The 57671-nt window shown below is 39.1% G+C and carries 52 protein-coding genes and 2 pseudogenes (1 of these 54 running past the window's edge); 19 read left to right on the top strand and 35 right to left on the bottom strand.

The genetic code is table 11. The features are described 5' to 3' along the window. The 5 genes from FTT88_RS06770 to FTT88_RS06750 all read left to right on the top strand — a co-directional run. Window positions 1-2027: the 3' portion of a Mu transposase C-terminal domain-containing protein gene (locus FTT88_RS06770; RefSeq protein WP_180173812.1), read on the top strand. It extends 94 nt beyond the left edge of the window; the window shows 2027 of its 2121 coding nt (coding positions 95-2121); its start codon lies beyond the left edge, outside the window; the stop codon is at window positions 2025-2027. Continuing rightward, a complete protein-coding gene (locus FTT88_RS06765) occupies window positions 2024-3706 on the top strand; it encodes an AAA family ATPase (RefSeq protein WP_180173811.1) in 1683 nt (560 codons plus the stop codon). Before FTT88_RS06770 ends, FTT88_RS06765 begins: the two co-directional genes overlap by 4 nt. A 25-nt stretch (window positions 3707-3731) precedes the next feature. Next, entirely contained in the window at window positions 3732-5273 is a 1542-nt protein-coding gene (locus FTT88_RS06760; protein ID WP_180173810.1) for a TnsD family Tn7-like transposition protein, read from the top strand. Window positions 5274-5281: 8 nt separating this feature from the next. Beyond that, complete coding sequence (locus tag FTT88_RS06755) at window positions 5282-6877, top strand: Tn7-like element transposition protein TnsE (protein ID WP_026056512.1); 1596 nt, start codon at window positions 5282-5284, stop codon at window positions 6875-6877. A gap of 88 nt (window positions 6878-6965) precedes the next feature. After that, window positions 6966-8336, top strand: coding sequence for a phosphomannomutase CpsG (locus tag FTT88_RS06750; protein ID WP_180173809.1), 1371 nt, complete (start codon window positions 6966-6968; stop codon window positions 8334-8336). Between the two features lie 102 nt (window positions 8337-8438). On the opposite strand, the gene FTT88_RS06745 is transcribed toward FTT88_RS06750, so the two are convergent. From FTT88_RS06745 to tviB, 30 genes are all read right to left on the bottom strand, one after another. Further along, window positions 8439-9881 carry a capsule assembly Wzi family protein gene (locus FTT88_RS06745; RefSeq protein WP_180173808.1) on the bottom strand — a complete coding sequence of 481 codons (1443 nt, stop codon included), beginning with the start codon at window positions 9879-9881 and terminating at the stop codon, window positions 8439-8441. Window positions 9882-10064: 183 nt separating this feature from the next. Beyond that, window positions 10065-11081 carry a UDP-glucose 4-epimerase GalE gene (gene galE / locus FTT88_RS06740; protein WP_180173807.1) on the bottom strand — a complete coding sequence of 339 codons (1017 nt, stop codon included), beginning with the start codon at window positions 11079-11081 and terminating at the stop codon, window positions 10065-10067. After that, on the bottom strand, window positions 11074-12747 hold the full coding sequence (gene pgi, locus FTT88_RS06735; RefSeq protein WP_180173806.1) for a glucose-6-phosphate isomerase: 1674 nt from the start codon (window positions 12745-12747) through the stop codon (window positions 11074-11076). Before pgi ends, galE begins: the two co-directional genes overlap by 8 nt. Beyond that, window positions 12747-14000, bottom strand: a complete 1254-nt coding sequence (locus FTT88_RS06730) for a nucleotide sugar dehydrogenase (RefSeq protein WP_180173805.1) — start codon at window positions 13998-14000, stop codon at window positions 12747-12749. Before FTT88_RS06730 ends, pgi begins: the two co-directional genes overlap by 1 nt. A 12-nt stretch (window positions 14001-14012) precedes the next feature. Continuing rightward, entirely contained in the window at window positions 14013-14888 is an 876-nt protein-coding gene (gene galU, locus FTT88_RS06725; protein ID WP_180173804.1) for a UTP--glucose-1-phosphate uridylyltransferase GalU, read from the bottom strand. 24 nt (window positions 14889-14912) lie between these two features. Continuing rightward, entirely contained in the window at window positions 14913-15533 is a 621-nt protein-coding gene (locus FTT88_RS06720) for a sugar transferase (protein ID WP_180173803.1), read from the bottom strand. Between the two features lie 17 nt (window positions 15534-15550). After that, complete coding sequence (locus FTT88_RS06715; protein WP_180173802.1) at window positions 15551-16381, bottom strand: glycosyltransferase; 831 nt, start codon at window positions 16379-16381, stop codon at window positions 15551-15553. A 1-nt stretch (window position 16382) separates the two neighbouring features. Further along, window positions 16383-17195, bottom strand: a complete 813-nt coding sequence (locus tag FTT88_RS06710; protein WP_180173801.1) for a beta-1,6-N-acetylglucosaminyltransferase — start codon at window positions 17193-17195, stop codon at window positions 16383-16385. Further along, window positions 17192-18499: a DUF6418 domain-containing protein gene (locus tag FTT88_RS06705; protein ID WP_180173800.1), complete on the bottom strand. Its 1308-nt coding sequence runs from the start codon at window positions 18497-18499 to the stop codon at window positions 17192-17194. Before FTT88_RS06705 ends, FTT88_RS06710 begins: the two co-directional genes overlap by 4 nt. Further along, window positions 18496-19452: a glycosyltransferase family 52 gene (locus tag FTT88_RS06700; RefSeq protein WP_180173799.1), complete on the bottom strand. Its 957-nt coding sequence runs from the start codon at window positions 19450-19452 to the stop codon at window positions 18496-18498. Before FTT88_RS06700 ends, FTT88_RS06705 begins: the two co-directional genes overlap by 4 nt. Continuing rightward, window positions 19436-20641: an oligosaccharide flippase family protein gene (locus FTT88_RS06695; protein ID WP_180173798.1), complete on the bottom strand. Its 1206-nt coding sequence runs from the start codon at window positions 20639-20641 to the stop codon at window positions 19436-19438. The genes FTT88_RS06700 and FTT88_RS06695 overlap by 17 nt, the downstream gene beginning before the upstream one ends. Window positions 20642-20643: 2 nt before the next feature. Further along, a complete protein-coding gene (gene pseI, locus FTT88_RS06690; protein ID WP_180173797.1) occupies window positions 20644-21693 on the bottom strand; it encodes a pseudaminic acid synthase in 1050 nt (349 codons plus the stop codon). A 2-nt stretch (window positions 21694-21695) separates the two neighbouring features. Then, complete coding sequence (gene pseH / locus FTT88_RS06685; RefSeq protein ID WP_180173796.1) at window positions 21696-22208, bottom strand: UDP-4-amino-4,6-dideoxy-N-acetyl-beta-L-altrosamine N-acetyltransferase; 513 nt, start codon at window positions 22206-22208, stop codon at window positions 21696-21698. 2 nt (window positions 22209-22210) lie between these two features. Continuing rightward, window positions 22211-23308, bottom strand: coding sequence for a UDP-2,4-diacetamido-2,4,6-trideoxy-beta-L-altropyranose hydrolase (pseG, locus tag FTT88_RS06680; RefSeq protein WP_180173795.1), 1098 nt, complete (start codon window positions 23306-23308; stop codon window positions 22211-22213). Continuing rightward, window positions 23305-24003, bottom strand: coding sequence for a pseudaminic acid cytidylyltransferase (pseF, locus tag FTT88_RS06675; protein WP_180173794.1), 699 nt, complete (start codon window positions 24001-24003; stop codon window positions 23305-23307). Before pseF ends, pseG begins: the two co-directional genes overlap by 4 nt. A gap of 2 nt (window positions 24004-24005) precedes the next feature. Beyond that, window positions 24006-25166, bottom strand: coding sequence for a UDP-4-amino-4,6-dideoxy-N-acetyl-beta-L-altrosamine transaminase (pseC, locus tag FTT88_RS06670; RefSeq protein WP_180173793.1), 1161 nt, complete (start codon window positions 25164-25166; stop codon window positions 24006-24008). A gap of 1 nt (window position 25167) precedes the next feature. Next, a complete protein-coding gene (gene pseB / locus FTT88_RS06665) occupies window positions 25168-26166 on the bottom strand; it encodes a UDP-N-acetylglucosamine 4,6-dehydratase (inverting) (protein ID WP_180105766.1) in 999 nt (332 codons plus the stop codon). Window positions 26167-26271: 105 nt separating this feature from the next. Further along, on the bottom strand, window positions 26272-28131 hold the full coding sequence (locus FTT88_RS06660) for a nucleoside-diphosphate sugar epimerase/dehydratase (protein WP_180173792.1): 1860 nt from the start codon (window positions 28129-28131) through the stop codon (window positions 26272-26274). 60 nt (window positions 28132-28191) lie between these two features. Next, window positions 28192-29361: a DegT/DnrJ/EryC1/StrS aminotransferase family protein gene (locus FTT88_RS06655; RefSeq protein ID WP_180173791.1), complete on the bottom strand. Its 1170-nt coding sequence runs from the start codon at window positions 29359-29361 to the stop codon at window positions 28192-28194. A 35-nt stretch (window positions 29362-29396) separates the two neighbouring features. Then, a complete protein-coding gene (locus tag FTT88_RS06650; RefSeq protein ID WP_180173790.1) occupies window positions 29397-30053 on the bottom strand; it encodes a NeuD/PglB/VioB family sugar acetyltransferase in 657 nt (218 codons plus the stop codon). Continuing rightward, window positions 30053-30655, bottom strand: coding sequence for a sugar transferase (locus FTT88_RS06645; protein WP_180173789.1), 603 nt, complete (start codon window positions 30653-30655; stop codon window positions 30053-30055). The genes FTT88_RS06650 and FTT88_RS06645 overlap by 1 nt, the downstream gene beginning before the upstream one ends. A gap of 153 nt (window positions 30656-30808) precedes the next feature. After that, complete coding sequence (locus tag FTT88_RS06640) at window positions 30809-31348, bottom strand: serine O-acetyltransferase (RefSeq protein WP_060513820.1); 540 nt, start codon at window positions 31346-31348, stop codon at window positions 30809-30811. Between the two features lie 32 nt (window positions 31349-31380). Continuing rightward, window positions 31381-32520, bottom strand: coding sequence for a glycosyltransferase family 4 protein (locus FTT88_RS06635; RefSeq protein WP_180173788.1), 1140 nt, complete (start codon window positions 32518-32520; stop codon window positions 31381-31383). Further along, on the bottom strand, window positions 32517-33611 hold the full coding sequence (locus FTT88_RS06630) for a glycosyltransferase (RefSeq protein WP_180134920.1): 1095 nt from the start codon (window positions 33609-33611) through the stop codon (window positions 32517-32519). The genes FTT88_RS06635 and FTT88_RS06630 overlap by 4 nt, the downstream gene beginning before the upstream one ends. Continuing rightward, on the bottom strand, window positions 33608-34726 hold the full coding sequence (locus FTT88_RS06625) for a glycosyltransferase (protein ID WP_180134921.1): 1119 nt from the start codon (window positions 34724-34726) through the stop codon (window positions 33608-33610). Before FTT88_RS06625 ends, FTT88_RS06630 begins: the two co-directional genes overlap by 4 nt. A 31-nt stretch (window positions 34727-34757) precedes the next feature. Next, window positions 34758-35306 carry a DapH/DapD/GlmU-related protein gene (locus FTT88_RS06620; RefSeq protein WP_180173787.1) on the bottom strand — a complete coding sequence of 183 codons (549 nt, stop codon included), beginning with the start codon at window positions 35304-35306 and terminating at the stop codon, window positions 34758-34760. 120 nt (window positions 35307-35426) lie between these two features. After that, a complete protein-coding gene (locus FTT88_RS06615; RefSeq protein ID WP_121531745.1) occupies window positions 35427-36020 on the bottom strand; it encodes a DapH/DapD/GlmU-related protein in 594 nt (197 codons plus the stop codon). Beyond that, on the bottom strand, window positions 36020-37192 hold the full coding sequence (locus tag FTT88_RS06610) for an oligosaccharide flippase family protein (RefSeq protein ID WP_180173786.1): 1173 nt from the start codon (window positions 37190-37192) through the stop codon (window positions 36020-36022). The genes FTT88_RS06615 and FTT88_RS06610 overlap by 1 nt, the downstream gene beginning before the upstream one ends. Window positions 37193-37202: 10 nt before the next feature. Continuing rightward, the gene (locus tag FTT88_RS06605; RefSeq protein ID WP_180173785.1) at window positions 37203-38225 is read right to left on the bottom strand and encodes an NAD-dependent epimerase/dehydratase family protein; all 1023 of its coding nucleotides are present in this window, start codon (window positions 38223-38225) and stop codon (window positions 37203-37205) included. 12 nt (window positions 38226-38237) lie between these two features. After that, entirely contained in the window at window positions 38238-39515 is a 1278-nt protein-coding gene (gene tviB / locus FTT88_RS06600; protein ID WP_180173784.1) for a Vi polysaccharide biosynthesis UDP-N-acetylglucosamine C-6 dehydrogenase TviB, read from the bottom strand. Between the two features lie 404 nt (window positions 39516-39919). On the opposite strand from tviB, the gene FTT88_RS06595 reads away from it, so the two are divergent. From FTT88_RS06595 to FTT88_RS06535, 13 genes and pseudogenes are all read left to right on the top strand, one after another. After that, the gene (locus FTT88_RS06595) at window positions 39920-40996 is read left to right on the top strand and encodes a polysaccharide biosynthesis/export family protein (protein WP_218955726.1); all 1077 of its coding nucleotides are present in this window, start codon (window positions 39920-39922) and stop codon (window positions 40994-40996) included. After that, window positions 40996-41424, top strand: coding sequence for a low molecular weight protein-tyrosine-phosphatase (locus tag FTT88_RS06590; protein WP_180008026.1), 429 nt, complete (start codon window positions 40996-40998; stop codon window positions 41422-41424). Before FTT88_RS06595 ends, FTT88_RS06590 begins: the two co-directional genes overlap by 1 nt. Window positions 41425-41440: 16 nt before the next feature. Beyond that, window positions 41441-43633, top strand: coding sequence for a polysaccharide biosynthesis tyrosine autokinase (locus FTT88_RS06585; protein WP_180173783.1), 2193 nt, complete (start codon window positions 41441-41443; stop codon window positions 43631-43633). A gap of 246 nt (window positions 43634-43879) precedes the next feature. Continuing rightward, on the top strand, window positions 43880-44593 hold the full coding sequence (locus tag FTT88_RS06580) for an FKBP-type peptidyl-prolyl cis-trans isomerase (protein WP_078191625.1): 714 nt from the start codon (window positions 43880-43882) through the stop codon (window positions 44591-44593). Between the two features lie 54 nt (window positions 44594-44647). Then, window positions 44648-45340: an FKBP-type peptidyl-prolyl cis-trans isomerase gene (locus FTT88_RS06575; protein ID WP_180173782.1), complete on the top strand. Its 693-nt coding sequence runs from the start codon at window positions 44648-44650 to the stop codon at window positions 45338-45340. A gap of 193 nt (window positions 45341-45533) precedes the next feature. Beyond that, window positions 45534-46274: pseudogene (locus tag FTT88_RS06570) on the top strand (dienelactone hydrolase family protein). Between the two features lie 51 nt (window positions 46275-46325). After that, complete coding sequence (locus FTT88_RS06565) at window positions 46326-46685, top strand: HIT family protein (protein WP_078191628.1); 360 nt, start codon at window positions 46326-46328, stop codon at window positions 46683-46685. Between the two features lie 153 nt (window positions 46686-46838). Beyond that, window positions 46839-47885, top strand: coding sequence for an A/G-specific adenine glycosylase (mutY, locus tag FTT88_RS06560; protein WP_180011066.1), 1047 nt, complete (start codon window positions 46839-46841; stop codon window positions 47883-47885). Window positions 47886-47952: 67 nt separating this feature from the next. Beyond that, window positions 47953-48480 (top strand): M23 family metallopeptidase, encoded by a 528-nt coding sequence (locus FTT88_RS06555; RefSeq protein ID WP_180173819.1) that lies wholly within the window; start codon window positions 47953-47955, stop codon window positions 48478-48480. 15 nt (window positions 48481-48495) lie between these two features. Continuing rightward, complete coding sequence (locus tag FTT88_RS06550) at window positions 48496-48741, top strand: hypothetical protein (protein ID WP_180173781.1); 246 nt, start codon at window positions 48496-48498, stop codon at window positions 48739-48741. Window positions 48742-48761: 20 nt separating this feature from the next. Next, the gene (locus FTT88_RS06545; RefSeq protein ID WP_180173780.1) at window positions 48762-49331 is read left to right on the top strand and encodes a DNA-3-methyladenine glycosylase I; all 570 of its coding nucleotides are present in this window, start codon (window positions 48762-48764) and stop codon (window positions 49329-49331) included. 25 nt (window positions 49332-49356) lie between these two features. After that, window positions 49357-50379 carry an NAD(P)-dependent alcohol dehydrogenase gene (locus FTT88_RS06540; RefSeq protein WP_180123793.1) on the top strand — a complete coding sequence of 341 codons (1023 nt, stop codon included), beginning with the start codon at window positions 49357-49359 and terminating at the stop codon, window positions 50377-50379. A gap of 145 nt (window positions 50380-50524) precedes the next feature. Next, a complete protein-coding gene (locus FTT88_RS06535) occupies window positions 50525-50896 on the top strand; it encodes a hypothetical protein (protein WP_180173779.1) in 372 nt (123 codons plus the stop codon). Window positions 50897-50928: 32 nt separating this feature from the next. On the opposite strand, the gene FTT88_RS06530 is transcribed toward FTT88_RS06535, so the two are convergent. Both FTT88_RS06530 and dapB read right to left on the bottom strand, forming a co-directional pair. Further along, complete coding sequence (locus FTT88_RS06530) at window positions 50929-51573, bottom strand: START domain-containing protein (protein ID WP_180026211.1); 645 nt, start codon at window positions 51571-51573, stop codon at window positions 50929-50931. 58 nt (window positions 51574-51631) lie between these two features. Beyond that, window positions 51632-52453 carry a 4-hydroxy-tetrahydrodipicolinate reductase gene (dapB, locus tag FTT88_RS06525; RefSeq protein WP_078194102.1) on the bottom strand — a complete coding sequence of 274 codons (822 nt, stop codon included), beginning with the start codon at window positions 52451-52453 and terminating at the stop codon, window positions 51632-51634. A gap of 198 nt (window positions 52454-52651) precedes the next feature. Here dapB and FTT88_RS06520 point away from each other — a divergent pair, with 198 nt between their 5' ends. Beyond that, complete coding sequence (locus FTT88_RS06520; protein ID WP_180165504.1) at window positions 52652-54295, top strand: PglL family O-oligosaccharyltransferase; 1644 nt, start codon at window positions 52652-52654, stop codon at window positions 54293-54295. 84 nt (window positions 54296-54379) lie between these two features. On the opposite strand, the gene dnaJ is transcribed toward FTT88_RS06520, so the two are convergent. From dnaJ to FTT88_RS06505, 3 genes and pseudogenes are all read right to left on the bottom strand, one after another. Continuing rightward, window positions 54380-55498 carry a molecular chaperone DnaJ gene (dnaJ, locus tag FTT88_RS06515; RefSeq protein WP_180026213.1) on the bottom strand — a complete coding sequence of 373 codons (1119 nt, stop codon included), beginning with the start codon at window positions 55496-55498 and terminating at the stop codon, window positions 54380-54382. A gap of 106 nt (window positions 55499-55604) precedes the next feature. Next, window positions 55605-55982, bottom strand: a complete 378-nt coding sequence (locus FTT88_RS06510; RefSeq protein WP_180173778.1) for a hypothetical protein — start codon at window positions 55980-55982, stop codon at window positions 55605-55607. 133 nt (window positions 55983-56115) lie between these two features. Then, a pseudogene (locus FTT88_RS06505) lies at window positions 56116-57546 on the bottom strand (efflux RND transporter permease subunit); the annotation flags it as partial. Between the last annotated feature and the right edge of the window lie 125 nt (window positions 57547-57671).

Here is a 57671-nt window from a genome sequence, read left to right as displayed (position 1 = left end):
ATAAAAATGCTTTTCCTGAACTCATTTTGTCTAAGGAACTTCAAACTCTCTCAGATGATCAAAGCCTGATACCAGCGCAAGATCCTTATGAATACTTAAAACGATTAAACTTGAGTGAAGATTCTATTCAACTCAAAAAAAGAGATGAAAACTTTTTAATTATTCAAGATTTAATTAATGATGAACAAGTTCTTATCAATGCAAAAATCAGGACTGCAAAAATTAAAACTCTACATCTAGAGAAAGAAGTATCAATTAATAAAATTCTACGACTCCTAAGACGCTACTGGCAGCGTGGTCAAACGATAAATGCTTTGGTACCGGACTATGAAAACTCAGGTGGAAAAGGCCAAAAAAGAACGATAGGTGATAAAAAAATTGGCAGACCACGCATCTATGAATCAAATGAAGGTAAGAATGTTACTGAACAGGTTGAATTATATTTTAAGAAAGCCATCGAAGAGTATTTAGTTCCTGTCAAAAAACAATCCATTAACGAAACTTATCTTCGGTTTAAAAATTTATTTTCCAAGCACTTTCATCAAGTGCAAGCTGGAGATATTCCAACGTATGCTCAATTCTACTACTTTTATAATACGCGATATAGAAATAAGAACAATTCCAAGGAAATTCTGAAGAATCAGAAAACCCTGAAAGATCACAAACCTCTGACTTCAACAGCGACCAAGCAAGCAAATGGTCCTGGTGCACGTTATGAGATAGATTCAACAGTCGCTGACATCTATCTAGTATCATCACGAGATCCATCACAGATTATTGGCCGACCTACCGTATATATTGTTATCGATGTATTCAGCAGGATGATTACTGGACTTTATGTCGGTATGGAAAACAGTTCATTTAACACAGCTATACAATGCCTCAGCGTTGCAATCCAAGATAAAGTGACATTCTGTCAGAGTTATGGCTTGCAAATACAACCAGAAGACTGGCCTATTTATGGTTTACCTGGTGCCATACTTGCAGACCGCGGTGAACTAATTGGCTATCAAATTGAACTTCTTGAAAAAAACTTTTCTGTTCGTATTGAAAATGCGCCACCGTATCGAAGCGATGCCAAAGGTATTGTGGAGAGGGCTTTTGGAATCATTCAGTCACGCTTTAAATCCTACGAGAATATTGGTGTTGTTTCTGGATTCAAGGAAAAAAAGAAAGGCGGACATGATTATCGACTAGAAGCTTGTCTAACTCTGGAAGAGTTCAGAAAAATCATCTTAAGCTGCGTCTTGTTACGCAATAATTTTGATATTTTGACGAAATACGATCGTAGTGCCGATATGCCGACTGACCTGCCTTCTATCCCCCTTAAGCTCTGGCAGTGGGGTCTACAGCACCGTACTGGGATGTTAAGACAAGTGGATAACAAATCACTATATGTTGGCTTGTTACCTAGGACCGACGCCTCCTTAAGTGACAAGGGACTTAAAGTCAAGGGCTTACTCTATCAATGTCTGGAAATGCATCAACAAGGCTGGTTTATTCGTAACACGACCAAATCCCGCCCGAAAAAGTTGCGGATTGGTTTTGACCCATACTCAGTAAATACCATTTATGTTTTCTTTGATGAAAATAAGTTGGAATACTGGGAAGCGCACTTAAGTGATGCCTCACGTCAATATCAGCATCTGACCTGGTGGGAAGCTGAACAAATTCAAAAAGCAATCAAAACTGTTGAAAAACAACATTCACAACTAAAGTCTGTAGCTGTCAGTGAATTACAGGATTTTACTGACAAAATCATCCACACAGCACAGAGCCGGCAGGCTCAAGCAGGAGTTCACCAACTTTCTAAAGCACAACGTACTCGGGATATTCGTCAGAACAAACAAGAAGCAATTCAGGTGGAACGTGAGGAACATCTCCAAAATAGGTCCGTCAATTCTATCCGGACTATCCATTCCAACCAAGACAATACTCCAACACCCCCATCTCACAGCAGCAATCTGGATTTGACCAGTCAACCAGACTTAATGAGACAATTATTTGAAGAGGACGATGAAGAATGAATAATAATGAACTCGCGGTCAACACATCGATAGAAGATATCTATGGGGATAATCCTCTCATTACTCAATTACCGCCTATCCTTGACACAAAATCGGTCATTAAACACCTACGAGGGAAACTGAAATTTATTCCAGAACAGCGTTTCTTACCCCAACCAGAAAGAATCCATCTGATTGCTCAGTTGCCTCATGATTTTTTTCAACCACTGACCAAACATCTATCCCTTGAGCAAAAAATTTCTATTATGATTCGGCAAGGTTATGTGAGTAGAAACATCACTAATGGTGATAGACATCGACATTTACACGCTGCTTTTCAGCAACTAGAACCATCAAATGAAAGCTGTTACCGCTATGCACCTCCAGAGTCGACTGCAACTAGCATGTCAATTATAGGATGTTCGGGAAGCGGTAAAACAACGACAATGAACAAAATTTTGCGTTATTACCCGCAAGTGATTGAACATAGAGAGCTGGGATTAAAACAAATTGTTTACCTTAAAATTGATTGTCCGCATGACAGCTCTTTAAAAAACTTATGCTCAAACTTTTTTAGAGCAGTAGATTTAGCATTAGGAGATACGAACTTCGAGCATCGTTTCACCAGAAGTCGCTTAAATGTGAATGCCATGCTGCAGCAGATGAAAATTATCGCAAATAATTATTCTATTGGACTTTTAATCATTGATGAAATCCAGCATTTGAATACAAAAAAATCTGGCGGGGCTGAAATCATTCTTAATTTCTTTGTCACACTTGTGAATGTGGCATCCATTCCAATTGTGATGATTGGGACACCCAAAGCCAATGAAATTCTGCAAGAAGACTTAAGATCAGCTAGACGCAGTGCGGGATTAGGCTCTTTAATCTGGGAACCTATGCGCAATGAAGCACCCACTCCCGATCCTAGCACCCCTGATCAAATGATCATTTCCGAATGGTATGCTTTTACCAACAAGCTGTGGCAATATCAATGGGTTCAACAACCAGCTGAACTGACCGATGAATTAAGAAACACTTGGTATTATTATACGCAGGGCATTCCAGATTTAGTGGTTAAACTGTTCTGCTTGGTGCAGATTCATGCAATCACCATTGGTCTGGAAAAAATCACATCTGAACTTTTTAAAAAAGTCTACGAAGAACAATTACAGCCAGTCCACGATATTTTGGATGCACTCCGCTCAGGCAACCCCACACGTATTGCACGGTATTCTGACTTAACTATCCCTCAAGTTCAAATTGAGGAATATGTTGAACAACACCGTTTCAAAGCTGCATTAAAAACGGAAAAACAGCATAAAGATCTAGGACCACATTATTCCACACTTATAGGTATGCTAACGGCCTTAGGTCACCCCGCTGCTACAATAGATCTGCATGTCACTTCTGCATTAAAAAAATATCCAAACGAGAACTTACAGGTACTACTCCAGCATATTCTGGAAGTATTAGACGGCTCTGTAGCAAAAGATAAATTGGACCAGCCTCAGACCACAACTTCGGTAAGAAAACCAAGAACATCACGCAAAGTCATGAAAGCAGAAGAATGGAAGAGCACTGAAGCCAATGACTTACGGAATTTTTTCAGTCAAGCACAAGAAAAGGAAGTAGATGTTTATGAGCTATTAAAATCATCTCACTATTTGTTTGATCCCACCTCTCCTGTGTTGCATTAAACAAAAAATAGAGAGTAAGTGTATTATGATTTCAAATTTTCCAATACCATATCCAGATGAGTTAATTTACAGCGTGATTGCACGTTATGCTATTCACAATGGAATTTTAAGTCCCAAATACCTTACTGAAGAATTATTCAATAATAGAAATTTGACGCCAACTTACGATTTACCATCTCATATAGGAAAATTGGCTAGTTATTTACCCGATTGCTATGATGCACTCTATTTAATCAACCACCACACCTTATTACCAATTTATCAACCATTTCAACCTGATACAGTGATACGTTATGCTGTACATGTATTACAGGGTGAACAGTATCAATCATTACATACCAAGTTGGGAAAAAATGCGTCACGAATCAAATCTGTAAATTTTTTTCGGTTCTGCCCTCATTGCTGGCAAGAACAGATGGAGCAATATGGTGAAGTTTACTGGAAACGCAGCTGGCAGATTACAGGATATGAATATTGCATAAAGCATGAATCTGCCCTTTTTGTCAGCTCTGTTCCTTGCAATGGGCTAGACCGAAGATTTTATAATGCTCATTTAAATGTCCTTATTGACTCCTCACAACTTTTTATTAATTCACAAGACTTAAAGCGTCATCTAGAGTTAGCAAAAATAATCGAGGATCTACTTATTCAATCTAGCCATATTGCAGTACAAGATGTTTCGATTTTATCAAATGCCTACTTCAATCTATTGAAAGACAGAGGCTTACTGTCAGGTCAAAAAAATATCAACTACGAAAAAATTCGTCACCTTGTCTTAGATTACTGGGGCGAAAGCTTTCTTAAATACTATCATTTAGATGATCTTCTTTCTGAGAACTGCTGGCTCAAAAATATGTGCAGGAAACATCGTAAAGCATTTTCTTATCTTGAGCATTGCATTGTATTAAAATCGCTGGTTCCAGAGCAAAAACCAATTGAAACATATAAGCAATATGTTAGCTTAGCATCTATAGAAAAAACAAACTTAGATCAGCAGCACGAAGCTCCCCCTGTATGGGTTAATAATAAAATAGATATGATATTATCTGAAGATCAAAAACAATGGACAAAATTAATTCAGAAAAATTCTGTTAAGCAGGCACGTCAATGTGATCCTGCACTTTACGCTCGGTTATATCGTAATCATAAGAACTGGCTATTACTGACAAATAAATCTGCTGTGGTATTACCTTCAGCCATTCCCAAGCCACGTGTAGATTGGAAAAAGCGAGATCAACAATTGATTAAACAACTCATCAAAATCCGGGATCAATTATTAGAAGATCTCGACTCTCCACAATGGACAAAAAAGTTTTTTATTAAGCAACTTGGCTCGGTAAGTATGATTGAAAAAAACTGGAGGTTTTTACCACTCACCACCGCCTTTCTAGAGCGTTACGCTGAGTCTGCAGATTGTTATCAAATACGCCGTCTTACACGAACATTTATTCGCCAATACACTGAAAATCAGTTCTATCCACCGAGTGTTTTTCTTCGACTATCCGGATTAAGCCCTGAACGATTAACGCCAGAAGCTCGTAGATTTTTTAATAGTATTTGGGGGTGAAATTAAAAATGAGTGATTGTCTGATCGAATATTTACCGAAAGATATGATTTATTATACTGCGAAAAAAATTAGTCGACATGGTCAAACTCGGTTTGATATTGATACTTGTTTATTTAACCCTCTTATTAAACGGTATATTCATCTTAAATTGCCAATTGAAAGTATTCTTCTTTATTACCATAAAACTCCAATTGCCAATCCTGATCCACAGAAATTATTTAACCACACCCTGAAATCAGTGGATTTTTCAGCGCTCAACGTTTTAGATTTATCCAAGAACAATTATCAAAAAACGCATAACGGTCAGTTATACTTTGAGTTTAATTATGATTCACCCATATTAAAGAAAAATATGACAATTCTTTTACCTAAGCTTATTCTTGCTCGGGATCTATTTTTTTCACACCCCTATCTTTTACGTGCAGCACTTTTTGCAGAAAATTATTCAACAGATATTTTAGTGGATATGAATGATGAAAATGCTATACATATTAATATTGCGCAAAACAAAAAAATTATGAGAGCTGATATCTCTGATCCTCATTTTTTAAAGAAGCTAGCTTTAATTTTATTACAGCCGGACTTAAATAAGGCCTTCCTTAGTATTTATCAAAAAACAATTGTTGATCAAAAAGGTGTTAAAAGCTTTAATTTTGATATGGAAGCTCCTAATATCAAAAATATTAACCTAACAGTAGAGGGTATTTTTAATAAAAAAACAGGTATTTACAGAATTGAGCGCATCACGTCTTTCAAAAATCTTGATACAGCTATCAACCGCCCTATTCAATTTCATTTCACTTCAAAAAAGATTATACAACAAATAAAAAATGCTCAAGGACAAAATCCCAAGCAGTCAACACCAACATGTCCACCTAGAGAAAAATTAAATCAAAAAGCTGATGCAGATATCGATAAACTAATAGCCAAACTAAGAAACCTCCCAGGAAAAATTTATACGATAGAAGAATTAAAAATTTCTTTAGAGACGCCCCCTTCCGAAACTACCATACGGCAAAGACGAAAGCAGATGGATAAAGACCAAAATCAAGAAGAAGGATTTGCTGGCGGAGAAGGAGATATAGAGGGTACTCTGCCTGGAGTTACAACAGAATCAGATATTCAACTAGAGCGAGTCACTCATAAAGACTTGATTAAGGTATTGGACAAAATTGAACAAAAAGGATATGAAATCAAAGAAATTAAGAATTCACCGTTTAAAAAATATAAACGTTTCCGAGGCCACAAGTTTTCTAACGCCAATCAACTACGATACTTTTATGTCTATAGAATTATAAACACAAAAAATGATGAACAATTCTATCTATGTGAAATTGATACATCAGATGGAAAAAAGAACATCTCTACACTATTACTCCGATATGAAGAAAAAACTCAATTATTAATTGAGATAGATTTCGAAAAATTAAACAATTCAATACTTTCTCAATCACTCAGTTGGCCTAAAAAGTTTATATCTGAAGTAAGAGGTATTACCGCCTTTACTACAATTAATCATCCTTCAAAAAAGGAACAACTAGACGATGTAAATTATTATGTTGACTGGGCTCAACGGATCTTAGCAAAAGCAAAATCAATATAAAGGTTAAACAGTATCTTGGCATATAGCAGCGATTTTCCTTCTATAATCATACCTTCCTTACTTCGCAGGAATTATTTCGAGAATTTAGATGACACAACTTACTTGTTTTAAAGCCTATGACATTCGCGGCAAACTTGGTACAGAACTCAATGAAGAGATTGCTTATAAAATTGGCCGTGCCTATGGGCAAATTTATCAACCTAAAACAGTGGTTGTGGGCTGCGACATCCGTCTCAGCAGTGAAGATTTAAAACAAGCCACCATCAAAGGTCTGAATGATGCGGGTGTTGATGTATTAGATTTAGGTATGACGGGGACTGAAGAAGTCTATTTCGGTGCCTTTCATCTAGATGTTCAAGGTGGGATCGAAATCACGGCAAGCCACAACCCGATGGACTATAACGGCATGAAATTGGTCCGCGAAAATGCACGTCCGATTGGAGCCGATTCAGGGTTAAAAGAAATTCGCTTATTGGCTGAATCAGGCAACTTTAATGAAGTTATCACTAAAGGCAAAACTGAAAAATACAATATTCTTCCTGAATATATTGATCATTTAATGTCTTATATTGATCCTGCCAAAATTCGCCCACTTAAATTGGTGATGAATGCAGGCAATGGCGCGGCTGGTCATGTGGTTGATGCCATTGAAGCAAAGTTCAAACAACTTAACCTTCCAGTAGAATTGATTAAAATTCATAATGATGCTGATGGTACTTTCCCGAATGGTATTCCCAACCCTATTCTTGTTGAAAACCGTGACAGTACCCGTAATGCGGTGATTGAACATCATGCAGATATGGGTATCGCTTGGGATGGCGACTTTGACCGCTGCTTCTTATTTGATGAGAAAGGCCAATTCATTGAAGGCTATTATATTGTCGGTCTATTGGCACAAGCATTCTTACTGAAACAATCTGGTGAGAAAATTGTGCATGACCCTCGTCTGGTTTGGAATACCTTTGATGTCATTGAACAGTACCAAGGTGAAGCGATTCAGTCTAAATCAGGGCATTCATACATTAAAGAAAAAATGCGTGAGCATAATGCCGTGTATGGAGGCGAGATGAGTGCACATCATTATTTCCGTGATTTCTCTTATTGTGATAGCGGTATGATTCCTTGGTTATTGGCAATTTCTGTACTCTCAGAAACCCAGCAAACATTGTCTTCACTGGTTGAAGAAATGATTGAAAAGTTCCCTTGTTCGGGTGAAATCAATTTTAAAGTTGCGGATACTCAAGCCACCATTCAAAAGATTTTTGATCACTTTGCCGATCAAAATCCTGCGATTGATGAAACGGATGGTGTCAGTCTAAATTTTGGTGCATGGCGCTTCAATGTTCGAGCATCGAATACTGAACCACTTTTACGTTTAAATATTGAAAGCCGAAAAGATCAAAATCCAAAACCAATGCAAGATTATGTCGATGAATTAACACAGTTGATTCAAGGGTAAATTTTTCTGCATGCTAATAAAAAACCATTCAACTTATTCAATAAGTTGAATGGTTTATTTTTAGCTTAACTAGAAAGAAATTCTATCCAAGCTGACGACTGATTAAAATAGTGAACGATCCAATGGAATTTCGACTCCAATAGATACTCCTGCATCTTGACCATAGACATCAGAATCACTCACCCATCCATTCAGTTTCAATGGCGCATTTGGTTTTAAGTAATGTGTCCAAGTAAGATCTAAAGCTTTAATTTTATCTTTTTGAGTAAATGCCTGATTATTTATCGAATTTGACTGATTCACTTTGGCCATCATTACTCGCCCATTTAAGCGATTCATAACATCAAAGCGAATGTCTCCTCCAAGACTTAGCATTTGACCATCCCCGCCCATGGCGTGCCCTAATGGGAAGCCATGTTGGTAATAACCATCTTGATAAATATAGTGATTGTAGGAAATACCTTGTACGTCGCCATTGGTTCGAGTATCAGCCCATTCCGCATACACCTGCAAAGGTAAATTATTCAATTGTGAAGAATAATCTACCCCTGCTGAATACATTTTTTTTGAAGGAAGAAGCCCTGCTTCATCTTCACCTACATACTGCCCATATAGGCTAATCGGAACACCACTCCAGTAGTTTAAATTCAGTCTTGCATCAAAACCTGCGATTTGATTAGACTTATCTAGATCACCATCATAAAAGTTGTCATTTCCTTTAATCGCATTCCATAATGAGTCAAAACTTTCCGACCGCCCTTCACCTCCCCACTGAAGAATCCGAGAAGCACCTAACTCCAAGTACGGCAATGGCTGTGCAGTTAAACGAAATCCTAATAGTTTGGCGTCTGGAATTGCATGATAATCATCTAATTGACCTGCAAAAGCTTGATATTGCCAAGGTCCAATCCAAGACAACCACTTTGTTTCAAAGGCCTGTTGTTCCGCTCTTTGCATAGTAAAACCATAAACAGGGCGACTCGCATCACCACGGATTAGGCTTCCTTCATGTCCAGGTCCCCAATATGTTGGGATTTGTCCCGCAATCAACCATTGATTCCACAATTTTCCTGCAATATAAGAACCTTCTAAATTGACATCATGTCCATGGTCAATGATCGGATCTTTTTCAGCATTCACTCGCAGTCTTGCATCCCACTGCGTTCCACCTGCATTCAATTCAAGGGCCGCTTGATATTGCGATTTTTGCTCATCTGCAAATTTTTGCGGGATGTTCTGTGGATCTGTTTCAGCAAATAAAGCGAACTTAATAGAGGTATTTTCTGCTTCTAAATTTGCCATGACCGAATTGACAACTTTCTGCTGAGCATTATTTTCAATTTTGGCAGTAGATAATGCACGCTGAATTTCTTCACCACTCAATGGCCAAGTCGAAGTGCTAATTTGGATCACACCTTGTTGGTTCAGCCAATTTAGATCTGTACGTAGACCATCATTATTCAAAATGATCCCTTGAGCGTAAACCGGCAGAGCTAGAGAAGAAAAAATGGCAAATGATAAAACCCTAAGAGATTGATATTTCATATATTATTTCAGTCAATTTATCTTTCACATATGATAACGATTTTTTTCAAACAAAAGATAAGATCTATCATCATTTTTGCACAATCAATACACGACTCACGACTTAAGTTAAGTAGTGAGAAGTATGGCAAATACAAAATTTGCCATACTGTATTTAATGAATTTACACACTAAATTTAAATCTTAGTTGTATCCATTTGGATTTTGCTTTTGCCAGTTCCAGCTATCCTTCAACATATCTTCTAAACCATATTGAGGCTGCCAATCTAACTCTGCGATAGCACGGGCATTATCAGCAAATGACGTTGCTACATCACCTTCTCGACGAGGTACATATTCAAATGGTATCTCAACACCATTTACCTTCTCAAAAGTATCCCGAATTTGTTTTACTGAAATCCCATTGCCAGTGCCAATATTCCAAGCGCGGCATCCTTGCGTTTTTAAACGATGATTCAATGCGCATAAATGTGCATTGGCCAAATCAACTACATGAATATAATCACGCACACCTGTACCATCTACCGTGTCATAATCATTGCCAAAAATTGACAACTTATCACGACGGCCGACTGCCACCTGTGTGACATAAGGCATCAAATTATTGGGTATCCCTTGTGGGTCTTCACCCATTTGACCACTTTGATGTGCCCCTACAGGGTTAAAATAACGCAGCAATGCAATTGACCAGCGCTCATCTGCAGCCGATAATTTCTCTAGTAATTGCTCGACAATCAGTTTGGTATAGCCATAGTTATTACTTGGCATACCTGTAGGCATGGTTTCATTCAAGGGTGAAATATTGGCTTCATCATAGACTGTTGCCGATGAACTAAAGACCAACTTAAAGACTTGAGCACGCTCCATCGCTTTAACTAAGCTAATAGAACCTGAGATATTATTTTCAAAATATTTTAGTGGCTCTTTTTGGCTTTCACCCACAGCTTTTAAGCCTGCAAAGTGAATCACTGCATCAATAGAATGATGCTGAAAAATTTGATCTAAAATTTGCTGATCGAGAATATCACCTTCAACAAAATCTAATTTTTTAGCTGCCAACGCTTGAACACGTGCTAAAGATTCGACAGAACTGTTGGACAAATTATCCAGTACAACAACCTCATGCCCTGCGCTCAAAAGTTGAATACAAGTATGTGAACCAATATAACCTGCACCACCTGTTACTAAAATTTTAGCCATTGGTTTTTCCTAATAATATGTGTAGTAAGCCTTGCGTTGAGCCATCTAAATCCGAAATATCCTTTCGATCACCATTTAATATTGGAAGTAGCTGATTGGCAATTTCTTTGCCTTTCTCTACACCCCATTGATCAAACGGGTTAATGTTCCAAAGCACGGACTGTACAAAAACTTTATGTTCATACATTGCGATCAACATGCCCAAACTATATGGATTTAGCTCTTGCAATAAAATGGTTGAACTTGGTTGATTGCCTTCATATTGTTTATATTCCGGCAAATCTTGTACTTCTTGTTGATCCAAAGCCTGATTACCAAATGCCAGCAAGCGCGACTGAGCCAAACAATTGGATAAGGCCAAATGATGCTGTGCCACCAGCGCCTCTGCATTATCGACATAGGTAAATTGTTGGGCCTGATAACGCTGCACTGGCGCAATGAAATCACAACTCACTGCTTGACTGCCTTGATGCAGCAATTGATAAAAAGCATGCTGCGCATTTGGTCCCACTTCGCCCCATATAATCGGGCAAGTATCCCAGTCCACTTTTCGACCATTACGCTGAATCGATTTACCATTCGACTCCATTTCCAACTGCTGCAAATAAGAGGCGAAATATTTCAAACGCCCATCATAGGGCAGTACTGCATGAGTCTGAATATCAAGGAAATTATTATTCCACGCACCCAATAAGCCCATTAATACAGGAATATTTTGTTCGAAAGGTGCCGTCTGAAAATGCTGGTCTACTGCATATGCGCCAGCTAACAGTTGTTTAAAGCCATCAACACCAATTGTCAGTGCAATCGGTAAACCAATACATGACCAAAGTGAATAACGACCGCCTACCCAATCCCAGAGCAAAAATTGGTTTTCGGCTGCAATACCCCATTCTGTCATTTTATCTGCTTTGGTAGATACGCCAATAAAATGATGCTTTAAAATTTGTGATTCTTGTCCAAGTGCTTTTTCGAGCCATAACCGCACTGTTTGCGCATTGGATAAGGTATCAATGGTCCCGAACGATTTTGAAGAAATAATAAATAGCGTGGTTTCGGGGCGAAGTTGATGCAATAAATCTGAAAGCTGACTACCATCAATGGTCGACACAAAATGCACATTGAGTGACTTATGTGTGGATTTTTTGAAATCAGATAAGGCATGACTGACCATCAGTGGTCCTAAGTCTGACCCTCCGACCCCAATATTCACCACGTCTTGAATGACTTCACCCGTTGCACCGCGGCATTGGCCGGCATGAATTTTTTCTACCAAAGCATACATACGCTCAAGTTGTGTATGCACTTGTTCTGCTAATTCAGGATGAGACTGATCATCTTTAGGTAACCGTAGCGCCCAATGCATGGCTGCACGCTGTTCGGTATAGTTAATTTCTTCAGTAGAAAATAAACGCTTTATCCACGACGTTAAATCTTGTGTCTGTGCCCACTGGACTAGATTTTTGACAACGGGCTGATTGACTCTATGTTTACTAAAATCAAAAACCACCGGCTCTAAAGGCACAGAAAATTTTTCGAATCGCTGAGGGTCTTCAGCAAAGAGTTCTGTTAAATGCTTATTTTCAAATTCAGTTTTCAAACTATGAAGACTGCCTAAAACTGAATCTAAATGTTCGACCGTATAGGGTTGAGTTTTAACAGCCATTAACGTCCTACCCCCATATATGCAAAACCTTGAGACTTCACATATGCTGGATCATAAATATTGCGCCCATCCAAAATAAGCGGATGCTGCATGGTTTTAAGCAATTCGGTATAATTTGGACTCCAATATTGTTTCCATGCAGTCAATAAACACAAAGCATGTGCATCTTGCACTGCCTCATATTGCTCTGTGCAATATATAAGATCAGGTCGCTCACCATATATTTTTTTAATTTCTTCCAAGGCTTGAGGGTCGTGTAATTTAACTTTTACACCTTGAGCCCATAGTGCTGCCAACATGGCATGAATAGGAGATTGTCGCGTACTGGAGGTTTTTTCTTTAAATGCAGCGCCCCATATTGCAACAGTTTTCCCTTTTAAATCACCATGATAATAATTCCATAATTTGCGGAATAAAACTTCTTTTTGCTGCTCATTAATTTCCCAAACTTGAGCTAGTAATTGGCTATTTGCACCAACACCTGACACCGTATGCGTTAGGGTCTGAATATCATGTGAAAAATTTTCTCCACCAAAGCCTGCACCCGGATAGAGATAAGATCCTCCAATACGATTATCCGCAGCCATCCCCTGACGAACTGACTCAATATCAATGCCTAATTTCTCAGCAACCATTGCCAAGTCATTGATATAACTAATTCGTGTCGCCAACATGCCAGAGATACTCAACTTAGTAAATTCAGCATCTAAAATGGGCATAAAAAGATACTGCTGCTGACGTGGGAATAAAGGGCGTAAGAGTTCCTTCATTTTAATTTGAGCAACATCCGATGCAGCCCCAACAATCAACTGCTTGGCTTGGGCAAAGCTTTGTAACGCGTTTCCTTCCTGAATCATGTCGGGTAAATAGACCCACTCATCTTCATGCAAAATTTTTACAAACTTTTCTGTCCCATGCAGCCCTAAAGTAGACGCATTGATCATCAATTTAGGGTGAATAATGGGACGTTGTTTGATGTTTTGAAGAATTTCAATACATTGCTTTTCTTCAGCTGGGTTAAAACTGAAGAAATAAGCATCTACATCTAGTGGAATATCATTAAAATTGCAGTATTTTAAAAAATTACTTTTTTGTTTATTGAGTAGATTTTTTACAGCTTCATCTTGCATATACATTTGTTCGCTTTCATACGTTTTCAGTGGTTCATACCAAAAAACGTGATGACCGCATTCTGCTAGCAAAGCAGCAAATACACCTGAAAAAAGTGTTTGTCCAAATACTGCAACCTTCATATCAATCTCTTTTTATAGTTTTAGTTCTTTGATCAGCGCTTTAAATTCCTCACCTAATTTTGGATGGTCTACGCCATAATGTAAAACTGCTTTGAGATAGCCCAGTTTACTACCACAGTCAAAAGTTTGACCTTTCATACGATAGGCTTCAACTGTATCGGTTTGTTGTAGCATGGCAATCGCATCTGTGAGTTGGATCTCATTACCCGCACCTTTCGGAGTTTGTTCTAACAGCTGCATAATTTTAGCAGGCAAAATATAACGACCCACCACAGATAAATTTGATGGTGCAGTACCAACCACTGGCTTTTCTACAATGCCTTGCATTTGGATGCTTTGACCTTCTGCAGGTGTAGATGCAACATCGACAATCCCATATTGATCGACCATATGATCAGGCACAGCTTCGACCATAATTTGTGATGCTTGAGTCTCATCAAAGCGTTGAATCATCAAACTTAAATCATTGCGTTCTGATGAATCTTTAACAAGAACATCCGGTAAAAGAACTGCAAAATCATCTTGTCCCACCACAGCCTTAGCACACAATACTGCATGACCTAAACCTAAGGGTTGTGGTTGACGCACACTAATGACACTGACGTGAGGTGGTAAAATTTCAGTGATTTCTTTGAGTAAATTAAATTTCTTTTTATGTTCTAGAGTGGTTTCCAGCTCAAAGTTACGATCAAAATAGTTTTCAATGGATGCTTTTGAGGAATGGGTAACCAGAATAATCTGGTCAATACCAGCAGCAACTGCTTCTTTAACTACATATTCAATCGCTGGTCGGTCAACCACGGTGACCATTTCTTTGGGAATAGATTTACTGGCAGGTAAAAAACGCGTACCTAAACCTGCAACTGGGAGAATGGCTTTTTTGATCATTACAAATAGTTCACTAATAAAAATTTATGACTTGATTTTATCTTTAATTTTTTCAGGATCATTTCCTTGAAATAAAGAAGGACCTACATGACCCGGTGCATTAATACCTTCTCGTTTGGTCATCACACCGACTGTTTTGAACATGATTTTAAAGTCAACCAAAGTATTATGGTTATCTACATACCATACATCGCATTTAAAGCGCTCTTCATAATCAAGTTCATTTCGACCACTTACCTGAGCTAGGCCAGTCATACCGGGCTTAACTTCCAAACGACGAGCTTGTTCTGGGGAATATAATGCTACAAAGTCTTTAAGCATAGGACGTGGTCCCACAATACTCATATCCCCCTTTAAAACATTTATGAGTTGTGGCATTTCATCTAAACTAGTCGATCTTAGCTTCTGTCCAAAGGGGGTAATACGCTGTTCATCTGGTAAGGGATTACCTTCTTTATCCACTGCATCTTTCATTGAGCGAAATTTGATCATCTTGAATAGCTTGCCATCTTTACCAGGACGTTCTTGCAGAAAAAAGATTGGAGAACCTAAGTTTTTACGAACTTTTAAAGCTACAATGCAAAAAATTGGTGATAGAAGGATTAAAGCTATTAGTGAGATGACAACATCAACTAAACGTTTCATAATTAAAATTACCACTCTTATTTATGAACTTTTTTTCGTAGAAAAGTATTATAAATTTTACCTAGCAATGAACTAGGCATCAGCCTAAAAGCAGACCTTATTAGGAAAAGAATATTAGCATGTATTGGGTTTTGTAGTTTAAGTTGTTTTTTTAAATTTAGTAATTGTTTTTCACTTTTAATATATTCGTAACCTTTACGACGTGCATGCATTCCGTTTCCTACACGTGCATATAGAATCACATCAGGTAAATTTGCTACTGTATATCCTGCCCCAATTACTCGAAGCCAAAGATTATAATCTTCCATGAACAGATGATGCTGATACCCACCTAATTCTGTAATAATACTTTTTTTGTATGCCACAGTCATATGGTTAAATGGACAACGTTTTTGAGCAAATTCTTTTATATCATCGTGTGTTGTTGGCACACTTTTGATAACTGCTGAATCATTTGGAGTATGATCAAACTCTAATATTTGCCCTCCAAAAAGTACAACATTAGGATTATGCTGAATAAATTGAATTTGTTTTTCAAAACGATCAGGTTTACAGATATCATCTGTATCCATTCTAAAGACCCATTCATTTGAACAATGTTTTAGACCTTCATTTAAAGCTTTACCCAAACCAATGTTTTGACTTAATGGAATGACTTGCAAAGGCTGACCAATAATTTGCTGCCATTTTCCTACACATTGTGTAAGCTCATCACCAATTGGACCATCTAGAACTAAAACTATTTCATTGGGTTGAATAGTTTGGTCTTTCCAAATGCTTTGAAAACATTGTTCTAAAGCGAGCGGGTTTTCTTTATGGTATAAAGATAATAAAACTGAAAAATTCATATTACTCTTCATTAGAATTTAGATAAAATTTTTGCATTTCTAGCTGTTCAACTTTTCTAGCAAACCAATAATTTTGCTTTTGAGCATATATTAATTGCTCTGAGTTTAAAAATATTGGGCTAGATCCTCGTTGAAAGTTAGGATCAAATTTAATAAATCGCTTATTACCACAATCTGCAACTTTACCTAGCATTTTATTTTTAGCAATTAGATATTGGAAAAAATGTTCATCAGGACATAATTTTTTTCTAAAAAAATTTAAATCACTTTCTGTAATAGAATTCATTAAAATTTCCAATTCATTTCTACGAATTGAAAACCATTGGCTTCCAAAATAGAATTTTTCACGAGTTGGAAATAATTTATCTGTTTTTTTATAAAATTGGGTTAAAGCTTTACCAAGTAGTGTTCTTTGATATTTTGTATCGGCATGCGGGGTATCAAAGCGCATTCTATAACGATGTTCTATAGATTCTCGACACTCTATAAAAATATCTGAATTATCCCAACTTGGTGTTTTATGAAGGAGTACATCATCACCACTAATCAGATGAAAGTACTCAGTATCTTTATCATGTGCAAGCGCATATGAAATCAAATTAATTGTAGCCTGAACCATAGAAAACCCAGCCCACTTTATATCAACCCTTTCTTCTACAAAATGTACATTGTGTATAGAATCTTTTTTTATTAAGTCTATATCAGATTTTTGATCCAAATGAATATAAAAATGAGCATCCAACATTTCAGATGCTAACTTATAAATATGATCTATATTTTTATGGGTTAGGATTAAAAACACTATTTTCATCATTTTAGACTCTTAAATCTAAAGAAAAAAAGCATTACCATAAGAAATATCAATGTTTCAAATGAAAATATATCTGGTATAGCTCCATTTAATATAATTGCTTGAACTTTAAAAAAAAGCTTATAAATAGCAAAAACAAATAAAACATTACTACTTAATATGCCCAAGTATAGAGCATATGTTAAAAATCCAAATATCACTCCCCAAAAGAAATTAACAGCAGTTCCTAGAATATATCCGAAAAAATATGTGTTGTTTAAAAAACCAGACATAGTAAATCTACTATTACTTTCAAACCGATCATCTACTATTTCCCTTGAAGCAACTTGATCCATCAAATAGTACACGCCAGATTCTCTATCGGACGTACCTAACCCTAAATATTTTTGTAAAATAAGATTACTATCCTTAGGTAGATTGTCAGTAATCTCATCTAATGACCACCACATTTGTGCTTGCAATGAAGCTCTCAAAGTTGCTTGTTCTAATGGATTTAGGCTAGATTGCGATTTAATAAAACTAGAATATAATGCATAAGAAATAAAAATAACTCCTAGACTAGTAAAAATGACTTTTTTACCAAAACTTAAATTAAATTTTATTTTAGTTTTATTCAATAGAACAGGAATGCTAAAAAATACTAATGAATATAACAACCCTGTAAATCTCTCTCCCATAATAAAAATACACACTAAAATACTTAAAAATAAAATTACATCTATTTTATCTTTATCTTTAGAATAAAAATATCCAAATACAAAAGTAAATTGCATTAACCAATATGTAAGTATACTTCCCCAACTTGGGGCATAAAAAGTCCAATAATCATTTCGATGAACGCCATATTGCAAAGGCGTACCATACCTCATAATTATAAAACCTATAACTATTAAAAAGATAACAACTAATGCTCTAAAAAAATATCTAATAATTTGTGTATTATTATTCTTTAATGAAACAACACTTAGATTAGTTTTTCTTAAAAAGTTGAATACAACAAAACTCCCTAACAAAAAAGTAAATACTTGAAAAACAGCTTTATACGGAAGACCTAATGAGTAAGAAACCTCATTAACCTCAATAAGATATACCCCATATTCTAATACTAAACTAACAATAACTGTAGAAACAACAGCATATAACATATATATACTAGAAATAAAAAAATTACGATATTTTAAATATAAAAAAAATATCCAAGAAAAAAAGACTAGAATTGCAGTATATGAAAAAATTAAATTTTCATTAAAATAACTACCCAGCCCTATCAAAATAAATAAAATAAAATAAAATAAAATAGTTATCATAATAAAATCCCATCTACATCTATAAAATTAAAATCCATCTCTTCAAAAACCTCATATAAAGATGAATAATTTTCATATAAGATTTTATTTCTTATAACCTTAACAACTACATTATTAAGAACCGAAACATTAATTGCAGCACTACTCAAAATAGTAAATAGCTCAACACTATAATTTTTTTCTAGTAAGTCAATAATGTAATCTTCAAAAATTAATGGTGAGTTAATATAATTAAATCCTTTATATTTTTTACTCTCCCTAGGGTGAGGGAAATAATAGTTAACAGTATTTTTTTTTAATAGATTAAAAATCTCACTTTCATTTTTCAAATTTAAATCTTCTAAAGGTTGTCCCAAATAAATTTTTATCGTTTTATTAGGATTATTCTTAACATTTAAATCTATCAATTTAATAATATTAAGCGGTTTTGTAATATTTTGAAAACCTTCATAAATCGTATGGTGTAATTTACTTTCATCAATCACTTGCTGAGTATGATAATTATTTCCCAAAATTCTTAAGAGTGCTTGCTGTAAAGCATTTTTTTTAGGGAAAACATAATATACGCTTTTTTTATAAATATTAGCTGTACCATCATCAAAAGTCTGAATTTCAGTTTTTCTCAATAAAGACAATAACAAATGAAAAAAGGGATTATCAACACTTGCTAAAAACACCTTATCATAATTTGTTTTTAAAATTTTTTTTAAAAATATTCTATATTTAATGAACTCAAAAATTCTTCCAAATTTTTCTTGAGACTTGACCATATAACGATAAGAAATATCACATTTTGCACTTATTTTTGAATAGTAATAATTATATTTCTCATTATCATTATAAGAAAGACATAATACATCATAAATAGCGGGATTTTCATCTATAATTTTAGATGCTATCAGCATTTGTAAAGGTGTTAAACAAATCAGGAGACTTTTATTTTTCATAAACATATTTCACTCCTAACCATAATACAACCAATAAAACCAAATTACTTAAAAGCAATGCATAAGGTATTAACTCAATTGATTGGTTCGAAAATACAAATAAAAATAGGATATAGACTATAGATGAAATTAAGGTAATTTTAGAAATTAACATATTTTTTCCATGATAGAAAAAATAATTAACTAAAATTAAATAGGGTAAATTTGTACTATATCCCAACAAATACAATACAACATAATATTTTGATGCAGCATAATTTTCACCCAAAAACCAAGTATAAATACTTTCAGGCAAAACCAGACCAATCAAAGCAGGAATTATACACAAGGGTATACAAAAAAGTGTATATTTCTTGATAGTTGAAATAGATAATTTATCTTCTTTTAAATTTTGATAGTAATAAGGCACTACTGCTTTATTTAAAGCCATCAATACTATAGGCAATACAGCAGCGACTTGCACACCTGCCGAATAGATTCCTAACTCAGCTTTTGTATACTGTTCATAAATAAATAGACGGTCCAACTGACCTTTAATAAAAAAGCTTGATTGATGCAAAATCAGAGGAATACCAAAAGAAAAAATATACAGTGCCCCTAGTTTCAAACGGTTAGCCGTAATCCTATTTTTATTAGAAAATAAATTACCTAACACAAAACTTGCCATAAAAAATGTCAGCGCATTTGCAACAACAATCGCTAAGACTCGATAAGCAACTAAATTTTCACTAAATAACTCTAATGCTGCAACCGTAAAAATCACATTGGTCAAAGATAGAATTATTTGAATAGTAATATATTTTAAAGGCTGCTTCTGGCATTGTCGCAAAGCGAGTTGTACATTCACAAAAGACTGAAACATAGTTGCCAAAACAATATATGCCATTATCTCAGCTTGGAAAAACCAACAACCTAGAAGTAATATCGCTGAAATAACAATATTATATAAATAACCCGCTGTCACAACTGTATTTAAAGCTTTCTTACCATAAAAGTAAAAATAGCGAGTGACAGCTCCTTCCTGACTGAGCCCGATAAAAATTCCAAATAAAGCCAACCAAGTTAGATAATAAGATAACTCACCAAAGCCTTCAGGTCCCAATTTTCGAGTTAAATAAGGCAGCATGAGAAAAGGGAGACTTTTCGCAAAAAGCTCCCCTGCAAGATAAATAAAACTGTCTTTTAGAATACGCATTATTATTTAAATAAATCTAAACGTGTCGCTGTATTTTTTCCTACATCTTGAATTAAGGTTCTACCCAAAATCTCATCATAAAACTTAGGTGCTAACCCAAAGCCAGGACGGACACTACGAATACAAGATTCATCAATTATATCTCCAGCTTTTAAATCTTTAACAAAATAAAGAGAACGTCGGAACTGTGCATTGCCTTGTTCACTTGATTTACGAGCATAATCTATTTTGCCTAGTGCTTGCCAAGCAGTCTTAGCACCTTGACACAACTGCTGTAGTTCTTTTGGCTCTAAAGAGAAGCTATCATCAGGTCCACCACCATTGCGGTCTAAAGTGAAATGCTTTTCAATCACACAAGCGCCTAATACGATAGAAGCAATTGCTGTTGTATTATCCAAAGTATGATCAGATAAACCAACTGGCACATCAAAACGTTTTGCCATGTCTTGCAATGTCAACAAATTATAATCTTCTGCAGGAGCTGGATAACCACTCACACAATGCAAAACGACAAGCTCTTTACAGCCACCATCGTAAGCTGCTTGAATTGCTTCTGAAATTTCTGTCTCATCCGCCATACCTGTAGAAATAATCATAGGTTTGCCTGTAGCTGCAACATACTTGATCAAAGGCAAATCAATTGCTTCAAAAGATGCAATTTTATAAGCAGGTGCATTTAAATCCTCTAATAGATCTACTGCTGTACGATCAAAAGGTGAGCTAAACATGGTAATGTCTAATTTACGCGCATACTCAAACAAAGGTTTGTGCCATTCCCAAGGCATATGTGCTTTTTCATACAATTCAAATAATGACTGTCCATCCCATAGACCACCTCGAATCATAAACTCTTCATTATGGCTGTCTAAAGTAATGGTATCTGCTTTATAAGTTTGTAGTTTAATTGCATCCGCACCACATAATTTGGCTTGCTCAATAATTTTCAATGCAGTATCTAAACTACCATTATGGTTTGCAGATAGTTCAGCAATAATATATGGAGGGAAATCAGTACCAATATCACGCCCATTAATCTGAATTTTTTTATTCATCTTTATCTCTCTAACCATTCTGATTTCAATAGCCCAAACTGAAAAATATCAAATTTCCCACGACTATCTTTGAAATGTTCTCGAAGTAAACCTTCTTGCTGAAATCCTAACTTTTGATGAAAAGAAATTGATTTTTCATTAAAAGCCAAAACTTGCCCAAATATTTTTTCAATATCTAAAATATCAAATGCGTATTTAATTGCAGCTTGCCCTAATAACCTACCCATTCCTTTTTCAGCATTTGGTTTGATATAAAAACCCCATTCATATGCCGAACTATTTTCAATGGATTGAAATGAGATATAACCTTGGGGTTGCTCATTATATTCAAAAATACAAAAAAAACGATCCGTTCTATTTTTATTTCTTTCAAACCATGCTTCATGATCTTCATACGCAATTTTTGAAGTACTCACCATCCATTTACGAATGTCTTCATGATTGCGCCATTGCAAAACTTGCACTAAATCTTTTTTTTCAAGCTTTCTTAATTTTGCATTCTGTTGATCTAACATTTTTATAGGCTCTTCCGCAAAATTTCGTTTATGAGTAAATTAACACCTAGACCTTCAGTAATTTGCATTGATTTTCTTTGCATATCTCTTAACTGAGCAGGTTTTATTTTTTGTAACACTATTGATAACTTTGTTTTTATTTCAGTTTGATCTAATGAAATTGTTGCACCTAAATCATGCAAACCTTTTGCAATCATTTTTTGATTTTCAGCCATACAAATCATAATCGTAGGCAGACCTAGACAACATCTTTCCCATGCCGTACTTCCTGCTGCGCCAATCGCAAAATCATGACTTATCATCAGTTCTGCCATATTCGAAACGTTCACCAAAACTTGCGCTGGATAATTTAATTGTTTAGTTTTATCAATTACACATTCTTTCCATGGGGAATTTAGTCCCATAATAACTGTTAATTCAATTTCATAAGACAAAACTGTATTTTCAAAAACTTCTAAAATTTGTGTTGTTAAATTGTCTTTATCAACACCACCCAAATTAATCAGTAACTTAAGTTTTTGTGTAGATTCTTCAATTTTGTTTAGATTGATTTTTTGTCTAAATTCAGTAAATTCAGGTCTCAACAAAGCATATTTAGGCCCAAGCAACACTTTCGCCTGACTCTTATTTAATACATTATAGTCATCTTCAGAATTAATTAATCCACAATCTAAAATAATATCAGCATCATGTTCGCGATTTGCTAAATCATCAATGACTAAAATATGTTTTGCAATTTTTTTTAATGATGTCTCCCATTTTGTAGAGAGCCCATAATGATCAACAATCACCCAATCAATTTTTTGATATTGTGCAGTGATTAAACTTAATGTTTGCTCAGCATCATATACTTCTGAAACACCCAACCATTTTTGATACTCAGTATTAAGCAATAATTCAGTATTTTCTTGATCGTTTTCTAAAATAAAAGTTTGGTATCCACGTTGAGTGACAAAATCAACCAAATTTCCATCATGATTTCGAGAAATAAAAAAACATTGATGTCCTTTTGCTTTTAATTGATCAGCAATAGACAAACAGCGAATAATATGCCCAGACCCTATCTCAATAGATGCATCAGCTCGAATTGCAAAAATCACGCTTGATGTTCCAATAACAGATTTGCCATTAATTCAGCACGCGACCAATCATCAATAGTATCAATATCTTGCACACGATAGCGAGGAAGTTCGACAATTTTAGACTGATCAGAAAAAATAACTGATTTATTTAACCAAGCCTCCGCAGTTCCCCAATAGAATTGCCCTGCATCGTGCCAAGCTTCTTCTAAATCTTGAGAGCGAGTATTAAAATGCTCTGGTGAAAACATCTCAACATGCCCCTGTTGAGTCAACTTGATTGCTCTCTGAATTGGAAATGGAAAAGTGGTCGCACTGAACACATAATCCACTTTTTCAGCCTGTATTAAACTTAAGCCATTTCGTAAATCTTGCTGAATGACAAAAGGTGCTGTTGCATACAAGCAGCATACATAATCAGGGCGAATGTGATTTTCATTTTCAAAAAAATTTACAGCATGCTGCATGACATCAGCAGTCGTTGCAAAATCATTTGACAACTCTTCAGGTCTTAAAAATGGAACTTTTGCGCCGTATTCCTGCGCCACTTGTGCTATTTCAGCATCATCAGTCGATACCCAAACCTCATCAAAACACCCACTTCCTAACGCAGCCTGAATTGACCACGCAATCATTGGTTTGCCATGAAAAGTTTTAATATTTTTCCGAGGAATTCGCTTACTTCCGCCTCGTGCAGGAATAACGGCAAGTCTCATACTTACACCAATATCTCTTTCAAACTTTGGTAAATATAGTCTATTTGCGTTTGGGTCAAATCTGGATACATAGGTAAACTAATCGCAGAGGCATAGTAAGATTCTGCTTCTGGGAAATCCCCCTGTTTAAATCCAAGATTTTCATAATAAGGTTGAGTATGTACAGGGATATAATGCACATTTACACCAATACCCTTTTCACGTAATAACTCAAATACCTCTTTACGAGTTTTGCTAATTTCATCAAGCTTCAATCGGATCACATATAGATGTAATCCTGAATACGTTTCAGGTAATTGATAAGGTAATACTACGGGTAAATCCTGTAAAATTTTATTATAAACTTTTGCAATATCATGACGTTTAGCAACAAATTGCTCTAAACGGTGCATTTGAGAAACACCCAAGGCAGCTTGCAATTCTGTCATACGGTAGTTAAAACCAAGATCAACTTGCTGGTAATACCAAGGACCTTCTGGTTCTTTACTCATTAAATCCTGATTACGCGTAACACCATGACTACGCAACAAATCCATTTTTTGTGCTAATTGAGCATCATTGGTTAATGCCATACCACCTTCTGCTGTGGTAACAATTTTTACAGGATGGAAACTAAAAATTGTAATATCAGAATATTGCCCAGCACCGACATAAACATCGTGATACTTACCACCGATAGCATGTGATGCATCTTCAATAATTTTAAAACCATATTCCTGTGAAAGTGCATAAATTTTCGCCATATCACAAGGTTGACCACACAAATGTACAGGTACAACAATTTTAGGTAATTTATTTTCTTTTTTTGCTTGCTCTAACTTCAACTTCAAAGCTGCGATAGACATGTTATATGTTTGCGAATCAACATCTACAAAATCAACATCCGCACCACAATATAATGCACAATTCGAAGAAGCAACAAAAGTAATAGGAGATGTCCATAAGAGATCTCCTTTACCCAATCCCAAAGCCAAACAAGCTATATGTAAAGCAGATGTTGCACTATTCACAGCTAAAGCATGTTTAGCACCAACTAATTGTGCCACTGATTTTTCAAATGCAGGAACTTGAGGACCTTGCGTCAGAAAGTCAGATTTCAATACATCAACTACAGCATCTATATCTGCTTGATTAATATTTTGTTTGCCATATGGGATAAACATTTTAGATATTTCCTATTTTTTCAGCGTTTTTCACTAACCATTTTTGAAGATCTTCTGAACTCATCCAATCCACATTGTTGTCGCTTGAATAATGGAAACCTTCTGGTACTTTTTTACCATCTTTAATGCGTTCTGCAGACTCAGCCCAATCATTAATCACTGGTAAAATTTTATAGTGCTCAGGATATTCAAATGTATAGTATGAGTCTTCTACACTGATCATCTGTTCATGTAGTTTTTCACCAGGGCGAATACCTACAACTTCTTGTTTTGCTTCTGGTGCAACTGTTGATGCTAATTCAGTCACTTTCATTGATGGGATTTTTTTCACATAAATCTCACCACCAACCATATCATCAAAAGCATGCCAAACTAATTCAACACCCTGCTCTAAAGAAATCATAAAACGTGTCATACGATTATCAGTAATAGGTAAAACACCTTTATCTTTAATTGACATAAAGAATGGAATTACCGAACCACGTGAGCCCATAACATTTCCGTAACGAACTACTGAAAATTTAGTTCCATGTTCGCCAGAATATGCATTACCAGCAACAAAAAGCTTATCCGATGCAAGTTTTGTTGCACCATATAAATTAATTGGGCTGCTTGCTTTATCTGTAGAAAGCGCAACGACTCCTTTTACTTTTTTATCAATACATGCATCAATCAGATTCATAGCTCCATTGATATTTGTTTTGATACACTCAAAAGGATTATACTCAGCAGTTGGTACGATTTTTGTAGCTGCTGCATGTACGACATAATCCACGCCATCTAAAGCACGATATAAGCGCTCTTTATCACGTACATCACCAATAAAAAAACGAACTCTCGGATCGTTCTTAAATTTTTTAGCCATTTCCCATTGTTTCATTTCATCACGCGAAAAAATGATTATTTTTTTAGGATTGTATTTTTCTAATGTCATTGGTACAAATGTATTACCAAATGAACCTGTACCACCTGTTACTAATATTGTAGAACCTTCTAACATAAATTCCTCTTTTAAAATCACATCGCATCAAATTAAATTAAAACACTTACACTTTTGGAGTAAAACATAATAAAAACAATAAATTAACCATTAGATAAATTACAATTATTTTTTCAAAATAACTTTATATCCATCTACATATTTACTTAATATGTTAGCTAATTGCGTATTATAATCCTTCGTATCATTAAAATTCGACATTATTAAAAATATAGAAAAAATTTCATTAAACTCATAAAACTTTTCATAAGACTTTAATATCCGCTCATGCTCCGTTTTTTCCACATTATCCGCATCAATCAACAATTCTTCATAGAGTTTTTCGCCCGGACGTAAACCTGTAAATTGTACCTCAATATCACCTATACCATTTTCATCGATTGCTCGAAAACCACTCAAACGAATCATTTGTTTAGCTAAGTCTATTATTTTAACTGGCTCGCCCATATCAAGCAGAAATACATCACCACCTGTCCCCATCGCACCTGCTTGAATCACGAGCTGAGCTGCTTCAGGAATCGTCATAAAATAACGCGTAACTTCTGGGTGCGTTACTGTAACAGGCCCGCCTTGAGCAATCTGCTTTTTAAACAAAGGGACGACAGAACCTGACGAACCAAGTACATTACCAAAGCGTACAATACTAATTTGCGTTTTTGGATTCGTCGACGCTAGGCCCTGACAATACAATTCTGCCATGCGTTTAGACGCCCCCATCACATTGGTTGGACGTACCGCTTTATCTGTTGAAATTAAAACAAAAGTTTCAACATTTTGATTCACCGCTGCATCGACACTACGCTGTGTACCAATGGACGTATTATAAATACCTTCAAATGGGTTTGCTTCAACAAGTGGTACATGTTTATAAGCTGCGGCGTGATAAACCGTCTGCACTTTGTACTCTTGAATAATACGTTCTAATTTTTGCTGATTGGTGACAGAACCTAGCACTGGAATAATTTGTATATCAGAAGCCTGCAATTCACGGTCGATTGAATATAAGGCAAATTCAGACATTTCAAACAGCACTAACATTTTAGGCTGATGCTTCACGATCTGACGGCATAACTCCGAGCCGATCGACCCCCCTGCTCCTGTCACCATGACCACTTTATTTTTAATATTTTTTTCTAAGAGTTCAGGCTTTGGTGGTACAGGATCACGCCCTAATAGGTCAATAATATCCACTTCACGAATATCTGAAACTTGAACTTGACCATCGACCAGTTGGGTTACCCCTGGCAGTTCCATGATTTTGACATCTGCCATATCAAAAGACTCAATGAGTTCTTTTTTACGCGCACGTCCGACTGAAGGCATGGCAAGTAATACTTCTTCAATGCCAAATTTTCCAAGTTTCGCTTGCGCTTTTTTGGGTGAATAAATCTTTAAACCACTCAGTGACTGCCCTTGTAAGGAACGCTTATCGTCAATAAAACACACCGGCAAATAATCATCTGAACGGTTTAAAGCGGCGGCAATTTGCTGGCCTGCCAGCCCTGCGCCATAAATTGCCACGCGTTTACGACTTTGCTTTTTGGCAAAAGTTTTAAGAGTAGCGTAGCGAATGACGGCACGACTCCACCACATGTATGAAAACAGCATAAAGCCATACATGAGCGGAATACTCATCGGAATAAATGCGACATTCAATTTTTTAATCGTGTACAGCGCCACGATTTGAATAAATGTCCCGATTAAAATCCGCAGTAAATAGTCTTCATTAAATGAACGCACAATTGCACGATAAATACCGAGCAAGGCAAAAATAGCAATGCCACAAATACCGACATAAATATACCAAGCATCCAGTCCTTGCATGACCTGAACATTGGGACGTGCCAAACGTATGGCATAAGCCAGCCACATCATCAGCGGTAAAACACAAATATCCATCAGCACCAAAACGATTTGTTTTTGGCGACGCGGTAATGATGCTATAGAACGGATAATGTTTTTCACAAGATGCTCAAATGGGGTCAATAAAGCGGATGAGAGCGCATATTATACGCCCTTTTCAGGTTAGATTTTTGCGATCACTGCTTGGATCGCATCCACGGTTTTTTGCAGGCTGTGCTCGGACAATGTTGGATGTACAAGGAACATTAAGCTTGTTGTACCGAGCTGATTAGCTTGCGGTAAAGACTGCGCAGGACGCCAAGGCGTACCATCAAATGCTTTTTCTAAATACACTTCTGAACACGAGCCGCTAAAACAAGGCACATTCAATGCATTGATTTCTGCCATGATGCGATCGCGCGACCAATCTTCAGGCAAGGCTGAAGTATTCACTTGCACATAGCATTTATAGGCTGCATGCACATATTCAACAGATGGTTTTGCTACAGTAAAATACGGACTATTTTCAAACGCCGCTTGGATACGTGCCATATTGGCGTTACGTTTTGCCGTCCATTCAGGCATTTGTTTGAGTTGCAGACGACCAATCACCGCTTGCATTTCCATCATGCGCCAGTTGGTGCCAAATGAATCATGCAACCAACGGAAACCCGGCGGATGCTGAGTGTTGTAAACGCTGTCATAATTTTTGCCGTGATCTTTATACGACCACATTTTTTTCCACAGACTTTCATCATTGGTAGTGACCATACCGCCTTCACCGCCTGTGGTCATGATTTTGTCTTGGCAGAAAGACCATGCACCAATATGCCCGATTGAACCTGCTGATTTGCCTTTGTACATTGCACCATGCGCTTGGGCACAATCCTCAATCACAAAAATGCCTTTTTCCTCAGCCAATTGCATGATTGGATCCATATCACACATCCAACCTGCCAAATGCACACAAATAATCGCTTTGGTATTCGGCGTAATCACTGCTTCAATGGTACGTCGAGAAATATTCTGGGAATCCAGCTCTACATCAGCGAAAATCGGATTGGCACCTGCGGTGACAATTGAACTTGCTGACGCCAAGAACGTCCGTGAGGTAACAATCACATCATCGCCTGCGCCAATACCTAAAGCTTTGAGTGCTAAATCGAGTGCGACTGTACCATTGGCCACGGCAACTGCATGCTTGGTTCCTGCAAACTGTGCAAATTCCTTTTCAAATTCACGGCATTCTTGACCAGTCCAATAATTCACCTTATTAGATAAAAGGACTTTTGATACCGCATCGGCTTCTGCTTGAGTAAAGCTTGGCCAAGGTTCAAATGCACTGTTTAACATGGAGTTTTCCTAGTCTCAAAATCGAGTTTAAAAATCTATTTTTTCGTTACAATACGGGCGGGATTTCCCATCACTGTTGCGCCTGGAAGCACACTTTTAGTCACGACAGCACCCATACCAACAATAGCACCTGCACCAATCACTAAAGGCTGATCAGGTGTGCCCTGCTTAATCATCGCACCCGCGCCAATATAGGCATGCGCGTGTATATGAATATTGCCGTTGCATTTTACGCCTGGCGCGAAAGTAACGAAATCCCCAATCACACAATCATGCTCGACATAACTGTATAAATTGGCATGAAAACACTTGCCGATTTTGACATTGGAGCCAATGCAGACAAATGGACTTAAAGCCGAACCTTCAGCGAGTTCTATCTGATCCATTAAAACCACATGGTCCGCAGTGATCGACCAAAGCTGAATGCCATCTGCTTCTAAACGCTGAGCGATTTTTTCACGCACACGACTATTGGCAATCGCAATTTGCACGTATTTTTCTGAAGCCGTTTCATTTAAAAATGCGAGGTAATTCATGGCGCGATGACCGTTTACTTCTGCAACCGATTCCAAGGCATCATCAATAAATACGATTTCTGAAGCATCACTTTCACGTGCTAATTGCTGGCGTGCAACAGGCATTAAACTGCGCCCACAACCTGAAGCTCCGTAAATCGCATAGAGTGTTGTCATTATTTTTGTTCCGGTGTGCCGGTAAATTTGGTCGTGGTGGCTTCACCTTCGGCACTGATATCATCCTTGGCAATCACTTTTTTCACGGTTTTTAACATGATTTTAAAATCGAGCCATAAAGACTGATTTTCCACATACCACGTATCGAGTTCAAACTTTTTTTCCCATGAAATGGCATTACGACCATTCACTTGAGCATGTCCTGTGATGCCCGGACGCACGTTATGACGTTTGGCCTGCTCACGATTATAGAGGGGTAAATATTCCATCAGCAGTGGTCGTGGTCCGACAATACTCATATCGCCTTTAATTACATTCCACAGTTCAGGCATTTCATCCAAACTGCTGGCACGAAGCATTTTACCAAATGCGGTCAGACGCTCACTGTCTGGCAATGGATTGCCATCGAGATCGAGTGCATCTTTCATAGTGCGAAACTTCACCATTTCAAAAGGCTTACCATGCAGACCCGGACGTAGCTGACGAAATAAGACTGGCGAACCTAAATTCTTTTTCACCTTATAAGCCACCAAAGCATAAACAGGAGACAGCAGCACCAGCGCAGATGATGCAATAACAATATCCAATAAGCGCTTTAACATGGTTCACTCTTAAGATTAGATGAAGATGGGGAAATGGTATCCATTTCTAGCAATGATTATACCCTGTTCGAGACCATCAGATTTGTAAAATATTTCAACGGTCAAAGGGACTCAAGTAGTGCCCATTCCAAAAGATCCCAAAAATATAGTCGTTTAGAGATCGGTCCAACGACGATTGACTGCATGACCCGGGTTATTCATGCTGATAACTTTCGCGTAGTTTCCTACCGCAGTTGCATTTTCAGGAATGTCTTTCGTCACAACGCTGCCCGCACCGATAGTGGCATTATTGCCAATTTTGACATGCTCAATAATGCAGACATTTGGCCCAATATAAACATTGTCACCAATTTCTGCTGCTTGACGGCCGCCATTTGCACCAATGGTGGTAAATTGCGATAAATTTACATTATTGCCAAGCACAGTCGTAGGGTTAACAACCAGCGGCCCGCCATGACCAATAAACAGACCATATCCAATTTGAGTTGTGGTATGAATATCTATGCCGTACTGCTTTTTTTTATAATAATAAATGGGATAAGCCAACTTTGCCCAAAATGATTTTGCACTGGCTAAACGCAGCCAAAATGAAAAATTAAAACCGCGATTGAATAAATAAGTTTTCAAAAATGATTTAAAACCAAGATTGCCCGTATAGCGGTATAAATCACTTTTTATATATTTTAAAGTCATCTGGATCGTCTCTAAAATTGGGTAAATCGCCTTTAATGGATATCCATTTCAGCCATCATGTGCTTATTCACTTGATGCACATCATATTTATTCAGCGCAATTTCTCGCGAACGCTGTCCCATATACTCAATCAGTTTTGGATCTTCAATAAAGTATTGCATGCATTGCACCAAATCATCTATAGACTTCACCCCGACCAAATAACCATTCACACCGTGCGATACCGTTTCACGACAACCCGGTGCATCAGTGGTAATAATCGCTCGACCCATCGCCATCGCCTCTAATACCGTACGTGGCGTACCTTCACGGTAGGACGGCAATACATAGACCGAGCTTTGGCTAATTGTAGGACGCACGTCACTGAGTTTGCCCCAATATTTGAGGCGACCATCGGCAATCCATTCATCAAGTTCAGCTTGTGAAATGGCCGAAGGATTATCATCAATCCAACCGACCAAATGAAATTCCGCTTCAGGATGCTTTTCTTTGATGATACGTGCGGCTTCGGCATATTCACGTACGCCTTTATCACCGAGCAAACGTGCAATCAGTAAGAATGAGGCTTTGACTGTCCCCGCATCATTTTGCGGTAAGGGCAATACATCAAAGTCTTGTACATTGACCCCTGAGCCATTCACCACCACCGTCGGTTTTTCAGCGTCAAGCAAATGCATGTCTTGGAACAGCTTGAGATCATCAGGATTTTGGAAAAAGACTTTATCACTATGTTTCAAGGCTTGTGCATATAAACCATGCACCATTTTTTGAAACAGGCTGCGTTTACCCGATTCGACATTTTGGAAGGCATAACCTAGACCGGTAATTAAAGCAAAGCGATGTGGGATTTTTGCCAACCATGATGCCAGCGTGCCGTAAATGACTGGCTTAATGGTATAAGACAGCACATAGTCAGGCTGAATTTGACGGATCTGCTGATAAAGATGTTTTAACAGTTTTAAATCCGACAGCGGATTGGTGCCTGTGCGTTGCATGGGAATTTCATGCAGATGATAGCCAAGGGCTTGCAGTTTTTGCTGTTCTTCAGGGAATGATGCGAATTCAGGCGCCATAATATGAATTTCGTAGCCTTGTGCATGAATAGCTTCCAACAGTTTCCCACGGAAATTTAAAACAGAAGGCAAAAAACTGCTGATCATCAGAAATTTCAACGGCTTTGCTCCCAAACTTGCATATATTGCTGACTCACTTTCTCAATACTGAAATGTGCTTCTACGCGCTCACGCACGGCTTGTTTCAACTGCAATCTTTGATCATTGCTTTGCTGCACATAATTTAAAATTGCTTGCACCAATACAGCCGAATTGCGCGGCGGTACAATTTCGCCAAGCTCTTGCACAATATATTGCGCATCACCAACATCGGTGCTGATACAAGGCAAACCTGATGCCATGGCTTCGACCAACACATTCGGAAAACCTTCGGTAATTGAAGTCATGAGGAATGCATCAATCGATTGATAAAAAGCAGGCATATCTGAGATTTGATCCAATAAATGGACTTTTTGACTATCCAATTGATATTGATCGAATAAAGCCTTTACTTCAGGATTCTCTAAACTCGCTCCGCTACCTGCAATTTTAAAGATGATGTCTTGATCCTTGAGTAAGCCCATCGTTTCAAACAAATAAGGGTAGCCTTTGGCCGTGTGATAACGCCCTGCAAAACCAATCACGATTGGTTCATGCAATTGGGGATTAGGCTGAAATTTATCGAGAAACACACCATTGGCAATCACTTGGCTATTGCCATTTTTAAAGCCGAAGGCCTGATGCTGCTGCATAGACGAATGCGCACAATAAATAATAGCACTAGGTTGCTGTGATAGTATTTTACTTATGCCCAAGGCAATCTTGGTGCTGATTGATTCATCTTTAGGAGAAGCAAGAGAATGATGAATACCCCATACGACCTTTGGTTTTTTCGCTAAACCAATAACACTGAGACTGGTCAATGCATTGGCATGGTACATCCAGCATTGCACCGTTGCGGGCTGTAGCTTTTTGAGTAATGCGCGCAGCTGACTCACCGTACTCAGCGTATTTAAACCATTCCAACCGAGCGCATAATGCGACTGACAACGCTCTAAAGTACTTTGATACACCTCGGAAGTTTTCATCAGTGCAATGATCACGTGCTGATAGTCATGTTCAGTTTGCTGAATTAAGCGTGCCAACATCATTTCGGCACCACCCACGCCTGCAAAGTTGGTGATCACATGTACCATCAAAGGTTTGCTCATGCCGCCGACTCCATCATTCGCAAATACTGCTTGAGTACGGTTTGCTTATGAAACTGCTGAATATGTGATTCAAAATCAGCATCTTGATATTGCACATAATCTGCAAATATCGCTTGCTGTATCGCTTGGGTTAAACCTGCCTGATCATTACATTCCACCAACAAACCAAACTTAGAGTTTTCTAGAATTTCCATTGGTCCACTTGGACAGTTGGTACTCACCACTTTCACTTTAGAGGCTAAGGCTTGAATAAGTACACCCGGCAAGCCTTCCCAATTCGAGCTTAAAACAAATAGCGATGCATATTTAAAATAAGCGTATGGATTGGCATCAAAGCCCGGCAAATCCACCACGTCTTTTAAACCCAATTCAGCAACTAAAGCCTCAAACTCTGCACGCAGTTCGCCCTCACCTAAAATCAATAATCGGGTTTCAGGATGCTGATCATGCAAGGCTTTAAAGGAGCGGATCAGAAAACCAAAGTTCTTTGCTTCAGTGAGACGCCCCACTGCCAAAATCACTTTATGGTCATCATTTAAAAATTTGTGTGTGACTGGCGCTTTGAGTTTTTCAAAATAGGCATCGTCCAATACAGGGTTATAAATCGTGCTCAGATTATTATTTTTATAGCCATAATATTCACGAAAATCGGCTTCAACCCCTTTGGAAACACAGACCACTTGCTGTGCCATGGGATAAGTCCAATTCACCAAAGTTTTCAGCAAAAATTTGGCAAGACCTTGCAATTTTAAGTTTTTGGACGGCGTAGATACTTCACGGAAGATTAATCGCGTTTTAACACCTGCGAGTCTTTTCGCAATACCTGCCACAATATTGGTGTGGGTTTGCGTTGCGACTAAGCAGTCGTATTGCTCAGCTTTCATTTTTATTTTTAAAGGCTTGATGCTATTCATCACCCGACCGCAATTAAAATTCACCAATTGAATTTTCGGGCTGACTTCAGGCAACAGCTTAGCTTTATCACCTGTGACATTACACACGCCCAAATGAATATTTAGACCTTGTTCCGCAAAGCTGTTGGCGAGTTGAATGACTGTACGTTCTGCACCGCCACCGCCCAAGCTCGGCAAAAAGAACATGACTTTATTCAACATATGCAGACCTAAATTTTAAAATGGGAGAATATTAATGCAGTGTTTTTGAGGCTTGAATCGCCATGGCACGCTCAACACGCTCACGATAATCCGTGATGCCAGCAAGCTCACTGTCACTGGCACAGGTGCTTTGAATTTTGGCTTGATAATCAGCAAAACTGGATACCACTTTGGCAGGCACACCAATCGCCACGCTATGATCAGGAATATCTTTTGTCACCACTGAGCCTGCACCAATCACCACATTTGAGCCAATGCTCACGCCTGGCATTACAATGGTATTGACCCCAATAAACACATGCGAACCAACTTGAATTGGGGCAAAGCGTTGGTAGCGCTTGCCTTGCTCATCATGAACCAAACATGTACTGCCGTCATGGGTAATAAATTTCACCCCTGAGGTCACGGTCACATGATCACCAAGGCTGACCAAAAATGGTTCTGAGCCCCAGCTTTTAATATAGATTCGACAGTTTTCACCGACTTTTACACCTTTTTTACGTGCATAAGCCACACTGCCTTTTGCCATAAAATAAGCCAAATCAAACAGCTGTCGAAACGCAGAAACCATAAATGCCATACGCATGACCTATGTCAGGATCAGAAAATCAAAAGGGAGAAAATTAAGCTGAATATTTTACGCTGAAAATCTACTTTACGATATGGAAACCGCAGTCACGATGCAGGATGAAAAAAAAGATCAGAGCGATTTGATTTTTTTAACAGGACTACCGACATAGACACCTGATTCATCCAAAGGTTTCGAGACGAGGCTACACGCACCAATCACCGAATCACTTGGAATTTTCACACCATCAAGTACCGTCACCCGTGCACCAAGCCAAATATTTTCGCCTAAACTGACCCCTTGTTTAGTAATTGCATCTTTTACCAAAAGATCAGGTTCACCAAATTTATGATTACTGGCAATGATAATGCTTTGCGTGCCTATACGGGTGTTATCGCCAATGCTCACACCGCCACAGCCATTGATAAATGACTTCGAGTTAATGCTGACATCTTTACCAATCGACACCTTGCCACCAAAGCATTTGATATAACAACTTTCACCAATAAAACTGTTATCCGCGATTTCTAAGCTTGCGCCTTGCTCGACAATTAAACTGACATGATCACCAATATAAACATTCTGACCAATCTTCACTTGTCCACTAATATCAACCGTACAGGCTTTACCGAAATAACGAAATTTCGTGCCAAAAGCCACATTATAAAATTGCTGACGGCATTGTGCAGTGAACCAATTCATCAGTTTTAACAGTTTAAAAAACATCAGCTTTTGTTTCTCCACACCACATATAAAATGGCAAAGTTATAAATAATCAGCGCCACAGGCACCGCCAAGAGCATATAAATTTTATCGGCACATAAAACATATAAGCCTGCAAATAAAGCGAACTTAACCATGAGTTCTACGATTTGTAGTTTAAATAAGACTTGGCTATTCCGCTTGGCAATTAAATAAGCCGAACTTGGCGGATTACAGAAAACCGCCCAATAGCCTAGAGCTAAAATTTGGAAATAAGTTGAGATACCAACCCATTCAGAACCAAAAATCCAAAGATATACCGATTCAGGCAAGATAAAGAAAATTGCAAAAAGAGGCAGTGACACTAAGCTTAAATGCATACTTGCCTTTAAGGCATTTTTATTTGAATCCGTGCTTTTAAACTTACGGATAAAAAACTGGCGTAAAGTCTGCGAAATCAAATTGATCGGCACACGTAAAGTCCGCTCGACAATGGCATAGAAACCCATTGCCTGGACACCGACAAAATGCGACACCACATAATACGGTAAATTATGTGAAAAACTATTCAACAAGGCATGCGGGGTATTGGCATAAATAAAATCTTGATAATTTTTAAATGCCTGCCAACTGACTTGATAGAGCTGATACTTCAATAGGTAGAGCAACATCGCCACAATCATCAGAATCGAGCTGACATTGTAGCTATTCACCAAACTGATCTGCATAAACAGTGGCAAACTCAGTTGCACTGCAACCACAATCGCACTTCTAAAAATATTTAAGCTCGCACAAAAATATTCCTTATGCGCAGCAAATTGATAGTTATAAACGCTTTGAAGCAAGGTATTGGCAAGCACACCAGTTGCCACAGCACATGCCATTTCAACATTTAAAATCAGGCTGATAACGATGCCACTCATCACAGCGATTACTGTTGAAAAGACTGCACCCTCAAAAATCAGGCTTTTTTTATCTTGTTCCTCAGCGACCAACAGCGCTTGATCCAAACGTAAATTGGCTACTGTTGAAAGTACACTGACAATCGCCAAAGCAATGCCATACGCGCCAAAATCAGTAACAGAATATAGACGTGTTAAAACAGGAAGTGCGATAAATGTCATTATCGCACCTGCCAGTAAACTTAAGGTAATCAGTCCAATAGACTGATACTTTGCGAAAATTTTCGCAATCATCTGTTCAATATCATTTTAAGTTATTGACATACCAACGCATCGCCAATTGAATGCCTTCGGCAATTTTAAACTGCGGTGCATAACCCAAGCCTTGCTCAATTTTGGCAATACTGGCTTGCGAATGACGTACATCACCTGCACGGAACTCACGGTACACAGGATCACGGTCAAATTGAACATCATTTTCAGCAAGTGCCACTTGAATGGCGCGATATAACTCATTCAACGTAGTACGGTCACCCACAGCCACGTTATACACTTGGTTTTTAGCGTCATCAGATGCAGTTGCCGCCAAAATATTGGCTTGAACCGTATTATCAATAAAACAGAAATCACGGCTGGTTTCACCATCGCCATTAATGTACACATCTTCGCCCGCGATCATCGATGCCGTCCATTTCGGAATCACAGCGGCATAAGCACCGTTTGGATCTTGGCGCTGACCAAACACGTTGAAATAACGTAAACCAATCGCTTTAAAACCGTAGCTACGTGCAAATACATCGGCATATAGCTCATTCACATACTTGGTTACTGCATAAGGCGACAATGGATTACCAATGTTTTCTTCAACTTTTGGCAATGCAGGATGATCACCATAAGTCGAACTGCTGGCTGCGTATGTGAAGCTTGCAACACCCGCATCACGTGCAGCCGTCAGCATATTTAAGAAACCGCTGATATTGGTGTCATTGGTAGTAATCGGATCGGCAATCGAACGCGGTACAGAACCTAAAGCGGCTTCATGCAGGACATAATCCACGCCAACACAGGCTTTTTGGCAGTCGGAAAATTGGCGAATATCACCTTCAATAAAACTGAATTTCGCCCATTGCTCAGCAGTCACTAAACTTTGCACTTCATCCAAATTATGCTGATGACCTGTGGCAAAGTTATCTAAACCCACTACGGTTTGGTTGAGCTTAAGTAATGTTTCGAGAAGATTCGAGCCAATAAAGCCCGCAACACCTGTCACTAGCCATGTTTTAGGTGCTGTTTTAAGGTTTTCACATACCTGTTGGTATTGATTCATTTGGTATGCCCCTTACAAACGAAGATCAGATTCGGCTTGAGATAACACGTATTTCAAGTCATACAGCACATGATCAGCTTTACCCAAAGCACGGATGGCATCTACGCCCATGTCTTTAAATTGCTCATGCGCGACTGCCAAAATCACAGCATCATATTCACCTTGTGCAGGCGCTTGTACAGGCTGAATCCCATATTCATGCACAGCTTCAGCAGCATCCACCCAAGGATCATAGACATCTACATTGACATGATATTCTTGCAATTCTTTCACAATATCAATAATGCGGGTATTACGGATATCCGGGCAATTTTCTTTAAAGCTTAAACCTAAAATTAAAACTTTGGCATCTTCTACTTGAATGCGTTTTTTCAGCATGGCTTTCACCAACTGCGTGACCACATAAGCCCCCATACCATCATTTAAACGGCGACCCGCTAAAATAATTTCAGGGTTGTAGCCAATCGCTTGGGCTTTATGCGTTAAATAGTACGGGTCAACACCGATACAATGACCGCCAACCAAACCAGGGCGGAACGGTAAGAAGTTCCATTTTGTTCCCGCCGCTTTTAATACCGCTTCGGTATCAATGCCCATTTTATTGAAAATCAACGCCAATTCATTAATTAAGGCAATATTCACATCACGCTGGGTGTTTTCAATCACCTTCGCTGCTTCAGCTACTTTAATGCTGGCTGCTTTATGTGTGCCTGCTTCAATAATCAGGTTATAGACTTCATCAACATAATCAGCGATTTCAGGTGTTGAGCCTGAAGTAATTTTTAAAATATTGGTGACGCGGTGCAGTTTATCGCCTGGGTTAATACGCTCAGGGCTATAACCTGCATAAAAATCTTGATTGAAGGTTAAGCCTGAATTTTTCTCTAAAACAGGGATACACACTTCTTCGGTTGCACCCGGATAAACTGTTGACTCGTAGACAACCACATCACCTTTTTTCAACACTTTTGCAATGCTTTCTGAAGCTTTCACCAATGGGGTTAAATCTGGTTGTTTATATTCATCAATCGGGGTTGGAACAGTAACAATAAAAAAATTACAGTCATTTAAGTCTTCTAAATTTGCGCTGTAACTTAATTGAGCTGATTGTGCTAATTCTTCAGGAGAAACTTCTAAGGTATGATCACGTCCGCTACGTAATTCATCAATACGCTTCTGATGAATATCAAAGCCCACCACGGGAACTTTTTTTCCAAACTCAACAGCTAGCGGTAAACCGACATAACCTAATCCGATTATGGCAATTTTTAATTCGGAGAGTTGTAACATACTGAAGCCTATGTCATCGATGAATCATCAATCATCGTTATGTTGTAAATAGCGTTAAATTATATCAGAAAATCAAATTTCGATTGTGTAATGATGTTCTATGAGGACTGTAATTTTAATCAAAAATATTTATAGGATTAAACAATTCACCCTATAAAACCAACTTTGTATATTTAAAAAAATTTAAATAACAATAAGATCTTTAAAAAGAAATTCATCCATGCAAGTCTTGATTAAACTTACGATTTAAAACAAATGTAAAGCTATATTCTACAAGGTGAATAGTATAAACTTAACATTCTAAAATGAGTAATTTGGGTACTTAAACCCGTATTTCAATTCAATGATTCAAATATTTTATAAATAGGATTTGTATTCGAGTGAGTTACTATCGTTATAGCTGTATGTTAGCTTTGAGTCTAAGTATGACGGGTTGTGCCATTACTTCAGGCTTACAAACCTATGACCTTCCTAAAGAAGGCACATTTCAGACTGATTTAGGCTCGACAGTCAATGTTATTAAACTAACTCAAGAAAATTTAGTTGCTGTTCAACCCGCCCAAGTAAATCAGCAAAATTTTGCCCATCTGTTCAATCAACAACAAAAAAGTTATCGTTTAAATCCGGGTGATATTTTATCTATTTATTTATGGGCATACCCTGAAATTACACCACCCACAAATACAATTAACAATCAAGATGCCATTATTTCTAATGGCTACCAAATTGATCAAAGTGGCTATATCCAATTTCCAATTATTGGCCGATATAAAGCTGCAGGAAAATCGCTGATACAAGTCAATCAGGAATTACGCAGCCAACTTGCTCGTTACTTAAAAACCCCAGATGTGATTGTTCGCGTACTTTCCTACCAAGGACAACGTTTTTCGGTTCAAGGTAATGTAATGAAAGGTGGTCAGTTTAATCTAACCGATCAGCCGACAAGTATTTATACTGCTTTAGGTATGGCGGGCGGAGTAAATAGTCAATTTGGTGACAATGCATCTTTAACCTTAGTTAGAAATGGTCAAAGTTATGTACTCAATAGTATTGAACTTGAAAAAGCTGGATATTCTTTACACAACTTACTCATCAAACCGAATGACACAATTTATGTCAACTCCCGTGAAAACCAAAAAATTTATGTGATGGGAGAGTCTGGAAAAAACCAATCTTTACCCATGCGTGAACAAGGCATGAGCTTAAGTGATGTCCTGGGGGAAAGTCTAGGGATTAACTCACTTTCAGCGAGTCGAGGTAAAATATACGTTGTGCGTAGCGATATGCATAGCCCAATGACTGAAATTTACCATTTAGATTTGACCAGTATTGGTGATTTTGGTCTCGCAAACCAGTTCAAAATGCGTAGCAATGATATTGTGTATGTTGATGCATCTGGTTTAGCTCGTTGGCAGCGTGTGATCAATCAAGTGATTCCTTTCTCAAATATGATCTATAACATGGACAGATTGGGCCAATAATGTTATTTAAAAATATTTTGGTGGTCTGTGTAGGTAATATTTGCCGAAGCCCTATGGCAGAATATCTCCTAAAAAAAGCTCATCCCGATCTGAATATTTATTCAGCGGGAATCTCAGGTATGATTGGACATGCAGCAGATGAAAAAGCTCAATACTGTATGCAAAAAATTGGCATCGATATGAGTGGACATATTGCCCAAAAATTAAATGCTGAACTGATCAAAAAATCAGATTTAATTTTGGTCATGAGTTCAAATCAACAAAAGCATATTGAACAGACATGGCCATTTGCAAAGGGAAAGACTTTTCGTTTAGGTCATTGGCAAGGTAAAAATGTGCCTGACCCATATCAGCACGATCAAGCTTTTTTTGACCAGACCTCAGAACTGATCCAATCTTGCGTTGCAGATTGGACTAAACAAATTTAACTTTTGATGTACGATTATGAGCCAAAATACCAATACAGAAGATACAATTGATTTAAAAGAATTATTTTTCTCTCTGATTGCACAGTGGAAGTTAATTGCTTTATGTGTAATTTTAAGTCTCGTTTGTGCCCTGCTTTATTTAAGAACCACGCCTGATACCTACGCAGTAAATGCACTGGTACAGGTTGAGGAAAGTAAAGGAACTTCAGCAGCACTCTTGGGTGATCTATCAAGCATGATTGATCAAAAACAACCTGCCCAAGCAGAAATTGAGATTCTTAAATCACGTTTAGTTCTTGGTAATGTCATTCAGAGTTTACATCTCGACCTAAAAATTTCCGGTACAGAAAATTCTTTCACTGATCGCTTATTTTCCCCGCATGAATATGTCACAGAATATAAAAATAAATCAGTAACTTTTAAAGACGATGAAAAAAGTTTTGAAGTCCGTCAATTTAATGTGCCTAACGTATATCGTGATAAAGACCTCAGTTTAAGCTTCGAAGATAATCTCATTACACTGATAGATACCGAAACTGAAGAAAAAATTCTGACTGCGAAGCTCAATCAAGCGAATTCATTACGTACCACTGATGGATCGTGGGATATTTCGATTTTTACCCGCGACAAGTTAAAAGATCACTACCTAATTCAAAAGCAATCTTTACCTGCTGCAGTTGATAATATTTTAGAGAATTTTTCGGTTGCTGAAAAAGGGAAAATGACCGGTGTCCTTGGATTAAATTATCAGGGTCAAGATAAAGAACATATTACCCAAGTACTCAATTCAATTTTAGCAGCCTATAGCCAGCAAAATATTGAACGCCGTTCAGCTGAAAGCGCGCAGACCTTAAAGTTTTTGGATGAGCAACTACCTGAACTAAAACAACAACTGGATGTTGCGGAACGCGAATTTAACAAATTCCGTCAAGAGTTTAATACGGTAGATGTCACTAAAGAGTCTGAGTTGTATTTAACTCAAAGTATTACACTCGAAACCCAAAAAGCACAGCTTGAACAAAAAGTAGCTGAGGCGTCTGCAAAATACACCAGCGAACACCCAGTGATGCAGCAAATGAATGCACAATTGGGGGCAATTAATAGCAAAATTGCTGAACTAAATGCCACATTAAAAAAACTTCCAGATTTACAACGCCGCTATTTACAGCTTTATCGTGAAGTTGAAGTGAAACAGCAACTCTATACCGCTCTACTCAACTCTTACCAACAACTCCGTATTGCAAAAGCAGGGGAAATTGGTAATGTCCGCATCGTTGATACTGCAGTAGAGCCAATTGAACCTATTAAACCTAAAAAGTTAATTGTCCTTATACTCTCGCTATTTGTCGGTGGCTTTATTGGTGTATTAATTGCTCTTGTTCGCAATATGCTTCGCTCAGGAATTAAAGATTCTTCAGAAATTGAAAATAATCTGGATCTTCCGGTTTATGCCACTGTGCCACGTTCCCCTGTTCAAGAAAGTCGCATCAAGTTACTGAAGAAGAAAAAGACCATTCCTGTACTTGCGGTTAAAAATAGCGATGATATTGCAATTGAAAGCCTGCGCAGTATGCGTACTGCCATTCACTTTGCACTGACATCTGCAAAAAATAACCTGATCATGATTTCGGGGCCAGCACCAGAAGTTGGTAAATCGTTTATTTCAACCAATTTAGCTACGATTCTTGCGCAAAGCGATAAACGTGTTTTAATTATTGATGCCGATTTACGTCGTGGTTATTTGAACAAATACTTCAATCATGACAACCAACCAGGTCTTTCTGAATATTTAAATGGTCAGCGTGATCTAGACAGCATCATTAAAACCACTGAAATTCCAAATTTGAGTGTGATTACTCGTGGTAAAAGCCCTTCTAATCCATCTGAGCTTTTAAGTTCTGGTAAATTCAAAGAATTCTTAGATTTGATTTCACCGATGTTTGATCATGTAATCATTGATACGCCTCCAATACTTGCGGTGACAGACGGTATCATTATTTCGCAATATGCTGGTGTGAATTTGGTGATTGCTCGTTATGCGAAAACTCAGTTGAAAGAACTAGAGTTAACCGTGAACCGCTTTGAACAAGTGGGTGTGAAGGTCAATGGTATTATTCTAAACGACATTCAACGTAGCTCAGCTGGTTATGGTTATGGTTATGGTTATAACTATTCTTATGGTTATAAAGCTTCAAAAGACCAAGACTAATTCAAGCCTATTCAAAAAAGCCACCGAATACGGTGGCTTTTTTTATGTGCGAAATTTATGTTGCATGCCACTTTCTGTATAAAAAATGTTTTATATATTCATACCGTTATAGTATAAAAATAAGAACATGACTATGATGATCTTTCCTGCACCTTACCTGATCATAGAGATAGGTAAGCGCTGAACAGGAAAAGTCTGCTAGAATTTCAGCAACTTTTTACATATAAAATAATTGTGGGAAAATATATGAGTAAGGCCCTACCTATCGCTGTCGCTGTATTACTCGGCGGTGCCGCACTTGTTCCTGTTTACTATGCAACTAAAACACCTGCTACGCAATCAGCAACATCAACTCAACCAGCTGCAAATGCTTCTGCTGTCGCTAAAATCAGTTATGCACTTGGTTATGAAGTTGCCCATCAAACGCCTCCAGAATTAGATATTGATAGCTTTGTCACTGGCGTTCGTGCGGGTCATGCTCGTGCAAAACCTGCATATACTGAAGAAGAATTACAAAAAGCATATGCTGAGTTCCAGCAAGAAATGCAAAACAAGCAGCTCGAAAGCAATAAGCAAGCACAAAGTAGCAGCGATAATTTCTTAACAGAAAACAAAAGTAAAGCTGGGGTTAAAACCACTGCTTCTGGTTTACAGTACCTAACAACGAAAGAAGGTACAGGTAAACAACCGCAAGCCACATCAGTTGTTAAAGTTCACTACACAGGTAAGTTAGTGGATGGCACTGTATTTGATAGTTCAGTACAGCGCGGCGAGCCAATTGAATTCCCATTGAATCAAGTGATTCCAGGTTGGACTGAAGGTCTACAGTTAATGAAAGAAGGCGGCAAAGCCACTTTGTATATTCCTTCAAACCTCGGTTATGGTGCTCAAGGTGTTCCGGGAACGATTCCACCGAACAGTACTTTAATTTTTGATGTAGAACTCATTGAAGTTAAATAATAAAACCGGTACAGGAGAGCTTTTCGCTCTCCTGCTTTATTTTGAGACTCGGTCATGAAATTACAGATCAGTATGTTGTGTTTGGCACTCTGCTCAAGCACTGTATTTGCCAAAGATGTCAGTAATAAAAGTAGTGCTGCAGAACAAGTCGGTTATAGTTTTGGTTATTTAATGGGACGCAGTAATGCTGAATCCATTAAGGATTTAGATATTGATGCATTTGTTGCAGGTTTAAAGGCAGCATCTAAAGGTCAAGCTTCGTCACTAACAGATGAAGAAATGACCCGTGCCTTAACCCAATATAAAAAGCAAACCGAAGCGAAACAACTGATTGAACTGAAACAAAAAGCGGATGCGAATGCCACCATTGGTTCAGCTTTTCTTGCTGAAAATGCCAAAAAACCGAGCATTCTGGTCACGAAATCTGGCCTGCAGTATCAAGTCATTCAAGCTGGCAAAGGTAAGTCACCTAAAGCCAATTCAACAGTGAAAGTTCACTATGAAGGTCGCTTAATTGATGGCACTGTTTTTGATAGTTCAATTGCACGCAACCAACCTGCGATGTTCCAGGTAAGCCAAGTCATTCAGGGTTGGACAGAAGGTCTCCAGTTGATGAAAGAAGGTGCAAAATATCGCTTCTTCATTCCTGCAAACTTGGGCTATGGGCAAATTGGTTCAGCAGACGTCATTGAGCCAAACAGCACGCTGATTTTTGATGTAGAACTCATTGAAGTGCTCCCGAAATAACAAGACTCCCTTCAGGAGCATCGACAAATCTCGTTGCTCCTCAATATTTCATCGTTCCATTATTTTCTTTTACAATTTTTTTGATTGATTTGACTTAAAATTCACATTGATATCTTATATTTATTTCACAAAAACCAATTTCCCTTTATTTTAAGTCTTCATCAACTGCGCAGCCGCACATAAGGATTTGACCATGACCGTTAAAATTAAGACTCGCGAAATTCAATATACAGCAGCTGATGGAACTCAACTTTTTGGCTATTTTGCCGCACCAGAGTCAGACACTGCAGTCGCAGGTGTGTTAGTTGCACCTGAATGGTGGGGACGCAATGAATATACCGAACAACGTGCGCGCGAATTGGCTGAACAAGGCTATGCTGCTTTCGCTTTGGATATGTATGGTGACAAAAAAGTCACCACAGATGCCAAGCAAGCTTATGAATGGATGATGCAAACTTTTGATCATACTGACACCATCGTGACCCGTGCGTCTGCTGCATTAAACACTTTGGCACAGCAAAAAGAAGTAAATGCAGATAAACTCGCAGCTATAGGCTTTTGCTATGGCGGAAAAGTCGTGCTGGATTTAGCTCGTTCAGGTGCTGCATTAAAAGCTGTGGTGACCTTCCATGCAACACTTGCTACAGCGACTCCTGCATAAACAGGACAAGTCCAAGCAGAGATTTTAGTGCAACATGGTGAGCTCGACTCGATGGTGAGCTTAGATGATGTTGCAACCTTTAGAAATGAAATGGATGCTGCCCAAGTGCAGTATCAAATCAATATTTTTGAAGGTGCAAAACATGGCTTTAGCAACCCGATGGCGGATGAACGCGCCAAAGCAAACGGCGTAGATTTAGCTTATAACGCTGCTGCAGAACAACAAAGCTTAGCGGCCATGTATGCTTTGTTAGCACGCCAGCTTAGTTCTTAAAGCGCTAAGAACCAATACCAATATTTAATTTATAAAAATGAGGAGAGCACAATGACAGAACTCAATTGTCCATATTGCAATTTTGACGAATATGACGTGATTGCAAAAAATGATTTTGGTGTTGTACTTCCTGAACCACATACACTGTCTAAAGGGCATGCTGTCATTGTCCCACTACGTCATGTTGGTTCATTTTTTGAAATTACTGATAAAGAACGTAAAAGTTTAATGTCCTTACTTGAACAAGCGCGTAATGAATTAAATTTACGCTATCAACCTACTGGCTTTCATATTGGGTTTAATGATGGACAAGTTTTTGGCGAAGCCACTGAACATGTGCATATTCACATTATTCCACGTTATGAAAACCAAACATTGGCGCTCGATACCCGCTGGGGCTTTAAAAGCTAAACTTTAAATTTACACTCACTAAGGAGCCTCGGCTCCTTTTTTGATGGCCACTATTTTTGCATTTCCCCTGATATACAGATTTCGTTTTGAACAAAAAGAATGCCTATTGAAAGATGTATACTAGGCAGGTTTTTTCAATTTTGACTGTATTGCATGTTTAACTTTTCTGATGCCCTTCTCGACTGGTTTGATGTCCATGGTCGTCATGACTTACCGTGGCAAGTGAAGGATGACCCTTACAAAGTATGGGTTTCAGAAATTATGCTACAACAGACTCAAGTCAAAACCGTCTTACAATATTTTGATCGATTTATTCAACGGTTTCCGACTGTTGAAGATTTAGGCCATGCCTCTTGGGATGATGTGGCGCCCTATTGGGCTGGCTTAGGCTACTATGCACGGGCTCGGAACTTACACAAAGCTGCGGGTATTGTTGCACGTCAGGGACATTTTCCAAGCAATCTTGAGCAGTGGATGGAACTACCGGGCATCGGCCCGTCTACCGCGGGTGCGCTGATGTCTTTGGGTTTAAGACAATATGGCGTGATTATGGACGGCAACGTCAAGCGTGTATTGTCTCGTTTCTTTGCTATTGAAGATGATTTATCGAAACCTGTACATGAACGGGCCATGTGGCAACTGGCGACAGAGCTCTGCCCCACTGAACGCAACCACGATTATACCCAAGCGATTATGGATCTGGGTGCAACCGTTTGCACGCCGAAAAAACCGCTCTGTTTATATTGTCCCATGCAACAGCACTGCAAAGCACATGCACAAGGTTTAGAGACTGAATTACCTTATAAAAAGCCTAAAAAGCCTGTTCCAGTGAGAGAGGCTCAAGTCATGCTGATTCAATCTGCAGGAGAATGGCTGTGGATACAACGTCCGAATAGCGGTCTATGGGGCGGTCTGTGGTGTTTACCTATTTTTGATCAACCCCATGAGTTTCAATCCCACACTCAGCAGCTTGGACTGAAACCTACCACTACTCAAGTGCAGATATCACATAGCTTTACCCACTTCACTTGGCTTTTAGAAGCTACTGTATTTACCGTTGCTGCCGATCAAAAAGAGCATTTAGCGATTGAATGCAACGCACAGTGGTATACCCCGATACAAGCCACTGCACTCGGTATTCCAACCGCCATGAAAAAACTCATTTCTACGCTAGAACTCGAAAGCCATTCTATGCCATAGTTTTGAACTGCTCATCAATTGTATAGGGACAAATGTGACTCAAGGATTTTTTCAGCTTCGCAAAGGGTTGTTCGGCGGTATTGGTTTTATTTTGCTTTTACTTAGCGCCTGTACGTCGACTCCACCCAAACCATCAGGCAGTACATTGCCTGCTCATGAAGTGAAAAAATTACAAAACATGCGTTTATCCAATCAATTGCCTGTTCCTGTTCATGAAGTCAAACGAAGTGCGCTCAAGGATACTTGGGGCGCAGCGCGTAGCCAAGGACGAAGCCACGAAGGCATTGATATTATTGTTCCACGTGGAACAAAAGTCCTCAGTGCTACAGAAGGTTTAGTTGCTGACTTACGTAATAACAATTTGGGTGGTAAAGTGATATGGATTATGGGGCCCGCAGGTTCTTGGCATTATTATGCGCATCTTGATGGTCATAAACGTGGCTTAAACGTCGGCGACTATGTCAAAAAAGGTGATGTCATTGGCTATGTAGGTAATACTGGCAATGCTCGACATACTGCACCACATTTGCATTATGGCATTTACTTGGGTGGTAAAGGTCGCAATGCCGTTAACCCCTATCCGTATTTACGTTAATTTTAGGAAACATACATGTCAGAAGCGTTGATCAATCGTCTGGTGGAATTTGCAGAATCTGGTAATCAACAAAAAATCAGCCTCCATGGACAGTCTTATCAGGGCTGGATCATGGAGATCACTGAAGAAGCATTACTCATCAGCACCGGCTACGCAGACAAATCTGGTAAAGATGTATGGATTCAATTTGCCGATCTCGATCAAGCGGAACTGTTGTATTGGGACAATAAAAACGACCAATGGACAGCTTTTAAAATTTAAGTCAAAAAGGAGCATTCAACATGACGATACAACGCTGTGCTTGGTGCTCCGAAGATCCTTTATATATTGCCTACCACGACACTGAGTGGGCTAAACCTAGTTTTGATGAGCAGCATCTCTTTGAAATGCTATGTCTTGAAGGACAACAAGCGGGGCTGTCTTGGATCACTGTGCTGAAAAAGCGGGCCTGCTATCAGCAACATTTTTTTCAATATCCCATTGCCGAAATCGCAGCGTTGAGTGACCTACAATTACAAGAAAAATTACAAGATTCAGGTTTGATTCGCCATATCGGCAAACTCACTGCCATTCGTGATAATGCCAAAGCATGGCAACAGTTAAAAGCCCAAGGGATTCATCCTGTTGAATTTTTTTGGAATTTTGTCGAAGGACACATTGCCAATAATGATGTCGTTGAATATCGCAGCGCCCCTGCACAAACCGCTCAAAGTCAGGCCATGTCCAACGCATTAAAAAAGCATGGTTTTAAATTTGTCGGCCCGACGACTTGCTATGCTCTGATGCAAGCCATTGGCATGGTCAATGATCATGAAAATCACTGTGACTTTAAATACACGCACGAAGAATGACCTCAAAAACAGAAAGGATAGAATAATGAGTGACAATACAATCCACGCCTATGCAGCAATGAACAGTGGTGAAGCCCTTGTTCCCTATCAATTTGATGCAGGTGAATTACAAGCCCATCAGGTTGAAGTCAAAGTCGAGTATTGCGGTCTTTGTCACTCAGATATTTCTATTATCCAAAATGATTGGAAATCTTCGGTTTATCCTGTGGTCCCAGGGCATGAAGTGATTGGAACCATTACCCAACTCGGCAGCGAAGCCAAAGGACTGAAAATCGGACAGCGTGTGGGCATTGGCTGGACAGCAGAAAGTTGTCAACACTGTGACTCGTGTATCGATGGTCGCCAAGTGCAATGTACTGGAACCAAGACGGCGACAATCGTCGGTCATGCAGGTGGCTTTGCCGACAAAGTCCGTGCGGGCTGGCAATGGGTTATTCCCCTTCCAGATGATCTCGATCCAACCAGTGCTGGTCCTCTACTCTGCGGCGGGATTACGGTATTTGATCCCATATTACAGCACCAAATTCAGGCCATTCACCATGTTGCCGTGATCGGCATTGGTGGTTTAGGTCATATGGCGATTAAATTGCTCAAAGCTTGGGGCTGTGAAATTACCGCATTCAGCTCAAACTTAGATAAAACCGATGAACTTAAAGCTATGGGGGCTGACCATGTGGTGAATAGTCGTGATCTTGCCGCGATTAAAGCACAACGTGGTAAGTTCAATTTAATTTTAAGCACGGTCAATGTGACGTTGGATTGGCAAGCCTATCTTTCAACTTTGGCACCGAATGGAAGCGTTCACATGCTCGGCCTAGCACTTGAGCCGATGCAAATCCCCGCAGGTATGCTGATCAGTGGTGCTAAATCTGTCACTGGCTCATCAACAGGCTCTCCTGCAGCACTGCGTGAATTACTTCGATTCGCCGCACGTCAAAATATTGCACCACAAATTGAAATGTATCCCATGTCTCAGGTGAATGAAGCGATTGAACGTTTGCATTCAGGAAACGTGCGTTATCGAATTGTGCTGAAAGCTGATTTTTAACGGCAAAAATCTAAGCCCAAAAAGCCTGCTGCATGCAGGCTTTCTTCTGCCCTTTATACACTCATCAAAATTAGACGGTGTTTGTATTTATGCATTCCTTACGCAGTTTCGAGCGGGTCTAATCATCTTCAGCACACTCACGCTTATGGCGTGCCAACCCGAACAGCACACTCAAGCTCAAAGCCAGCAAAATTTTATCTGTAAATCTTTAATTCAAGGCTTTTTAAGTGCCCAAAAACTGACGCAATATGAACTTGAGCAGATCCAACCGATCACTAGCGGCGGGTTACATCAGCAGCTATATATTTATAAAGCCAAATCTGAAAACGGCATGAATATCATGCCGCAGCAAGCCAAACTTCGCTTTGCCTGTGAACAATTGACTGCGCGGCAATTTCAAATCAAGTTACATCCGCATCAATTTCCAGAACAGACCTTACTCAGCATCGAACTTCCAGAAACACAGCACATGCAGCAGTTGACTGCATTTCGTCTGCCTGAGATGCAAAGTCATTGATCGTTCATATTGAACTGAATCATTACTGGTGCTTATTTTAAAATTTCGGGAAATGCCGTTGCAGTTTTGCTTTTACCCAACTGCACTTTCATTTTTTGTAGCATTTGATAAGGCTGTTGCTGCACAAACATATTCACGAAACTGAGCGGAATGGAACCTTCCGGATTGGCGTAGCCATAGGTCGAAACTTTGACCTTTTGATTGCCTAAACGCTGGAAGGTCCAATCTCCCTCATAGTCGGTTAGGCGTACATAATTGGGATTGATCGGATAACCTTTTTTCACCGCTTTATTTTGGATGCTAATAATGCCCTGTGCATCTTTACGCATTTTGCCTTGTACCACCAAATCACGGTCTTTTAAGGGAAAAGGAAAATCCAACACCATATATAAACTGAATTCACCTTTCTGGTCATCGCGGGATAAGACTTTGACACTGCCCATATAAGGGACCCAATTTACTGCATTTTCCACATCTAAAATCAGGGTAACCGCTTTTTCGATGGGCACATCAAAACTGGTTTCAGCTTTGTATTGAAAGACAGGATTTTGAGCATTTTGGTAGGTCCAAACTTTAATATTATTTTTATTAATCGTGAGTTTGGCATTATCCATAGTTTTCGCTTGTACTGCCGCAGTGAATGCGACAGCACAGGCCATAAAGATGACTTTTTTCATTCCATTGATCGTCTTATTTTAATTTTATGCTGTTGTTATAACGGATTTTAACGCGCTTTTATACGTCAATATCGTTAAAACCCAGTACATCTTTCATATCGTACTTACGTGCTTCACGACCAACTACCCATGCAGCTGCACGTACTGCACCAGAGGCAAAGTTCATACGGTTGGTCGCTTTATGGGTAATTTCAACTCGTTCGCCATCCGCAATAAACATCGCAGTATGTTCACCGACAATGTCACCACCACGAATCGTTTGGAAGCCAATGGTTTGACGTTCACGTGGACCCGTATGACCTTCACGGCAATACACAGCATCTTGTTTTAAGTCACGTCCTAAAGCACCGGCAATGGCTTCGCCCCACATTAGCGCTGTACCTGATGGTGCATCAACTTTATGGCGATGATGGGCTTCAATCACTTCAATATCTACAGTATCGCCAAATACTTTTGATGCCAATTCAAGAAGTTTGATTGAAACGTTTACGCCGACAGAATAGTTCGCTGCATAGACCACTGGGGTTTCTGTTGCTGTTTCATCGAGATAAGCTTTTTGCTCATCATTCATACCTGTGGTACCAATGACAATCGCAACGCCTGCTTCACGGCAAAGTTTAAGATGCTGTGCCGTTGCTGCAGGTGCAGTAAAATCGATCACGACATCACAATCTTTTAAAACCTCAGCAAGGTTACCGACAACCTTTACGCCAACCGCGCCAATCCCTGCAAGTTCACCAGCATCCGCACCGACCAAGCTACTTTCAGGACGTTCTACCGCAGCAGCCAATTGATAGCCAGCTTGCTGAACCGCTTGAATTAAGATGCGTCCCATACGACCGCCTGCGCCCAAGATACCAATACGTGGAGCTGCTGACATAACATTTTCCTAATGTTGATTCGAAATTGGTCTTACTATATCAAAACTCCATGCGCAGGCTAAGTTACAAACAAAAAAATCCTGCATTTTCTGGAGTCATTGTGCAAATCAACTTCTACGACAGACGCTGACTATTCCCTCACCAAGTTTAGGCATTTTCACGGTATGATAGGCGCGTTCTATTGATCTTGAATATTCATGAAAACCCTATTGTATCTTTGTGCGGCAGTCTGTATTGCACTGGCATGGCTGATTCCGATTCATTACCGACCTTGGGCCACATATACCGGTGAGCTTTATACCTTCTTTGCCCTGTTTGCTTTAGCGGCAACGTTCTTTAAAGAAAAGCTCATGGTGGCAAAAATTTCCTTGCCCCTGTTGCTCTTAGCGCTGATCCCCTTCATCCAACTGGCTTTTGGGCAGGTATATTATTTTAGTATCGCCTTGCTCTGTATGCTGTTTGTGTTCAGCTTCTGGCTGTGTATCAATCTAGGTTTTAGTCTCTCGCAAGGTACAGAAAAACGCGAAAAAACATTCCTATACCTAAGCTATACCTTTGTTGCTTCTGGGGTTATGACAGGGCTCATCGCAATATGTCAGTGGTTAGATTTCGACTCGTTTCTTCCTTTTGTGATGAAAATTAGTGGAACTACGCGCCCATTTGCAAACTTTGCTCAGCCGAATAACATGGCCACGTTTCTGCTCATGTCTTTGTTAGCCTGCCTATATGTTTATGAACAGCAAAAAGTTAAAACGCGCTATTTGGTCGCTTGTGCAATTCCTATTTTAATTGGGGTCGCGCTCAGCCAATCTCGCACCTCTTGGGTGGCAAGTATCTGTGTCCTAGTCTATTTGGCTTATGCACAGTACAAAGATTATATCCGTCTTCGCTGGTTTTACAGCTTGGCCTGGTTTATGGGCTTTGTGGCACTGATTGTATTGATGCCAAAATTAAGTCAAATCATGAGCCAAATATCCGACATGAATATTCAAGAAAGTCGTGACGTAGCCGAACGTGCTAGTGGAGATATGTCTCGTTTAGCCATTTGGCAACAAATGGCGCATGCCGTAGCTGCACAGCCTTGGTTTGGCTATGGTTGGCATCAAACCAGTAGCGCGTTTGTCTCGATCTCGGACACGGTACAAGGGCCTGTATGGATTCGTAGCTCACACAACTTTATTTTGGATTTCTTATTGTGGAATGGCGCCATTATTGGTGTGCCGTTCTTGGCCTATTTCGCTTATTGGGGCATCCAATTACAGAAGTTAGCCAAGTCTGCATTATCTGTGATTGGCCTATTGATGGTCGGTGTCTTCGTTATTCATGCCATGTTGGAGTTTCCGCAAAACTACGCATATTTCTTACTGCCTGCGGGTTTTATTATCGGGATTCTTCAAGCAGCGAAGCCACAGACGGCTACTTTGAGCCTGTCTCCGTGGTTTATCCGCATTGTTTTCGTGATTGGCGCCGTGCTGATTACGGTGATTTATCGTGATTATGCCAATGCAGCGATTCAGCTGGGTCAGGCATCAAAATATGAAAAAACACCGGAGAAAATCACCAATCATGCGCCGATCTATTTACTCACAGAATTTAGACATCGGGTGGCGATTATTCGTTTAAATCCATATTCCATCGTTTCTGAACAAATCATTCAGGATACTGAAAAATTGGTTCGCAGCTATCCAGCGAAATACCACATCATTAAATATGCACGTTTATTGGCATTTAATGGTCGTGAGGCTGAAGCACGTCATCAGCTACAGCGTCTTAAAAATATCTATAGGCTCGACATGAGCTATGAGAGTTTATTACCGCCTACAGCACAGCCGAAACCTTAAAACGCTCAATAAAAAAGCCTGCAATTATGCAGGCTTTTTTATACCTGAGTTCACATCACAGCGAACTCAAGCAAATCATTTCAATTAATCAAACAAACGGTCGAAGAATGATTTTTTCTTCGGAGATGATTTATTGTCATCGCCATCCATCGTGTCTTGTAACTCTTTCAACAATTCACGTTGACGAGCCGTTAAGTTCACAGGCGTTTCCACCACGATACGGCAGAGTAAGTCACCGGTCATGCTGGTACGTACAGGCTTCACACCTTTACCACGTAAGCGGAACAATTTACCAGTTTGAGTCCCTTCAGGTACTTTCAAGCTCACACGACCATCGAGTGTCGGAATTTGAATTTCTTTACCCAATGCAGCATCTGCAATGCTTACAGGCACATCCATATATAGGTCAGCGCCATCACGTTGGAAGATTTCGTGTTCACGTACCACCACTTCTACATATAAGTCGCCTGCTTGGCCATCACGGATCGCCTCGCCTTTGCCACTTAAACGTACGCGGTCGCCATTGTCCACACCTGCAGGAATGGTCACCTCTAAAGTTTGCTGACGGTCAGAAACCCCTGAACCATGACATTTATTACATGGGTTCTTAATGATTTTACCTTGACCACGACAGGTGCTACAGGTTTGCTGCACAGAGAAGAAGCCCTGTTGCATACGCACTTGACCGGCACCATGACAGGTTTTACAGGTTTCAACGTCATTCGGATTTTTAGATCCTTTACCATCACAGGCATCACATGGCGCTGGCGCAGTAAAGGTAATGGTTTTTTTCACGCCCTTCACAGCTTCCTCAAGGGTAAGCTCCATGACATAGCGTAAGTCTGAACCACGGCGTGCGCGTTGCTGACCACCACGGCCACCACCGCCAAATGCGCCACCGAAAATGTCGCCAAACTGACTAAAGATATCTTCTGCGCCAAATCCGCCACCGAAGCCACCGCCGCCGCCCATGCCGCCTTCAAAAGCTTGATGTCCCATACGGTCATACATACTACGTTTTTCGCTGTCCGATAAAACTTCATATGCTTCTGCAGCTTCTTTGAATTTTTCTTCAGCTTCTGGGTTATCTGGATTACGGTCAGGGTGATACTTCATCGCCAACTTACGGTAGGCTTTTTTAATTTCATCATCACTTGCGGTTTTAGATACACCTAAAACCTCATAATAATCACGTTTAGCCATGTCTGGCGATGCTCCTCACGGAATTTAATTTAATACTTAACTGTGGTCTGAAATTGGGGAATCAAACCATTTTTTCAAGGGGTAGGCAGGAAAAAAATAAATCGACTTAGAAAACAGCCTTATTTTTAACGAATTTGGATAGACCTTGGATCCATGCATTTAATAGATACAAAAAGGCAATCGAAGAAAAGATCACACCAATTACCGTGCATGCAGTCACCCAAAGATAGGTGTCCCAATAATAGAAAAATAAAGGAATAAACCACAGTGCGGCAAAAATGGCCATCATGGAATAAATCACGACGGTGCGCATGACCCAAAGCGCTTGGGCTTGGAGCCAAACTTCTGCAGAATCGATTTGAGTCACTTTGCGTGCAAAGCCGTAGGCAAATACACCACTAATCAGGGTAAATAAAGCGAAAAACATGAAGACATAAGAAATCGCAACATAACGGCGATACTTAGCTAAACTCTCTGCTGTCATCTGTGATTCAACCCCGTACACCACAATATGCCGCGCTGCACTTGTGGTTGTTTTACTTTTTAAAAATGTCTTTGTAGATCAGGTGCTACTATAGAGAAAAATTCAATATTTCGCACCCAATATTATGGCACTTTTAAGGATTCTGCTGAGTTTTTTTCACTTTAAACCACTGTGCATATAACGCAGGTAAAAAGAACAAGGTCAGCAGGGTCGCCACGATCAATCCACCCATAATCGCCACGGCCATTGGACCGAAGAAAATACTGCGAGAAAGTGGAATCATCGCCAATACAGCGGCCAATGCAGTCAGCACAATTGGACGGCAACGACGTACCGTCGCATTAATAATCGCATCCCAAGCCGACTCCCCAGACTGAATATCTTGTTCAATCTGATCAATCAAAATCAGTGAATTGCGCATAATCATTCCTGACAGTGCAATCGTGCCGAGCATTGCCACAAAACCAAAGGGTTTATTGAACAATAACAGGAATAACACCACGCCAATAATGCCCAAAGGTGCAGTTAAAAATACGATCATCGCCCGTGACATGCTGCGTAATTGAATCATCAACAAAGTCATGACAACTGCGAGAAATAATGGCATGCCCGCATTTACAGAAGTTTGACCACGTGCTGACTCTTCCACAGTACCGCCTACTTCGAGGAGATATCCATTCGGCATCTCTGCACGTAACTGATCAAATGAATCTTTTAACTCACCCACCACCGTTGCAGGTTGCAATTTACTGCGAATATCCGCGCGCACAGTAATGGTCGGTAAACGGTTACGATGCCAAATCAAACCTTCTTCAAAGCTATACTCAATTTTCGCAATCTGCGCCAATGGCACTGAACCACCATTGCTGGTCGGTACAGCCAAACTGCTGAGCGAACCGACATCCAATCGCTCGGCTTGATCACCACGCATCCGAATTTCAATCAGCTCTCGTTTCTCACGATACTGATTAATCACTGCACCACTGATTGAACTATTCAGGAAATTGGACAGATCTAGACTGGAGACCCCCATTTGACGTGCGCGATCTTGGTCGATGTCCAGTTTAATGACTTTGCTTGGTTCACCCCAATCCAAATGCACATTGGTGGTGTTCGGGTTTTCACTGACTTTTGCAGACACCCGTTGTGCCCACTCACGCACCAAGCTCAGATCTTCACCCGACACGCGGAACTGCAATGGATAACCCACGGGTGGACCATTTTCTAAAAGTGAAACGCGAGTACGTACTTCAGGTAAGAGCTTACGGATTTCTTCTGCTAATGACTGACGGATTTCATTGCGATCATCTAAAGATGAAGCCAACACCACAAACTGAGCAAAACTGGCTTGAGGTAGCTGTTGATCTAGAGGTAAATAAAACCGCGGCGAACCTGTCCCCACATAAGCCACAAAATTATCAATGCCCTGTTTTTTTGACAAGAACGCTTCGACTTTTTTTACGGCCGCTTCTGTGGCCTTCAGTGAGGCGCCTTCCTCAAGCTTTAAATCCACTAAAATTTCAGCACGGTTTGACGGTGGGAAGAACTGCTGTGGTACGGTTTTGACATACTCCCACCACCAAGCTAAGAGCTATGGTGGGGGAATCTTTGCGACCCATGCAATCTTAGAGATTGCACCTTTCGATACCGCACTGCGCTGACAGTATGGCGGTACAGGAACTCTTTATA

The sequence above is a fragment of the Acinetobacter sp. YH01024 genome (assembly GCF_013420195.1).
Lineage (GTDB): Bacteria > Pseudomonadota > Gammaproteobacteria > Pseudomonadales > Moraxellaceae > Acinetobacter > Acinetobacter amyesii.
Note: the sequence above shows the minus strand (reverse complement) of the source record. Positions and strands in the feature narration are given on the sequence as shown.

Excerpts from the sequence above, each read along its gene's own strand:
- FTT88_RS06765 (WP_180173811.1), top strand. The coding sequence starts at position 2,024 with ATGAATAATAATGAACTCGCGGTCAACACATCGATAGAAGATATCTAT.
- FTT88_RS06760 (WP_180173810.1), top strand. The coding sequence starts at position 3,732 with ATGATTTCAAATTTTCCAATACCATATCCAGATGAGTTAATTTACAGC.
- FTT88_RS06755 (WP_026056512.1), top strand. The coding sequence starts at position 5,282 with ATGAGTGATTGTCTGATCGAATATTTACCGAAAGATATGATTTATTAT.
- FTT88_RS06750 (WP_180173809.1), top strand. The coding sequence starts at position 6,966 with ATGACACAACTTACTTGTTTTAAAGCCTATGACATTCGCGGCAAACTT.
- FTT88_RS06745 (WP_180173808.1), bottom strand. The coding sequence starts at position 9,881 with ATGAAATATCAATCTCTTAGGGTTTTATCATTTGCCATTTTTTCTTCT.
- galE (WP_180173807.1), bottom strand. The coding sequence starts at position 11,081 with ATGGCTAAAATTTTAGTAACAGGTGGTGCAGGTTATATTGGTTCACAT.
- pgi (WP_180173806.1), bottom strand. The coding sequence starts at position 12,747 with ATGGCTGTTAAAACTCAACCCTATACGGTCGAACATTTAGATTCAGTT.
- FTT88_RS06730 (WP_180173805.1), bottom strand. The coding sequence starts at position 14,000 with ATGAAGGTTGCAGTATTTGGACAAACACTTTTTTCAGGTGTATTTGCT.
- galU (WP_180173804.1), bottom strand. The coding sequence starts at position 14,888 with ATGATCAAAAAAGCCATTCTCCCAGTTGCAGGTTTAGGTACGCGTTTT.
- FTT88_RS06720 (WP_180173803.1), bottom strand. The coding sequence starts at position 15,533 with ATGAAACGTTTAGTTGATGTTGTCATCTCACTAATAGCTTTAATCCTT.
- FTT88_RS06715 (WP_180173802.1), bottom strand. The coding sequence starts at position 16,381 with ATGAATTTTTCAGTTTTATTATCTTTATACCATAAAGAAAACCCGCTC.
- FTT88_RS06710 (WP_180173801.1), bottom strand. The coding sequence starts at position 17,195 with ATGATGAAAATAGTGTTTTTAATCCTAACCCATAAAAATATAGATCAT.
- FTT88_RS06705 (WP_180173800.1), bottom strand. The coding sequence starts at position 18,499 with ATGATAACTATTTTATTTTATTTTATTTTATTTATTTTGATAGGGCTG.
- FTT88_RS06700 (WP_180173799.1), bottom strand. The coding sequence starts at position 19,452 with ATGTTTATGAAAAATAAAAGTCTCCTGATTTGTTTAACACCTTTACAA.
- FTT88_RS06695 (WP_180173798.1), bottom strand. The coding sequence starts at position 20,641 with ATGCGTATTCTAAAAGACAGTTTTATTTATCTTGCAGGGGAGCTTTTT.
- pseI (WP_180173797.1), bottom strand. The coding sequence starts at position 21,693 with ATGAATAAAAAAATTCAGATTAATGGGCGTGATATTGGTACTGATTTC.
- pseH (WP_180173796.1), bottom strand. The coding sequence starts at position 22,208 with ATGTTAGATCAACAGAATGCAAAATTAAGAAAGCTTGAAAAAAAAGAT.
- pseF (WP_180173794.1), bottom strand. The coding sequence starts at position 24,003 with ATGAGACTTGCCGTTATTCCTGCACGAGGCGGAAGTAAGCGAATTCCT.
- pseC (WP_180173793.1), bottom strand. The coding sequence starts at position 25,166 with ATGTTTATCCCATATGGCAAACAAAATATTAATCAAGCAGATATAGAT.
- pseB (WP_180105766.1), bottom strand. The coding sequence starts at position 26,166 with ATGTTAGAAGGTTCTACAATATTAGTAACAGGTGGTACAGGTTCATTT.
- FTT88_RS06655 (WP_180173791.1), bottom strand. The coding sequence starts at position 29,361 with ATGTTAAACAGTGCATTTGAACCTTGGCCAAGCTTTACTCAAGCAGAA.
- FTT88_RS06650 (WP_180173790.1), bottom strand. The coding sequence starts at position 30,053 with ATGACAACACTCTATGCGATTTACGGAGCTTCAGGTTGTGGGCGCAGT.
- FTT88_RS06645 (WP_180173789.1), bottom strand. The coding sequence starts at position 30,655 with ATGTTAAAGCGCTTATTGGATATTGTTATTGCATCATCTGCGCTGGTG.
- FTT88_RS06640 (WP_060513820.1), bottom strand. The coding sequence starts at position 31,348 with ATGACTTTAAAATATATAAAAAGTGATTTATACCGCTATACGGGCAAT.
- FTT88_RS06630 (WP_180134920.1), bottom strand. The coding sequence starts at position 33,611 with ATGAGCAAACCTTTGATGGTACATGTGATCACCAACTTTGCAGGCGTG.
- FTT88_RS06625 (WP_180134921.1), bottom strand. The coding sequence starts at position 34,726 with ATGTTGAATAAAGTCATGTTCTTTTTGCCGAGCTTGGGCGGTGGCGGT.
- FTT88_RS06620 (WP_180173787.1), bottom strand. The coding sequence starts at position 35,306 with ATGGCATTTATGGTTTCTGCGTTTCGACAGCTGTTTGATTTGGCTTAT.
- FTT88_RS06615 (WP_121531745.1), bottom strand. The coding sequence starts at position 36,020 with ATGTTTTTTAAACTGTTAAAACTGATGAATTGGTTCACTGCACAATGC.
- FTT88_RS06610 (WP_180173786.1), bottom strand. The coding sequence starts at position 37,192 with ATGATTGCGAAAATTTTCGCAAAGTATCAGTCTATTGGACTGATTACC.
- FTT88_RS06605 (WP_180173785.1), bottom strand. The coding sequence starts at position 38,225 with ATGAATCAATACCAACAGGTATGTGAAAACCTTAAAACAGCACCTAAA.
- tviB (WP_180173784.1), bottom strand. The coding sequence starts at position 39,515 with ATGTTACAACTCTCCGAATTAAAAATTGCCATAATCGGATTAGGTTAT.
- FTT88_RS06595 (WP_218955726.1), top strand. The coding sequence starts at position 39,920 with ATGTTAGCTTTGAGTCTAAGTATGACGGGTTGTGCCATTACTTCAGGC.
- FTT88_RS06590 (WP_180008026.1), top strand. The coding sequence starts at position 40,996 with ATGTTATTTAAAAATATTTTGGTGGTCTGTGTAGGTAATATTTGCCGA.
- FTT88_RS06585 (WP_180173783.1), top strand. The coding sequence starts at position 41,441 with ATGAGCCAAAATACCAATACAGAAGATACAATTGATTTAAAAGAATTA.
- FTT88_RS06580 (WP_078191625.1), top strand. The coding sequence starts at position 43,880 with ATGAGTAAGGCCCTACCTATCGCTGTCGCTGTATTACTCGGCGGTGCC.
- FTT88_RS06575 (WP_180173782.1), top strand. The coding sequence starts at position 44,648 with ATGAAATTACAGATCAGTATGTTGTGTTTGGCACTCTGCTCAAGCACT.
- FTT88_RS06565 (WP_078191628.1), top strand. The coding sequence starts at position 46,326 with ATGACAGAACTCAATTGTCCATATTGCAATTTTGACGAATATGACGTG.
- mutY (WP_180011066.1), top strand. The coding sequence starts at position 46,839 with ATGTTTAACTTTTCTGATGCCCTTCTCGACTGGTTTGATGTCCATGGT.
- FTT88_RS06550 (WP_180173781.1), top strand. The coding sequence starts at position 48,496 with ATGTCAGAAGCGTTGATCAATCGTCTGGTGGAATTTGCAGAATCTGGT.
- FTT88_RS06545 (WP_180173780.1), top strand. The coding sequence starts at position 48,762 with ATGACGATACAACGCTGTGCTTGGTGCTCCGAAGATCCTTTATATATT.
- FTT88_RS06540 (WP_180123793.1), top strand. The coding sequence starts at position 49,357 with ATGAGTGACAATACAATCCACGCCTATGCAGCAATGAACAGTGGTGAA.
- FTT88_RS06535 (WP_180173779.1), top strand. The coding sequence starts at position 50,525 with ATGGCGTGCCAACCCGAACAGCACACTCAAGCTCAAAGCCAGCAAAAT.
- FTT88_RS06530 (WP_180026211.1), bottom strand. The coding sequence starts at position 51,573 with ATGAAAAAAGTCATCTTTATGGCCTGTGCTGTCGCATTCACTGCGGCA.
- dapB (WP_078194102.1), bottom strand. The coding sequence starts at position 52,453 with ATGTCAGCAGCTCCACGTATTGGTATCTTGGGCGCAGGCGGTCGTATG.
- FTT88_RS06520 (WP_180165504.1), top strand. The coding sequence starts at position 52,652 with ATGAAAACCCTATTGTATCTTTGTGCGGCAGTCTGTATTGCACTGGCA.
- dnaJ (WP_180026213.1), bottom strand. The coding sequence starts at position 55,498 with ATGGCTAAACGTGATTATTATGAGGTTTTAGGTGTATCTAAAACCGCA.
- FTT88_RS06510 (WP_180173778.1), bottom strand. The coding sequence starts at position 55,982 with ATGACAGCAGAGAGTTTAGCTAAGTATCGCCGTTATGTTGCGATTTCT.